The organism is Enterobacter cloacae complex sp. P14RS (assembly GCF_014895895.1).
Classification (GTDB): domain Bacteria; phylum Pseudomonadota; class Gammaproteobacteria; order Enterobacterales; family Enterobacteriaceae; genus Enterobacter; species Enterobacter bugandensis.
The window spans coordinates 287,388-344,634 of the sequence record NZ_JADBQM010000006.1; the positions used below are offsets into that span (position 1 = coordinate 287,388).

Annotated in this window: 57 protein-coding genes (2 of these 57 only partly in view); 45 read left to right on the forward strand and 12 right to left on the reverse strand. The window is 56.9% G+C overall.

What is annotated here, in order from left to right; translation table 11 throughout:
- From accD to hisP, 11 genes are all read left to right on the forward strand, one after another.
- Positions 1–593: the 3' portion of an acetyl-CoA carboxylase, carboxyltransferase subunit beta gene (gene accD, locus IM295_RS05440; RefSeq protein WP_003861408.1), read on the forward strand. Its footprint begins 313 nt before the window's first position; 593 of the gene's 906 nt are visible here — the last part of the coding sequence; the start codon falls outside the window, past its left edge; it ends in the stop codon at positions 591–593.
- Between the two features lie 70 nt (positions 594–663).
- On the forward strand, positions 664–1,932 hold the full coding sequence (gene folC, locus IM295_RS05445) for a bifunctional tetrahydrofolate synthase/dihydrofolate synthase (protein WP_193066368.1): 1,269 nt from the start codon (positions 664–666) through the stop codon (positions 1,930–1,932).
- On the forward strand, positions 1,922–2,614 hold the full coding sequence (dedD, locus tag IM295_RS05450) for a cell division protein DedD (RefSeq protein ID WP_045259684.1): 693 nt from the start codon (positions 1,922–1,924) through the stop codon (positions 2,612–2,614). Before folC ends, dedD begins: the two co-directional genes overlap by 11 nt.
- A 164-nt stretch (positions 2,615–2,778) precedes the next feature.
- On the forward strand, positions 2,779–3,267 hold the full coding sequence (gene cvpA / locus IM295_RS05455; protein ID WP_000262116.1) for a colicin V production protein: 489 nt from the start codon (positions 2,779–2,781) through the stop codon (positions 3,265–3,267).
- A 33-nt stretch (positions 3,268–3,300) separates the two neighbouring features.
- Positions 3,301–4,818 (forward strand): amidophosphoribosyltransferase, encoded by a 1,518-nt coding sequence (purF, locus tag IM295_RS05460; protein ID WP_014884664.1) that lies wholly within the window; start codon positions 3,301–3,303, stop codon positions 4,816–4,818.
- A gap of 88 nt (positions 4,819–4,906) precedes the next feature.
- On the forward strand, positions 4,907–5,476 hold the full coding sequence (locus tag IM295_RS05465) for a UbiX family flavin prenyltransferase (RefSeq protein WP_193066369.1): 570 nt from the start codon (positions 4,907–4,909) through the stop codon (positions 5,474–5,476).
- A 297-nt stretch (positions 5,477–5,773) separates the two neighbouring features.
- Positions 5,774–6,556 (forward strand): lysine/arginine/ornithine ABC transporter substrate-binding protein ArgT, encoded by a 783-nt coding sequence (gene argT / locus IM295_RS05470; RefSeq protein ID WP_028013956.1) that lies wholly within the window; start codon positions 5,774–5,776, stop codon positions 6,554–6,556.
- 213 nt (positions 6,557–6,769) lie between these two features.
- Positions 6,770–7,552 (forward strand): histidine ABC transporter substrate-binding protein HisJ, encoded by a 783-nt coding sequence (hisJ, locus tag IM295_RS05475; RefSeq protein WP_028013955.1) that lies wholly within the window; start codon positions 6,770–6,772, stop codon positions 7,550–7,552.
- 87 nt (positions 7,553–7,639) lie between these two features.
- Positions 7,640–8,326 carry a histidine ABC transporter permease HisQ gene (locus IM295_RS05480; protein WP_028013954.1) on the forward strand — a complete coding sequence of 229 codons (687 nt, stop codon included), beginning with the start codon at positions 7,640–7,642 and terminating at the stop codon, positions 8,324–8,326.
- Positions 8,323–9,039, forward strand: coding sequence for an ABC transporter permease (locus tag IM295_RS05485; RefSeq protein WP_028013953.1), 717 nt, complete (start codon positions 8,323–8,325; stop codon positions 9,037–9,039). Before IM295_RS05480 ends, IM295_RS05485 begins: the two co-directional genes overlap by 4 nt.
- 8 nt (positions 9,040–9,047) lie before the next feature.
- Positions 9,048–9,821, forward strand: coding sequence for a histidine ABC transporter ATP-binding protein HisP (hisP, locus tag IM295_RS05490; protein WP_010433274.1), 774 nt, complete (start codon positions 9,048–9,050; stop codon positions 9,819–9,821).
- A 99-nt stretch (positions 9,822–9,920) separates the two neighbouring features.
- On the opposite strand, the gene IM295_RS05495 is transcribed toward hisP, so the two are convergent.
- The 4 genes from IM295_RS05495 to yfcG form a co-directional block, all read right to left on the reverse strand.
- Entirely contained in the window at positions 9,921–10,430 is a 510-nt protein-coding gene (locus IM295_RS05495; RefSeq protein ID WP_028013952.1) for a GNAT family N-acetyltransferase, read from the reverse strand.
- Between the two features lie 44 nt (positions 10,431–10,474).
- The gene (locus IM295_RS05500) at positions 10,475–11,368 is read right to left on the reverse strand and encodes a TIGR01777 family oxidoreductase (RefSeq protein ID WP_193066370.1); all 894 of its coding nucleotides are present in this window, start codon (positions 11,366–11,368) and stop codon (positions 10,475–10,477) included.
- Positions 11,369–11,381: 13 nt separating this feature from the next.
- Positions 11,382–11,750: a dihydroneopterin triphosphate 2'-epimerase gene (gene folX, locus IM295_RS05505; RefSeq protein WP_028013950.1), complete on the reverse strand. Its 369-nt coding sequence runs from the start codon at positions 11,748–11,750 to the stop codon at positions 11,382–11,384.
- Positions 11,751–11,825: 75 nt separating this feature from the next.
- Entirely contained in the window at positions 11,826–12,455 is a 630-nt protein-coding gene (gene yfcG, locus IM295_RS05510; protein ID WP_028013949.1) for a GSH-dependent disulfide bond oxidoreductase, read from the reverse strand.
- Between the two features lie 140 nt (positions 12,456–12,595).
- Here yfcG and yfcF point away from each other — a divergent pair, with 140 nt between their 5' ends.
- The 3 genes from yfcF to yfcD are packed head-to-tail and all read left to right on the forward strand — an operon-like array spanning position 12,596 to position 14,469.
- Positions 12,596–13,240: a glutathione transferase gene (gene yfcF, locus IM295_RS05515; protein WP_047367994.1), complete on the forward strand. Its 645-nt coding sequence runs from the start codon at positions 12,596–12,598 to the stop codon at positions 13,238–13,240.
- Between the two features lie 55 nt (positions 13,241–13,295).
- Positions 13,296–13,847 (forward strand): phosphodiesterase, encoded by a 552-nt coding sequence (gene yfcE / locus IM295_RS05520; RefSeq protein ID WP_028013947.1) that lies wholly within the window; start codon positions 13,296–13,298, stop codon positions 13,845–13,847.
- 55 nt (positions 13,848–13,902) lie between these two features.
- A complete protein-coding gene (gene yfcD, locus IM295_RS05525; RefSeq protein ID WP_006811396.1) occupies positions 13,903–14,469 on the forward strand; it encodes an NUDIX hydrolase YfcD in 567 nt (188 codons plus the stop codon).
- Positions 14,470–14,472: 3 nt separating this feature from the next.
- On the opposite strand, the gene IM295_RS05530 is transcribed toward yfcD, so the two are convergent.
- Complete coding sequence (locus tag IM295_RS05530; RefSeq protein ID WP_041908911.1) at positions 14,473–15,492, reverse strand: LacI family DNA-binding transcriptional regulator; 1,020 nt, start codon at positions 15,490–15,492, stop codon at positions 14,473–14,475.
- A gap of 232 nt (positions 15,493–15,724) precedes the next feature.
- Between IM295_RS05530 and IM295_RS05535 the strand changes: the two genes are divergently transcribed.
- From IM295_RS05535 to IM295_RS05555, 5 genes are all read left to right on the forward strand, one after another.
- A complete protein-coding gene (locus IM295_RS05535; RefSeq protein ID WP_047367993.1) occupies positions 15,725–16,168 on the forward strand; it encodes a PTS sugar transporter subunit IIA in 444 nt (147 codons plus the stop codon).
- A gap of 80 nt (positions 16,169–16,248) precedes the next feature.
- Positions 16,249–16,521, forward strand: coding sequence for a PTS sugar transporter subunit IIB (locus tag IM295_RS05540; protein WP_041908914.1), 273 nt, complete (start codon positions 16,249–16,251; stop codon positions 16,519–16,521).
- A gap of 21 nt (positions 16,522–16,542) precedes the next feature.
- Entirely contained in the window at positions 16,543–17,934 is a 1,392-nt protein-coding gene (locus tag IM295_RS05545) for a PTS ascorbate transporter subunit IIC (protein WP_045631476.1), read from the forward strand.
- On the forward strand, positions 17,931–18,761 hold the full coding sequence (locus tag IM295_RS05550) for a transketolase (RefSeq protein WP_193066371.1): 831 nt from the start codon (positions 17,931–17,933) through the stop codon (positions 18,759–18,761). Before IM295_RS05545 ends, IM295_RS05550 begins: the two co-directional genes overlap by 4 nt.
- On the forward strand, positions 18,754–19,707 hold the full coding sequence (locus IM295_RS05555; protein ID WP_045259691.1) for a transketolase family protein: 954 nt from the start codon (positions 18,754–18,756) through the stop codon (positions 19,705–19,707). The genes IM295_RS05550 and IM295_RS05555 overlap by 8 nt, the downstream gene beginning before the upstream one ends.
- 107 nt (positions 19,708–19,814) lie before the next feature.
- Here IM295_RS05555 and pta read toward each other — a convergent pair whose 3' ends face one another.
- Together pta and ackA are read right to left on the reverse strand one after the other, a co-directional pair.
- Complete coding sequence (gene pta / locus IM295_RS05560) at positions 19,815–21,956, reverse strand: phosphate acetyltransferase (RefSeq protein WP_045259692.1); 2,142 nt, start codon at positions 21,954–21,956, stop codon at positions 19,815–19,817.
- Between the two features lie 75 nt (positions 21,957–22,031).
- Positions 22,032–23,234 carry an acetate kinase gene (gene ackA / locus IM295_RS05565; RefSeq protein WP_041908924.1) on the reverse strand — a complete coding sequence of 401 codons (1,203 nt, stop codon included), beginning with the start codon at positions 23,232–23,234 and terminating at the stop codon, positions 22,032–22,034.
- Between the two features lie 337 nt (positions 23,235–23,571).
- On the opposite strand from ackA, the gene yfbV reads away from it, so the two are divergent.
- From yfbV to IM295_RS05585, 4 genes are all read left to right on the forward strand, one after another.
- Positions 23,572–24,027: a terminus macrodomain insulation protein YfbV gene (gene yfbV / locus IM295_RS05570; protein ID WP_028013938.1), complete on the forward strand. Its 456-nt coding sequence runs from the start codon at positions 23,572–23,574 to the stop codon at positions 24,025–24,027.
- A gap of 92 nt (positions 24,028–24,119) precedes the next feature.
- Positions 24,120–24,614, forward strand: a complete 495-nt coding sequence (locus tag IM295_RS05575; RefSeq protein ID WP_003861461.1) for a YfbU family protein — start codon at positions 24,120–24,122, stop codon at positions 24,612–24,614.
- 11 nt (positions 24,615–24,625) lie between these two features.
- Complete coding sequence (locus IM295_RS05580) at positions 24,626–25,285, forward strand: sugar phosphatase (RefSeq protein WP_041908926.1); 660 nt, start codon at positions 24,626–24,628, stop codon at positions 25,283–25,285.
- 75 nt (positions 25,286–25,360) lie between these two features.
- On the forward strand, positions 25,361–27,193 hold the full coding sequence (locus IM295_RS05585) for an SLC13 family permease (RefSeq protein ID WP_028013936.1): 1,833 nt from the start codon (positions 25,361–25,363) through the stop codon (positions 27,191–27,193).
- 52 nt (positions 27,194–27,245) lie between these two features.
- On the opposite strand, the gene yfbR is transcribed toward IM295_RS05585, so the two are convergent.
- Together yfbR and alaA are read right to left on the reverse strand one after the other, a co-directional pair.
- A complete protein-coding gene (gene yfbR / locus IM295_RS05590) occupies positions 27,246–27,845 on the reverse strand; it encodes a 5'-deoxynucleotidase (protein WP_028013935.1) in 600 nt (199 codons plus the stop codon).
- Between the two features lie 94 nt (positions 27,846–27,939).
- Positions 27,940–29,154 (reverse strand): alanine transaminase AlaA, encoded by a 1,215-nt coding sequence (gene alaA, locus IM295_RS05595; RefSeq protein WP_193066372.1) that lies wholly within the window; start codon positions 29,152–29,154, stop codon positions 27,940–27,942.
- 938 nt (positions 29,155–30,092) lie between these two features.
- Between alaA and lrhA the strand changes: the two genes are divergently transcribed.
- From lrhA to nuoN, 14 genes are all read left to right on the forward strand, one after another.
- Positions 30,093–31,031: a transcriptional regulator LrhA gene (lrhA, locus tag IM295_RS05600; protein WP_028013934.1), complete on the forward strand. Its 939-nt coding sequence runs from the start codon at positions 30,093–30,095 to the stop codon at positions 31,029–31,031.
- A 630-nt stretch (positions 31,032–31,661) separates the two neighbouring features.
- Complete coding sequence (nuoA, locus tag IM295_RS05605) at positions 31,662–32,102, forward strand: NADH-quinone oxidoreductase subunit NuoA (protein WP_014171000.1); 441 nt, start codon at positions 31,662–31,664, stop codon at positions 32,100–32,102.
- 15 nt (positions 32,103–32,117) lie between these two features.
- Positions 32,118–32,792, forward strand: a complete 675-nt coding sequence (gene nuoB, locus IM295_RS05610; protein ID WP_003861482.1) for an NADH-quinone oxidoreductase subunit NuoB — start codon at positions 32,118–32,120, stop codon at positions 32,790–32,792.
- Positions 32,793–32,881: 89 nt separating this feature from the next.
- The gene (nuoC, locus tag IM295_RS05615) at positions 32,882–34,684 is read left to right on the forward strand and encodes an NADH-quinone oxidoreductase subunit C/D (RefSeq protein WP_028013933.1); all 1,803 of its coding nucleotides are present in this window, start codon (positions 32,882–32,884) and stop codon (positions 34,682–34,684) included.
- Positions 34,685–34,686: 2 nt separating this feature from the next.
- Positions 34,687–35,187: an NADH-quinone oxidoreductase subunit NuoE gene (gene nuoE / locus IM295_RS05620; protein WP_006176513.1), complete on the forward strand. Its 501-nt coding sequence runs from the start codon at positions 34,687–34,689 to the stop codon at positions 35,185–35,187.
- The gene (gene nuoF, locus IM295_RS05625; protein ID WP_006811381.1) at positions 35,184–36,521 is read left to right on the forward strand and encodes an NADH-quinone oxidoreductase subunit NuoF; all 1,338 of its coding nucleotides are present in this window, start codon (positions 35,184–35,186) and stop codon (positions 36,519–36,521) included. Before nuoE ends, nuoF begins: the two co-directional genes overlap by 4 nt.
- Positions 36,522–36,576: 55 nt before the next feature.
- Positions 36,577–39,300 carry an NADH-quinone oxidoreductase subunit NuoG gene (gene nuoG / locus IM295_RS05630; RefSeq protein WP_045259693.1) on the forward strand — a complete coding sequence of 908 codons (2,724 nt, stop codon included), beginning with the start codon at positions 36,577–36,579 and terminating at the stop codon, positions 39,298–39,300.
- Entirely contained in the window at positions 39,297–40,274 is a 978-nt protein-coding gene (gene nuoH, locus IM295_RS05635; protein WP_008500211.1) for an NADH-quinone oxidoreductase subunit NuoH, read from the forward strand. Before nuoG ends, nuoH begins: the two co-directional genes overlap by 4 nt.
- 13 nt (positions 40,275–40,287) lie before the next feature.
- Positions 40,288–40,830 (forward strand): NADH-quinone oxidoreductase subunit NuoI, encoded by a 543-nt coding sequence (gene nuoI / locus IM295_RS05640; protein WP_003861491.1) that lies wholly within the window; start codon positions 40,288–40,290, stop codon positions 40,828–40,830.
- Between the two features lie 10 nt (positions 40,831–40,840).
- A complete protein-coding gene (gene nuoJ, locus IM295_RS05645) occupies positions 40,841–41,395 on the forward strand; it encodes an NADH-quinone oxidoreductase subunit J (protein WP_008500212.1) in 555 nt (184 codons plus the stop codon).
- Positions 41,392–41,694 carry an NADH-quinone oxidoreductase subunit NuoK gene (gene nuoK, locus IM295_RS05650; protein ID WP_003861496.1) on the forward strand — a complete coding sequence of 101 codons (303 nt, stop codon included), beginning with the start codon at positions 41,392–41,394 and terminating at the stop codon, positions 41,692–41,694. Before nuoJ ends, nuoK begins: the two co-directional genes overlap by 4 nt.
- Entirely contained in the window at positions 41,691–43,532 is a 1,842-nt protein-coding gene (gene nuoL / locus IM295_RS05655) for an NADH-quinone oxidoreductase subunit L (RefSeq protein ID WP_193066373.1), read from the forward strand. Before nuoK ends, nuoL begins: the two co-directional genes overlap by 4 nt.
- Before the next feature lie 76 nt (positions 43,533–43,608).
- Positions 43,609–45,138, forward strand: a complete 1,530-nt coding sequence (gene nuoM / locus IM295_RS05660; protein ID WP_151413963.1) for an NADH-quinone oxidoreductase subunit M — start codon at positions 43,609–43,611, stop codon at positions 45,136–45,138.
- 6 nt (positions 45,139–45,144) lie between these two features.
- Positions 45,145–46,602 carry an NADH-quinone oxidoreductase subunit NuoN gene (nuoN, locus tag IM295_RS05665; protein ID WP_028013929.1) on the forward strand — a complete coding sequence of 486 codons (1,458 nt, stop codon included), beginning with the start codon at positions 45,145–45,147 and terminating at the stop codon, positions 46,600–46,602.
- 91 nt (positions 46,603–46,693) lie between these two features.
- On the opposite strand, the gene IM295_RS05670 is transcribed toward nuoN, so the two are convergent.
- Together IM295_RS05670 and rbn are read right to left on the reverse strand one after the other, a co-directional pair.
- Positions 46,694–47,698 (reverse strand): chemotaxis protein, encoded by a 1,005-nt coding sequence (locus IM295_RS05670; RefSeq protein WP_028013927.1) that lies wholly within the window; start codon positions 47,696–47,698, stop codon positions 46,694–46,696.
- Positions 47,699–47,762: 64 nt separating this feature from the next.
- Positions 47,763–48,680 carry a ribonuclease BN gene (gene rbn / locus IM295_RS05675; RefSeq protein ID WP_193066374.1) on the reverse strand — a complete coding sequence of 306 codons (918 nt, stop codon included), beginning with the start codon at positions 48,678–48,680 and terminating at the stop codon, positions 47,763–47,765.
- A 71-nt stretch (positions 48,681–48,751) separates the two neighbouring features.
- Between rbn and IM295_RS05680 the strand changes: the two genes are divergently transcribed.
- The 8 genes from IM295_RS05680 (at position 48,752) to menE (ending at position 56,662) form a co-directional block, all read left to right on the forward strand.
- The gene (locus IM295_RS05680; protein ID WP_063943408.1) at positions 48,752–49,213 is read left to right on the forward strand and encodes a GNAT family N-acetyltransferase; all 462 of its coding nucleotides are present in this window, start codon (positions 48,752–48,754) and stop codon (positions 49,211–49,213) included.
- Between the two features lie 53 nt (positions 49,214–49,266).
- On the forward strand, positions 49,267–49,572 hold the full coding sequence (gene elaB / locus IM295_RS05685; protein ID WP_028013924.1) for a stress response protein ElaB: 306 nt from the start codon (positions 49,267–49,269) through the stop codon (positions 49,570–49,572).
- Positions 49,573–49,657: 85 nt separating this feature from the next.
- Positions 49,658–50,953: an isochorismate synthase MenF gene (gene menF / locus IM295_RS05690; protein WP_193066375.1), complete on the forward strand. Its 1,296-nt coding sequence runs from the start codon at positions 49,658–49,660 to the stop codon at positions 50,951–50,953.
- Positions 50,954–51,041: 88 nt separating this feature from the next.
- Positions 51,042–52,712 (forward strand): 2-succinyl-5-enolpyruvyl-6-hydroxy-3-cyclohexene-1-carboxylic-acid synthase, encoded by a 1,671-nt coding sequence (gene menD, locus IM295_RS05695; RefSeq protein ID WP_060571949.1) that lies wholly within the window; start codon positions 51,042–51,044, stop codon positions 52,710–52,712.
- Positions 52,709–53,485: a 2-succinyl-6-hydroxy-2,4-cyclohexadiene-1-carboxylate synthase gene (menH, locus tag IM295_RS05700; protein WP_193066376.1), complete on the forward strand. Its 777-nt coding sequence runs from the start codon at positions 52,709–52,711 to the stop codon at positions 53,483–53,485. Before menD ends, menH begins: the two co-directional genes overlap by 4 nt.
- Entirely contained in the window at positions 53,482–54,339 is an 858-nt protein-coding gene (gene menB / locus IM295_RS05705; protein WP_028013920.1) for a 1,4-dihydroxy-2-naphthoyl-CoA synthase, read from the forward strand. The genes menH and menB overlap by 4 nt, the downstream gene beginning before the upstream one ends.
- Positions 54,339–55,304 carry an o-succinylbenzoate synthase gene (gene menC, locus IM295_RS05710; RefSeq protein ID WP_193050956.1) on the forward strand — a complete coding sequence of 322 codons (966 nt, stop codon included), beginning with the start codon at positions 54,339–54,341 and terminating at the stop codon, positions 55,302–55,304. Before menB ends, menC begins: the two co-directional genes overlap by 1 nt.
- Entirely contained in the window at positions 55,301–56,662 is a 1,362-nt protein-coding gene (menE, locus tag IM295_RS05715; protein ID WP_193066377.1) for an o-succinylbenzoate--CoA ligase, read from the forward strand. Before menC ends, menE begins: the two co-directional genes overlap by 4 nt.
- Here menE and IM295_RS05720 read toward each other — a convergent pair whose 3' ends face one another.
- Positions 56,663–57,247: the end of a tripartite tricarboxylate transporter permease gene (locus IM295_RS05720; protein WP_041908947.1), read on the reverse strand. Its footprint extends 930 nt past the window's final position; 585 of the gene's 1,515 nt are visible here — the last part of the coding sequence; its start codon lies beyond the right edge, outside the window; its stop codon occupies positions 56,663–56,665.

The following is a 57,247-nucleotide window of genomic DNA, read 5'->3' on the forward strand; positions in this document are numbered from 1 at the left end:
AAGACGCGCTGATCGTCATGAAGGGCACCCTGCACGAGATGCCGGTGGTTGCCGCTGCGTTTGAGTTCTCCTTTATGGGCGGCTCAATGGGCTCCGTGGTCGGCGCGCGTTTCGTGCGTGCCGTTGAGCAGGCGCTGGAAGACAACTGCCCGCTGATCTGCTTCTCCGCCTCCGGTGGCGCGCGTATGCAGGAAGCGCTGATGTCCCTGATGCAGATGGCGAAAACCTCTGCGGCGCTGGCGAAAATGCAGGAGCGCGGTCTGCCGTACATCTCGGTACTGACCGACCCAACCATGGGTGGCGTCTCCGCAAGCTTCGCGATGCTGGGTGACCTGAACATCGCTGAGCCAAAAGCGCTGATCGGCTTTGCCGGTCCTCGCGTCATCGAGCAGACCGTTCGTGAAAAACTGCCGCCGGGCTTCCAGCGCAGTGAGTTCCTCATTGAGAAAGGCGCTATCGATATGATCGTCCGCCGTCCGGAAATGCGCCTGAAACTGGCCAGCATTCTGGCGAAGCTGATGAATCTGCCAGCGCCTAACCCGGATGAGCCGCGCGAAGGCGTGGTGGTACCGGATCAGGAACCCGAGGCCTGATAACTGAAAAGGGCAGGGCCAGATGGCGCTGCCCTTTTGCTTTATAACCTGTTAATGACAACCGGGCATTATGGAAAATAAAAGCATTCCCCAAGCCACGTCGCCCCTGGCCGCGTGGCTTTCTTATCTGGAAAACCTGCACAGTAAAACCATCGATATGGGCCTTGAGCGCGTAAGCCAGGTTGCCGCGCGTCTCGACGTGCTGAAACCGGCTCCGTTCGTGTTCACCGTTGCAGGTACTAACGGTAAAGGGACGACCTGCCGCACGCTGGAATCTGTCCTGATGGCTGCCGGCTATAAGGTCGGCGTTTACAGCTCACCGCATCTGGTGCGCTATACCGAGCGCGTGCGGGTGCAGAACACCGAGCTGGCGGAATCTGCCCATACGGCGTCGTTCGCGGCTATCGAAGCGGCGCGCGGGGAAATCTCATTAACCTATTTTGAATACGGCACCCTGTCGGCGCTGTGGCTGTTCAAACAGGCGCAGCTGGACGTGGGGATCCTGGAAGTGGGGCTGGGCGGGCGTCTGGATGCCACCAATATTGTGGATGCGGACGTGGCGGTGGTCACCAGCATCGCGCTGGATCATACCGACTGGCTGGGCCCGGACCGTGAAAGCATTGGCCGCGAAAAGGCCGGTATTTTCCGGGCGAATAAGCCTGCCGTGGTGGGCGAGCCGGACATGCCGCATACCATTGCCGACGTGGCGAAAGAGAAGGGCGCACATCTGTTGCGCCGAGGCGTTGACTGGCAGTATGAGGTGCAGGGCAACGGCTGGCGCTTTAGCGATGCGCAGGGCGTTCTGGAGAATCTGCCGCTGCCGCAGGTGCCACAGCCTAACGCGGCAACCGCGCTGGCGGCACTGCGCGCCAGCGGATTAGCTGTAAGTGAGCAGGCGATCCGTGACGGCATTCAGAATGCGCTGCTGCCCGGTCGTTTCCAGATAGTCAGCGAGTCACCGCGTCTGATTCTGGACGTGGCGCACAACCCGCATGCGGCGGCGTATCTCGCAGGACGTCTCAAATCGTTACCAAAAACCGGGCGCGTGCTGGCGGTTATCGGTATGCTTCATGATAAAGATATCGGCGGCACGCTGGCCTGCATGGAGAGTGTGGTCGATAGCTGGTATTGTGCTCCTCTGGAGGGGCCGCGCGGTGCGACAGCTGAGCAGTTGATGGAACATCTCGGCAAAGGTGCAATCTACAGTAGCGTGGCGCAGGCCTGGCATGCCGCGATGGCAGATGCTAAACCAGAAGATACCGTGCTGGTGTGTGGCTCTTTCCACACGGTAGCACATGTCATGGAAGTGATGGACGCGGGGAGAACCGGTGGCGAGTAAGTTTCAGAACCGTTTAACAGGAACCATTGTGCTGGTCGCGCTCGGGGTGATTATTCTTCCCGGGCTGCTCGACGGGCAGAAAAAACATTATCAGGACGAGTTTGCAGCCATTCCGCTGGTGCCGAAGCCGGGCGACCGCGATGAGCCGGATATGCTGCCTGCGGCGACCCAGGCGCTGCCTGCTCAGCCGCCTGAAGGGGCGGCGGAAGAAGTTCGCGCGGGCGATGCCGCTGCACCGTCACTCGACCCGTCGCGTCTGGCGGCGAATAACAACATCGAGATCGATCCGGTACCGGTAGAGAAGCCTAAGCCTGTTGAAAAACCGAAGCCGGTAGAGAAACCGCAGCCGAAGCCTCAGCAACAGCGAGATAAAGCAGCAGAGCAGCTGGCTGCAGCGTCTGAAACTCCACCACCTGCGAAGCAAGACGCAGCGCCGACCGGCAAAGCCTACGTTGTGCAGCTGGGGGCGCTGAAAAACGCCGATAAAGTCAACGAGGTTGTGGGTAAACTGCGCAGCGCGGGCTATCGCGTTTACACTTCACCTTCCACGCCGGTGCAGGGTAAAATCACCCGTATCCTCGTGGGGCCGGAGGCATCGAAGGACAAGCTGAAAGGGTCGCTGGGCGAGCTGAAGCAGATCTCCGGGCTGAGTGGTGTGGTGATGAGCTACAGCGCGAACTAAGTACGACCTGCTCCTTTAGAGAGAGGCGATAAGCCACGGCGTTGAACATTTTTTCAGCGCCTTTTTTATTTACGCGCGGGAAGGAAATCCCTACGCAAACGTTTTCTTTTTCTGTTAGAATTCGCCCCGAACTGGATGACAGGGCGTTTAATCGTGGGACACATATGGTCTGGATTGATTACGCCATCATTGCGGTGATTGGTTTTTCCTGTCTGGTTAGCCTGATCCGTGGCTTTGTTCGTGAAGCGTTATCGCTGGTAACCTGGGGTTGTGCTTTCTTTGTTGCCAGTCATTACTACACTTACCTGTCTGTCTGGTTCACGGGCTTTGAAGATGAACTGGTCCGAAATGGAATCGCCATCGCGGTGCTGTTTATCGCGACGCTGATTGTCGGCGCTATCGTGAATTACGTGATAGGTCAGCTGGTCGAGAAAACCGGTCTGTCAGGAACGGACAGGGTACTCGGGATCTGTTTCGGGGCATTACGAGGCGTGCTGATTGTGGCCGCGATCCTGTTCTTCCTGGATACCTTCACCGGGTTCTCCAAAAGCGAAGACTGGCAAAAATCGCAGCTCATTCCAGAGTTCAGCTTCATCATCAGATGGTTCTTTGACTATCTGCAAAGCTCGTCGAGTTTTTTGCCCAGGGCATAAACCCTGAGATGTGGCTTAACGAGGAAAAGACGAATGTGCGGTATTGTCGGTATCGCCGGTTTCATGCCGGTAAACCAGTCGATTTATGACGCGTTAACGGTGCTTCAGCACCGTGGGCAGGATGCTGCGGGTATCATCACCATTGATGCAAACAACTGCTTCCGTTTACGTAAGGCCAATGGCCTGGTAAACGATGTGTTTGAAGCCCGCCATATGCAGCGTCTGCAAGGTAATATGGGGATCGGTCACGTTCGTTATCCTACTGCTGGCAGTTCCAGCGCCTCTGAGGCACAGCCTTTCTACGTCAACTCACCGTATGGCATCACGCTTGCCCATAACGGCAACCTGACCAACGCTCATGAGCTGCGTAAGAAGCTGTTCGAAGAGAAACGTCGCCACATTAACACCACCTCTGATTCAGAAATCCTGCTCAATGTGTTCGCCAGCGAGCTGGATAACTTCCGTCACTACCCGCTGGAAGCAGACAATATCTTCGCTGCCATTGCCGCGACCAACCGCCAGATCCGCGGTGCGTACGCCTGCGTGGCGATGATCATCGGTCACGGCATGGTCGCCTTCCGCGATCCAAACGGCATTCGTCCGCTGGTGCTGGGCAAGCGCGACCTCGGCGATGGCCGTACCGAATATATGGTTGCCTCTGAGAGCGTGGCGCTGGATACCCTGGGCTTCGAATTCCTGCGCGACGTTGCGCCGGGCGAAGCGGTGTATATCACCGAGAAGGGCCAGTTGTTCACCCGTCAGTGTGCCGACAACCCGGTCAGCAACCCGTGCCTGTTTGAATACGTCTATTTTGCCCGTCCGGATTCGTTCATCGACAAGATTTCCGTCTACAGCGCGCGCGTCAATATGGGCACGAAGCTCGGCGAGAAGATTGCCCGCGAGTGGGACGATCTCGACATCGACGTGGTGATTCCTATCCCGGAAACCTCCTGCGATATCGCCCTGGAGATCGCCCGCATTCTGGACAAGCCGTACCGTCAGGGCTTCGTGAAGAACCGCTACGTTGGCCGCACGTTTATCATGCCGGGCCAGCACCTGCGCCGTAAGTCCGTGCGCCGCAAGCTGAACGCCAACCGCGCGGAATTCCGCGACAAGAACGTTCTGCTGGTGGATGACTCCATCGTTCGCGGCACCACCTCTGAGCAGATTATCGAGATGGCGCGCGAAGCGGGTGCGAAGAAAGTCTACCTGGCGTCTGCCGCGCCGGAGATTCGCTTCCCGAACGTGTACGGCATTGATATGCCAACCGCCAACGAGCTGATTGCTCACGGCCGTGAAGTGGATGAGATTCGCCAGATCATCGGGGCCGACGGCCTGATTTTCCAGGATCTGAACGATCTCATCGACGCGGTGCGCGCCGAGAACCCGGAGATTCAGCAGTTCGAATGCTCCGTGTTCAATGGCGTCTACGTGACGAAAGACGTTGACCAGCAGTACCTCGACTACCTTGATTCGCTGCGCAACGACGATGCGAAAGCCGTTCAGCTGCAAAACGATCTCGAAAGCTTAGAGATGCACAACGAAGGTTAATCTCTCAGCAGGTGAGGGCGCTCGCCCTCACTTGCAACTCCCCGCAAAATCCTGCACAGTCAGCCCAGAATTCAGCAAGGGCGAAATCATGAAACGACTCATAATAGGCATCAGCGGTGCCAGCGGCGCGATTTACGGCGTACGCCTGCTACAGGTTTTGCGTAACGAGGCAGAAGTGGAAACGCATCTGGTGATGAGCCAGGCGGCGCGGCAAACCCTCTCCCTTGAAACGGATCTCTCCCTGCGCGATGTCCAGGCGCTGGCGGACGTGGTTCACGATGCCCGCGATATCGCCGCCAGCATCTCCTCAGGCTCGTTTAAAACCGCCGGTATGGTGATCCTGCCCTGTTCAATCAAAACGCTCTCCGGGATTGTGAACAGCTATACCGACACGCTGGTAACGCGCGCGGCGGACGTGGTGCTGAAGGAGCGCCGCCCGCTGGTGCTCTGCGTGCGGGAAACGCCGCTGCACCTGGGCCATCTGCGCCTCATGACCCAAGCCGCCGAGCTGGGCGCAGTGATCATGCCGCCGGTGCCGGCGTTCTATCACCGACCGCAGTCGCTGGACGATGTGATTAATCAGACCGTCAATCGCGTGCTGGATCAGTTTGACATCGACCTGCCCGAAGACCTCTTCACCCGCTGGCAGGGAGCCTGATTCTGTGCACAAATGCTGTGCATGAAAAGAGACGTTGCCCTGTTTCAGGGCAATTATGCAACGGCGATCATATCCTCGACATTTAATTCGCTTTTTCCCTTTTTCTCTTTCCGGTTCGTTCGGCAGACCTGCTATCTTTCACCATTAAGGCAATATCGCAACGTTTTATTAACATATTTAACGTCGAACTTTTGACCAGACGGCAATGTGGCATAAGACCTGCAAGAGAAGCCTGCAACACAACACACAACACACAACACAATACATAATAAAATCACGGTACTTGAGGGTAAATGTATGAAGAAGACGGTTCTGGCTCTGTCTTTGCTGGTGGGGTTAAGTGCGGCGGCAGGTAGCTACGCAGCGCTTCCACAGACGGTTCGTATCGGTACAGACGCAACCTACGCGCCATTCTCTTCCAAGGATGCGAAAGGCGATTTCGTGGGGTTTGATATCGATCTGGGAAATGAAATGTGCAAACGTATGGAAGTGAAATGCACATGGGTGGGCAGCGACTTCGACGCGTTAATCCCGTCGCTGAAGGCAAAGAAAATCGACGCCATTATCTCTTCTCTCTCCATCACCGAAAAACGCCAGCAGGAGATTGCCTTCTCTGACAAGCTCTACGCTGCGGATTCGCGTCTGATTGCCGCGAAAGGGTCCCCGATCCAGCCGACCATCGACTCGCTGAAAGGCAAGCATGTGGGCGTGCTCCAGGGCTCGACCCAGGAAGGTTACGCGAATGCCAACTGGCGCGAGAAGGGCGTCGACGTGGTGGCTTACCAGAACCAGGATCTGATCTACTCTGACCTGGCTGCAGGCCGTCTGGATGCCGCATTCCAGGATGAAGTCGCGGCGAGCGAAGGCTTCCTGAAGCAGCCAGCAGGTAAAGATTACGCCTTTGCGGGCCCGTCCGTGAAAGACAAAAAATACTTTGGTGACGGCACCGGCATCGGCCTGCGTAAGGACGATAAAGAGCTGAAAGCCGCCTTTGACAAAGCATTCACGGAGCTGCGCAAAGACGGTACCTACGACAAACTGGCGAAGAAATACTTCGACTTCAACGTCTACGGTGACTAACGCACCAGCGTGGTGCGTCGCGGGTGTGGATGATTCAATATGGTGCAACTTGTGCACCATATTGGGTCGCTACGTGCATACTTAAGCATTTATAATGCAAAAATTCCCGTCTGAAAGGCATTATTCTTTGCCTGACAGCGTGGATTAATGGCACATTAACCCCACCCCGTCGTCGTAAAAAAACCGTATGAAGACAGTTTGTTGAGGACAAATATGAAAAAACTCGTGTTGTCATTATCTCTGGTACTGGCCTTTTCCAGCGCCACCGCGGCCTTCGCAGCCATTCCGCAGAAAATTCGTATTGGCACCGATCCAACCTACGCGCCGTTTGAATCGAAGAATTCAAAGGGTGAACTGGTGGGTTTTGACATCGATCTGGCCAATGAGCTGTGCAAACGCATCAAAGCACAGTGTACTTATGTAGAGAACCCGCTGGATGCGCTGATCCCTTCACTGAAAGCTAAAAAAATAGACGTGATTATGTCCTCGCTTTCCATCACCGAGAAACGTCAGCAGGAGATTGCCTTCACCGACAAGCTCTATGCTGCCGATTCACGTCTGGTAGTGGCTAAGTCTTCTGACATTCAACCGACCCTCGAGTCGCTGAAGGGGAAACGCGTAGGCGTGCTGCAGGGCACCACGCAGGAAACCTACGGTAACGAACATTGGGCGCCGAAGGGGATCGAAATCGTCTCCTATCAGGGCCAGGAAAATATTTACGCAGACCTGACGGCAGGCCGTATTGATGCGGCATTCCAGGATGAAGTCGCGGCAAGCGAAGGTTTCCTGAAAACGCCGGTGGGTAAAGATTATAAGTTCGGCGGTCCGTCCATTAAGGACGAGAAGCTCTTTGGCGTGGGTACCGGTATGGGCCTGCGTAAGGAAGACAACGAACTGCGTGAGGCGCTGAACAAAGCGTTTGCTGAAATGCGCGCTGACGGTACCTACGACAAGCTGGCGAAAAAGTACTTCGATTTCAATGTGTACGGCGGCTAATCGCTCCGTCAAATAACGTGCGGCCCCTCCCGCTGGGGGAGGGGATAAGACACGGTTTACCACTCACGATACGACAGGGCTCGCGGTATGCTGTACGGATTTTCTGGCGTTATTTTACAGGGCGCGCTTGTCACCCTTGAGCTGGCTATCAGCTCCGTGGTGCTGGCGGTGCTGATAGGTCTGGCGGGCGCAGGGGCGAAGCTTTCGGCTAACAAACCGCTGGCGCTCATTTTCGAAGGCTATACCACGCTCATTCGCGGCGTACCCGATCTGGTGCTGATGCTGCTTATTTTTTACGGCCTGCAGATTGCCCTGAACAGCGTGACGGATGCGATGGGCATGGGACAAATTGATATCGACCCGATGGTGGCCGGTATTATCACCCTCGGTTTTATCTACGGTGCCTACTTCACGGAAACCTTCCGTGGCGCTTATATGGCGGTTCCCAGAGGACACATTGAAGCGGCAACCGCATTTGGTTTTACCTCTTCACAAACGTTTCGCCGGATTATGTTCCCGGCCATGATGCGCTATGCGCTGCCGGGTATCGGCAACAACTGGCAGGTTATCCTCAAAGCGACGGCGCTGGTCTCGCTGCTCGGTCTGGAAGACGTCGTGAAAGCGACTCAGCTGGCGGGCAAGAGCACCTGGGAGCCGTTCTACTTTGCGGTGGTCTGCGGCGCGATCTATCTGGTCTTTACGACCGTCTCCAATGGTGTGCTGCTTCTGCTCGAGCGTCGCTACTCCGTGGGTGTGAAGAGGGCTGACCTGTGATTGAGATTATTCAGGAATACTGGAAATCCCTGCTGTGGACGGATGGCTACCGCTTTACCGGCGTGGCGATCACGCTCTGGCTGCTGATTTCTTCCGTGGTGATGGGCGGCATTCTGGCGGTGTTTCTCGCCATCGGCCGCGTGTCGAACAATAAATTTATTCAGTTCCCGATTTGGCTGTTTACCTATGTGTTTCGCGGCACGCCGCTGTACGTGCAGTTGCTGGTGTTCTATTCGGGGATGTATACGCTGGAGATCGTAAAAGGCACGGAAATGCTGAATGCGTTCTTCCGCAGCGGCCTGAACTGTACGGTGCTGGCGCTAACGCTCAATACCTGCGCCTATACCACCGAGATTTTCGCCGGGGCCATTCGTTCCGTGCCGCACGGTGAGATCGAGGCGGCGCGCGCGTACGGCTTCTCCTCGGTGAAGCTTTACCGCTGCATTATTCTGCCGTCGGCGCTGCGCATTGCGCTACCGGCCTACAGCAACGAAGTGATTTTGATGCTGCACTCCACCGCGCTCGCCTTTACCGCCACGGTGCCGGACCTGCTCAAAATCGCGCGCGATATCAACTCCGCGACCTATCAGCCGTTTACCGCGTTTGGCATTGCGGCGGTGCTCTATTTAATTATCTCTTATGTTCTGATTAGCCTGTTCCGTAAGGCTGAAAAACGCTGGCTGCAGCATATAAAACCTTCTTCGACGCACTGAGAAAGATGATGGCTGAGAACAAATTAAACGTTATTGATTTGCACAAACGCTACGGCGAACATGAAGTGCTGAAAGGGGTGTCGCTGCAGGCTAACGCAGGCGACGTAATCAGTATCATCGGTTCATCCGGCTCGGGTAAAAGTACCTTCCTGCGCTGCATTAACTTCCTCGAAAAGCCGAGCGAAGGCTCGATTGTGGTGAGCGGGCAGAACATCAACCTGGTGCGTGACAAAGACGGCCAGCTGAAGGTGGCGGATAAGCATCAGCTGCGCCTGCTGCGTACGCGCCTGACGATGGTGTTCCAGCATTTCAACCTCTGGAGCCACATGACGGTGCTGGAGAACGTGATGGAAGCGCCGGTTCAGGTGCTCGGCTTAAGCAAGCAGGAAGCCCGGGAACGCGCGGTGAAATACCTGGCGAAAGTGGGTATCGACGAGCGCCAGCAGATGAAGTATCCGGTACACCTTTCCGGCGGCCAGCAGCAGCGTGTCTCTATCGCCCGCGCGCTGGCGATGGAGCCGGAAGTGCTGCTGTTCGACGAACCGACCTCCGCGCTGGACCCGGAACTCGTAGGCGAAGTGCTGCGCATCATGCAGAAGCTGGCCGAAGAGGGCAAAACGATGGTGGTGGTGACGCACGAGATGGGCTTCGCCCGTAACGTCTCGAACCACGTGATTTTCCTGCATCAGGGGAAAATTGAAGAGCAGGGGCACCCGGACGAGGTGCTGGCAAACCCGCAGAGCCCGCGTTTGCAGCAGTTCCTTAAAGGATCTCTGAAATAAAGAGGGCATCAGCCCGCAGTGCAGCCCAATCGCCCGGTGACGCTTCGCTTACCGGGCCTACAAAACCCCAGGCCGGGCAAACGCAGTGCCGCCCGGCATTCAGGCCGCACCACACTCCAGGCGATACACCCAGTCGTCATAACGCACGCCGTCAATCTCATACGCCTTTTCAAGCACCTGCGTGCGCACAAACCCGGCTTTCTCAAGCACCCGCACAGACCCTCCGTTGTCCGCCAGCACGTACGCGTTAATCGCCTTCACGCCGGTCTGGTTAAACGCGTACTCACATACCGCGCGCAGCGCCTCGCTGGCGATGCCTTTTCCCTGCGCGGCAGGCACAACCGTGTAGCCAATGTCCGCCTCTTCACGATTCTCAGGGCTGATTTGCAGGCCGATATCGCCGAGTGGCGTATCTTCATTCAGAAAGCGGATCACGAAGACATGCTCCGCCATCAGGCGTGCGGCAAACACGCGTCGGGTCTCTTTCTCAGGCGCAATCGCGGCCATATAGCGCATGATGTCGCGGTTTTCGCGCAGCGAGCGGAAGAAGGCCCAGTCAGAGGGTTCGAAAGGGGTGAGATGAAGCCGGGGAGTGGTGATGGTTGCCATTGTTACGCCATTTCATCGGAACATGGCGTATCACTGTAACATATTCAGCGTACCACATCCCCCAGCGCCTCTTCTAAGTCATACCAGCGAAACGCAAACCCCGCCGCTTCCAGCCGTTTTGGCAGCGCGCGCTGACCGCCCAGCACCAGCACGGACGCTTCGCCCATCAACAGGCGAATTGCCGTCGCAGGCACGCGCAGTATCGCCGGGCGATGCAGGGCATGTCCCAGCGCGTGGACAAACTGTTCATTTCGCACCGGATACGGCGCAACCATGTTAAATGGCCCGCGCAGTTCGTTATCCAGCAGCCATATAATGCCGTTCACCATATCGTCGATATGGATCCAGGCCAGGTACTGTCGCCCGTTGCCGATCGGCCCGCCGAGCCCCAGCCTGAAGGGCGGAAGCATTTTACCCAGAATGCCGCCTTTCGGCGCAAGCACCACGCCGGTACGCAGCAGGCAGACGCGGGTATTATCGCTTTGCGCCGCGCAGGCGATGCGCTCCCACTGGGCGCAGAGTTTATGGGTGAACTCGTTGTGGGGCGGCTCTTCCTCGGTCACCACCACTTCGCCGAGATCGCCGTAATAGCCCGTTGCAGAGCCTGAAATCAGCACCGACGGCGGGGTCTGGCTGTTGCGAATCAGCTCAACCAGTTTCTCAGTTATGTTCCAGCGGCTGCTGCACAACCGCTGTTTCTGCTCTTCGGTCCAGCGCTTATCGGCGATGGGTTCACCCGCAAGGTTGATGACGGCGTCGAAGCCGTCCAGATTCTGCCGATCGGCCAGCCCTTTCCAGATATCGACCCCCGCGCCCAGCACCTGGCGCGCTTTCTCCGGGCTGCGGGTCACTACGGTAATGTCGTGATGCAGCGCCTGCAAACGCGCAATGAGATGGCGCCCAATCAGGCCTGTACCGCCGGTCAGCAGAATCTTCATACAACCTCCAGGTTTACGCCTGGCGTCGCCAGCTTAACGTCATGGAGACGGAGTCGGCATAGCGCAGGGCGTGAAGTTTATCGATCTCTACTTCAGCATAAGTGACCCAGTGATGATCGCGTGCGATATCGAGCACATCCTGGGTTAATTTTTCCAGCAGAGAGAAGCGGTTGTTTTCCACGTACTGGATGATGTTTTTAGTGATCGTGCGATAGTTCAGCGCGTCATTGATGTCTTCGCTGGCCCGCGCTTTGTCTGCCGGGTAGTGAATCACCACATTAATGACAATATCCTGACGGTTGGCAATCTCTTCCTCTTTGATACCAATGAACGTGCGCAAGCGTAAATTTTTTATACGAATAATAGCGTCTGGCTGTGACATTGCAGGTCTTCTCCGTGTCAGTATTTCCCGCCCATAATACATGAGAGCCTCTCAGCCACCCAGCCTCATAGGTGATTAAACCTGCTGGATTTTTTGCATTGCGCGTTCGGTGGCCGGGCGGGTCCGGATACGCTCAAACCAGTTGTTCACCGCCGGGTAAGACGCTAAGTCAATCCGGTGTTTATCATGCGTATTTACCCACGGCCAGCAGGCGATATCGGCAATGCTGTAATGGTCGCCCCCGAGCCACGGCGTTTTCTCCAGCCGCTGGTTCAGAACGCCGTAAAGACGCTGGGTTTCAACCTGATATCGCTCAATGGCGTAAGGAATAGTCTGCGGCGCGAAGGCGGTGAAGTGGTGGTTCTGCCCCAGCATCGGCCCAAAGCCGCTTGACTGCCAGAAAAGCCACTGCAGAGTGTGGTGACGCTCGCGCAGTTCACCGCTCAGCAGCTTGCCGGTTTTCTCTGCCAGATAAAGCAAAATTTCACCGGATTCAAACAGGCTTAACGGCCTGCCTCCGTCCGCCGGCTGGCTATCAATAATGGCCGGAATTTTATTGTTGGGCGAGATAGCCAAAAACACAGGGTTGAACTGTTCGCCTTTGCTGATATCCACGCGGATGATTCTGTAATCCAGTTCGGCTTCTTCGAGAAAGAGGGTGATCTTGTGGCCATTTGGGGTAGGGGCGTAATAAAGGTCAATCATTCTCAACTCCTGTCCATGCGAATAGTGGTGCCATGACAAATGAGTATAGGTGCTTGTTGTAAATCGTGAGTTTTCATCAAGTGACAGCGAAGCAAAGAGATTATATGTTGAGTAAAAACCGATCAGCCGATGAGGATGTTATGAACCAGCCCGTAATTACGTTGTGGTCCGATGCAAATTTCTTTTCTCCCTATGTTATGAGCGTTTACGTCGCGCTGGCCGAAAAGGGGCTCTCTTTTACGCTGAAGACCGTCGATCTCGACGGTGGTGAACACCTCAAACCCCAGTGGCAGGGTTACGACCTGACGCGACGCGTGCCGGTGCTGGAACTGGATGGTTTTGCACTGAGCGAATCCTCGGCGATCGATGAATATCTGGAAGATCGTTTTGCGCCGCCGGAGTGGGAGCGCATCTATCCTCACGATCTGCAAAAGCGCGCCCGAGCCCGGCAGATCCAGGCGTGGCTGCGTAGCGACCTGGTGCCGATTCGCGTCGAGCGCTCCACGGATGTCGTGTTTGCCGGTGTGAAAAAGCCAGCGCTCAGCGCAGAAGGCGTCGACAGCGCGCAAAAGCTGATTGAAACTGCAGCCTCGCTGCTCGCTCACGGCAACCCGAACCTGTTCGGTGAATGGTGTATTGCCGATACCGATCTGGCGCTGATGCTGAACCGTTTGATCCTCAACGGCGATGAGGTCCCTCAACTGCTGGTGGACTATGCGGCGTTCCAGTGGCAGCGAGCCTCCGTACAGCGCTATGTGGCACTCTCCGCTAAGCGCGCGGGCTGATAAGCCCTGACGCTTCAGGTATGATAAGGGGAGTTTTTTTACCAGGGAGTGACGGATGAAACTGATGTTTGCGTCAGATATCCATGGATCGCTGCCCGCGACCGAGCGAGTGCTTTCTCTGTTTTCGCAAAGCGGGGCCCAATGGCTGGTGATTCTGGGGGATGTGTTAAATCATGGTCCGCGTAATGCGCTGCCGGAAGGCTATGCCCCGGCGCAGGTGGCGGAAAAGCTTAACCCGTTTGCCTCGCGCATTATCGCCGTTCGCGGTAATTGCGACAGCGAAGTCGACCAGATGCTGCTGCATTTTCCCCTTACCGCGCCATGGCAACAGGTTCTGCTGGAAAACAGCCGCCTGTTTCTTACCCACGGACACCTTTTCGGCCCGGATAATCTCCCGGCGCTCGCGGCTGGCGATGTCCTGGTTTACGGCCATACTCATATTCCGGTGGCTGAAAAACGCGGTGAGATTTATCACTTTAATCCGGGGTCGGTCAGCATCCCGAAAGGCGGATATCCTGCGAGCTATGGCCTGCTCGATGGAAATACCCTGAGCGTTATCGCACTTAATGATCAGCAAGTTATTGCGCAGGTAGCGATTAATCCGTAAGTTACACCACAACTGCAAACGCGCCGAAAGAGCGCTTAGACGAGAAGGTTTCCCGATGGTGGAGCAGAATCATTTGGCAAGTACTGAATGGGTTGACATTGTCAGCGAAGAAAATGAAGTGATCGCGCAGGCGAGCCGCGAACAAATGCGTGCAGAGCGACTGCGTCACCGTGCAACGTACATCGTTGTGCATGACGGCATGGGCAAGATTCTGGTCCAGCGCCGCACGGACACCAAAGATTTTCTTCCGGGCATGCTTGATGCCACCGCAGGCGGCGTCGTGCAGGCCGATGAAGTGCTGCTGGATTCCGCACGCCGTGAAGCGGAAGAAGAGTTAGGTATCGCCGGGGTGCCGTTTGCCGAGCACGGGCAGTTCTATTTCGAAGACGAACATTGCCGCGTCTGGGGTGGACTGTTTAGCTGCGTTTCCCATGGGCCTTTCGCCCTGCAGGAAGAGGAAGTGAGCGAAGTCTGCTGGATGACGCCGGAAGAGATTACCGCCCGCTGCGACGAGTTCACGCCGGATTCGTTAAAAGCGCTGGCGCTGTGGATGACCCGCAACGCCAAAAACGAATCCGCTAAGCCGGAAAACAAAGCGGAAAAAGAGGAAGAGGCTGAGTAAGCCTTAACAGCTTTCCCGCAGGCACAGGCTGGACGCGATGGGTTTTTGGTCGCGCCAGTCTCCGTCATTCAGACGTTCCAGTAGCGCTTTACCTGCCTCAATCCCAATCTTTCGATGCGGTACCGCCATCGTCGTCAGCGGCGGCTGGCAGACGCGGCTCACATCGCTATCGCCAAAGCCCACGACAGCCAGATCGTCCGGCACTTTAATGCGTCGACGCTGACACTCATACAGCGCGCCGCAGGCCAGCTCGTCTGATACGCACACCAGCGCATCCAGCTCCGGCCACGCCAGCAAGAACTCTGGCAGTTGTGCCGCGCCGGTCGAGAAGCTCGGCGGCATCGCCGCGTTAATCACCCGGTTTGGCGACAGATGATGGCGCAGCATCGCCTTGTACCAGCCCTGCAAATGCTGCTGGAAAATCCACTGCTCCTGGTTGGCGCACAGCAGGCCGATATTCTGGTAGCCGCGCCTAATCACCATTTCTGTCAGCTCGTACATGGCCGCCACGTTATCGATCCCGATATTCATATCGATCGGATCGGCGCGCATCGCACCCATCTCCATTACCGGAATCGAGGCGTTTTTCAGCCAGTGGCGAACAGTGTCGGTGTGCTCGACGCTGAGCAAAATCGCGGCGGCGATATTTGACGCCAGCAGGGTCTCAAGCAGCTTCTCTTCCTGCTCAAGCCGATGCTGGGACTCTGCCAGCATGATCTGGTATCCGGCGGGCTGCAGCACCTGCTGTAGGCCCGCAAACATTTCAGAGCAACCGGCTTCGGAAAGGTTGGGAACAACCATCGCAATCGTCCATGAGGACGCGGATGCCAGTGCGCTGGCGGCGAGATTGGGCATATAGCCCAGCTCCTGCACCGCAGCTTCAATTTTTTCACGCAGTTTATCGGAAACCTGTTCGGGCGTGCGGAGCGCACGGGAGACGGTCATCGTGCCGACTCCGGCAAGCTGCGCGACATCAGCGAGCGTGACTTTTCCGGTACTGCGCCGTTTTCGGGTTAAAGACATACACCTTCCTGCTGACCAGACGCGTTCTTTTTTCCTTCATTTCAGGTGACAGGCAGTATACGCCTTAAATCCCTTTTTTTGCTGTGATTTCACACCATGATTACATTTTGATAGCGCTATCACATTTCTGCATGTTGGTAATTGGTAGCGCTATCTTTGTGATCGCGATCGCAGTCAATGATTGATGGGTTGAATAAAGTTTGCCCATCTTTAGCGTTTGGCGGGAGGGAAAATGCTCAAAAAGTGGATATATGATACAACCATCACGCTGCAGGATAGCGTGGAAAGCTGGCCACAGGCGCTGGAGATATGCGCGAAACCGCTGCTGGATCTGCAGGTGATTGCACCGGAGTACGTGACGGCAATCATTCAGCAGCACCATACGTTAGGACCCTATTATGTGCTGGCACCAGGGCTAGCCATGCCGCATGCGCGGCCGGAGGAAGGCGCCAAAGGACTGGGCTTGTCATTACTAAAACTAAAACAGGGCGTCTCTTTTGGTGCCGGAGAGTTTGACCCTGTCGATCTGATTATTATGCTTGCGGCACCGGATAAACATAGCCATATCGAAATGATATCCGCGCTCGCTGAATTATTTTCCAGCGACGAAGATATGGAGAAATTACATCAGGCGAATACCCTGGAGGACATTAAAACCATTATTGACCGCTTCTGATTTAATTTTTTAATCCGATTATTCACAACATTACGCGCCAGCGTGATGGGGCGTGCTCTACTCAAAATAAGGGGACAACAATGAAAATCATGGCTATTTGCGGTTCTGGCCTGGGCAGCAGTTTTATGGTCGAAATGAACATTAAAAAAGTGCTTAAAAAGCTGGACATTGAGGCCGAGGTTGAACACTCCGATCTCTCCTCCGCCACGCCGGGCGCGGCGGACCTGTTCGTGATGGCGAAAGACATTGCGGCCAGCGCCAGCGTGCCGGAAAGCCAGCTGGTGGTGATCAACAACATCATTGATATCAACGAACTCGAAGCGCAGCTGCGCGCCTGGTTCGACAGACAATAACCCTGATAAGGCGAGGTGGATATGTTTATCCTTGAAACGCTGAATTTCGTTGTCGATATTTTAAAAGTCCCTTCGGTGCTGGTGGGTTTAATTGCGTTAATTGGTCTGGTCGCGCAGAAAAAAGCGTTTTCTGATGTCGTAAAAGGCACAATTAAAACGATTCTCGGCTTTATTGTACTGGGCGGTGGCGCCACGGTGCTGGTGGGGTCGTTAAACCCGTTAGGCGGTATGTTTGAGCACGCTTTTAATATCCAGGGCATTATTCCAAACAATGAAGCGATTGTGTCGATCGCGCTGGAAAAATACGGTGCCTCGACCGCGCTGATCATGGCCTTCGGCATGGTGGCGAACATTGTCGTCGCGCGCTTTACCCGCCTGAAGTACATCTTCCTGACCGGGCACCACACCTTCTACATGGCGTGCATGATTGGCGTGATCCTGACGGTCGCAGGCTTCGAGGGAGTAGGGCTGGTATTTACCGGTTCGCTGATCCTCGGCCTGATTATGGCCTTTTTCCCGGCGATTGCGCAGCGCTATATGAAGCGTATTACCGGCAACGATGAGATCGCCTTCGGTCATTTCGGTACGCTGGGCTACGTGCTGTCCGGCTGGATTGGCAGCAGGGTCGGCAAAGGCTCGCGCTCCACCGAAGAGATGAACCTGCCGAAAAACCTCAGCTTCCTGCGCGACAGTTCGATCTCCATCTCCCTGACCATGATGATTATCTACCTGATCATGGCGGTAAGCGCCGGGCGTGAGTACGTGGAGTCCACCTTCAGCGGCGGGCAAAACTACCTGGTCTACGCCATCATCATGGCGATCACCTTCGCGGCGGGCGTGTTCATCATCCTGCAGGGCGTGCGCCTGATTCTGGCGGAAATCGTCCCGGCCTTTACCGGCTTCTCAGAAAAACTGGTGCCGAACGCGCGTCCGGCGCTGGACTGCCCGGTGGTCTACCCGTATGCGCCAAACGCGGTGCTGATTGGCTTCCTGTTCAGCTTCCTCGGGGGAATTGTGGGGTTGTTGATCTGCGGTCAGTTTAGCTGGGTGCTGATCCTGCCGGGCGTAGTGCCGCACTTCTTCACCGGCGCAACGGCGGGCGTGTTCGGTAACGCCACCGGTGGACGCCGCGGGGCAATGATAGGCGCCTTTGCTAACGGCCTGCTGATTACCTTCCTCCCGGTCCTGCTGCTGCCGGTACTGGGTGCGATTGGCTTTGCTAACACCACCTTCTCGGACGCCGACTTCGGCGCGGTCGGGATTGTGCTGGGCAACCTGGCGCGCTTCCTGTCACCGCTTGCCATCACCGGGCTGGTTGTGGCGCTGTTCGCGCTGCTGGTGGCCTACAACATCTTCGCGAAAAACAAACCTGCGGGTAGTAACGCGCAGGAAAATACCGGAGCCAAATCATGAATGAGAACGAGATAACCGAACTGGCGCGTCAGATCCGTCTTGAAACCCTCAAATCCCTGACGCAGCTGGGCTTTGGGCACTACGGCGGCAGCATGTCGGTGGTGGAAACCCTGGCGGTGCTGTACGGCGCCGTGATGAAGATCGACCCGGCGGATCCGGACTGGCCTGAGCGCGATTACTTTGTGCTGTCGAAAGGTCATGCAGGCCCGGCGCTCTACAGCACCCTGGCGATTAAGGGCTACTTCCCGGTTGAAGAGCTGAGCACGCTGAACCAGAACGGCACGCGTCTGCCCAGCCACCCGGACCGCCTGAAAACGCGCGGCGTGGATGCCACCACCGGCTCGCTGGGGCAGGGGATCTCCATTGCGGGCGGTATGGCACTCTCGCACAAGCTGGCCGGGCGACCGAATCGGGTCTTCTGCATCGTTGGCGACGGCGAGCTGAACGAAGGCCAGTGCTGGGAAGCGTTCCAGTTTATCGCTCACCATCGTCTGAACAACCTGACCGTGTTCGTGGACTGGAACAAACAGCAGCTCGACGGCGAACTGGACGAAATCATCTGTGCCTTCGACCTGGAGGGCAAATTCCGCGCCTTTGGCTTTGACGTGGTGACGGTCAAAGGGGATGACATTCCGGCACTGCTGAAGGTGACTTCAAGGGTACCGGAGGCCGATGCGCGTCCGCGGGTGGTGATCCTCGACAGCATCAAAGGGCAGGGCGTGCCTTACCTGGAACAGCTCAGCAACTCGCACCACCTGCGATTGACCGCGGAGAGCAAAGCGGCCCTCAATGAGACGATTCGCCAACTGGAGGCTTCACATGATTAAGGTTGCACCGGCAGGACAGAAAGACGCCGTTGAGATGCGCAAGGTCTACGCGGGCTTTGTGGCAAAGCAGATTGAGGCCGGCAGCGAGATTATCGCCCTGGAAGCGGACCTGATGAGTTCAATGGCGATGGACGGCGTAGCGCGCGATTATCCGCAGCACGTGATTAACTGCGGCATTATGGAGGCCAACGTCATCGGCACTGCGGCGGGGCTGTCGCTCACCGGCCGTAAGCCGTTCGTGCACACTTTCACCGCGTTTGCCAGCCGCCGCTGCTTCGACCAGCTGTTTATGTCCCTGGACTACCAGCGCAACAACGTGAAGGTGATTGCCTCGGATGCGGGCGTGACGGCCTGCCACAACGGTGGGACGCACATGTCCTTCGAGGATATGGGCATCGTGCGCGGTCTGGCGCATTCGGTGGTGCTGGAAGTTACCGATGCGGTGATGTTCGAGGATGTGCTGCGTCAGCTTATCGATCTCGAAGGCTTCTACTGGGTGCGCACCATCCGCAAGCAGGCGCCGAGCGTCTATGCGCCGGGCTCAACCTTCACCATTGGCAAAGGCAACGTGTTGCGCGAGGGAAGCGATATCACGCTGATTGCCAACGGCATCATGGTGGCGGAAGCGCTGGAGGCGGCGCGCCAGCTGGAACAGGAGGGGGTAAGCGCAGCGGTCATCGACATGTTTACCCTGAAGCCCATCGATCGGATGCTGGTGAAAAACTATGCCGAGAAAACCGGGCGTATTGTGACCTGCGAAAACCACAGTATTCACAACGGTCTCGGGTCAGCGGTGGCGGAAGTGCTGGTGGAGACCTGCCCGGTGCCGATGCGTCGCGTGGGCGTGAAGGAGCGTTACGGCCAGGTGGGCACACAGGACTTCCTGCAAAAAGAGTATGGCCTGACGGCGCATGACATTGTGTCGGCGGCGCGGGAGCTGCTGTAATAAAAAAAGGCGACCGTGTGGTCGCCTTTTTGTTGCCCGGTGGCGCTGGCGCTTACCGGGTCTACGGTCCTGTAGGCCGGATAAGCGAAGCGCCATCCGGCAAAACATTACTGCTGCTGCGAAGACTGAATCGCCGTCAGCGCGATGGTGTAGACGATATCGTCAACCAGCGCACCGCGGGACAGGTCGTTCACAGGCTTGCGCATGCCCTGCAGCATTGGCCCGATGGAGATCAGGTCGGCAGAACGCTGTACCGCTTTGTAGGTGGTGTTACCGGTGTTCAGATCCGGGAAGATGAACACGGTAGCGCGACCGGCAACCGGCGAGTTCGGCGCTTTGGATTTCGCCACGTCAGCCATTACCGCGGCGTCGTACTGCAGCGGGCCGTCGATCATCAGGTCTGGACGTTTTTCCTGCGCAATACGGGTCGCTTCACGGACTTTCTCTACGTCGCTACCTGCACCAGAGGTGCCGGTGGAGTAGGAGAGCATTGCTACGCGCGGCTCGATACCGAAAGCGGTCGCGGAGTCCGCAGACTGGATAGCGATTTCTGCCAGCTGTTCTGCGGTAGGATCCGGGTTGATCGCGCAGTCGCCGTAAACGTAAACCTGTTCAGGCAGCAGCATGAAGAACACGGAGGAGACCAGCGAGCTGCCCGGTGCGGTTTTGATCAGCTGCAACGGTGGACGGATGGTGTTCGCGGTGGTGTGAACCGCACCGGAAACCAGACCGTCAACTTCGTCCTGCTCCAGCATCAGCGTGCCCAGCACGACGTTGTCTTCCAGCTGCTCGCGCGCAACCGCTTCGGTCATGCCCTTGTTCTTACGCAGCTCAACCAGACGGGCAACGTAGCTTTCGCGAACCACTTCCGGGTCAACGATTTCGATGCCTGTGCCCAGTTCAACGCCCTGAGACGCCGCAACGCGGTTGATCTCATCCGGGTTACCCAGCAGCACGCAGGTCGCGATGCCGCGCTCTGCACAGATAGCCGCCGCTTTAACGGTACGTGGCTCGTCGCCTTCTGGCAGAACCACGCGTTTGCCCGCTTTACGCGCCAGCTCGGTCAGCTGGTAGCGGAAGGCTGGAGGAGACAGACGGCGGCTGCGCTCGGAGGTCGCGGTCAGGGATTCGATCCAGTCCGCGTTGATGTAGCCCGCAACGTATTCCTGAACTTTCTCGATACGCTCGTGGTCATCAACCGGCACTTCCAGGTTGAAGCTTTGCAGGCTCAGAGAGGTCTGCCAGGTGTTGGTGTTGACCATGAAGACTGGCAGGCCGGTAGCGAACGCTCGTTCGCACAGCTTGCTGATGCGCGCGTCCATTTCGTAGCCGCCGGTCAGCAGGATTGCACCGATTTCCACGCCGTTCATCGCCGCCAGGCAGGCAGCAACCAGCACGTCCGGACGGTCTGCGGAGGTCACCAGCAGGGAACCTGCGCGGAAGTGCTCCAGCATGTGCGGAATGCTGCGCGCACAGAAGGTCACGGACTTCACGCGGCGGGTGTTGATATCGCCTTCGTTAACGATGGTCGCGTTCAGGTGACGCGCCATATCGATTGCACGGGTGGCAATCAGATCGAAGCTCCATGGCACTGCGCCGAGTACAGGCAGCGGGCTGGATTCCTGCAGCTTTGCCGGATCAACCTTGATGACTTTCGCTTTGGAAGAGTCGTCGAAGATTTCGGACAGGTCAGGACGCGTACGGCCCTGTTCATCAACCGGTGCGTTCAGTTTGTTAACGATCACGCCGGTGATGCTGGTGTTTTTCGCGCCGCCGAAGCTGCTGCGCGTCAGTTCGATACGCTCTTTCAGCTGCTCTGGGGTATCAGTCCCCTGAGACATCACGAAAACGATCTCTGCGTTCAGGGTTTTCGCGATTTCAAAGTTCAGGGACTGGGCAAACTGGTGTTTGCGGGTCGGGACCAGGCCTTCAACCAGCACCACTTCCGCGTCCTGCGCGTTAGCGTGGTAGTTGGCGATGATCTCTTCCATCAGCACGTCTTTCTGGTTGCTGGAGAGCAGAGACTCAACGTGGCTCATCTTCAGCGGTTCAGCCGCAGGAAGATTGGAATTCTTACGCACGATGGTGGTGGTCTGGTCTGGCGCATCGCCACCGGCACGAGGCTGGGCAATAGGCTTAAAGACGCTCAGACGAACGCCTTTGCGTTCCATAGCGCGGATCACGCCGAGGCTGACGCTGGTCAGGCCGACGCTGGTTCCGGTAGGGATCAGCATAATAGTACGGGACACGGTTTATCCTCTTTCGTTACCGCCGCGTTGGGCGGGTTACAAAACAGCACCGCCAGCATTGCTGGCGGTGTGGAATCAGGCAGTCAGGCGGCACGCGTCTTGCGCGATGACCAGCTCTTCGTTAGTTGGGATAACGATAGCCGGGCGGGTGCCTTCTTTGTTGATGAAGCCAGACTTGCCGAAGCGGGCAGCCAGGTTACGCTCGTGATCGACTTCGAAGCCAAGAACGCCCAGTTTGCCCAGGGACAGTTCACGTACCATTGCCGCGTTCTCACCGATGCCACCGGTGAAGATAACCGCGTCCAGACGACCGTCCATCAGCGCGGTGTAAGAACCGATGTACTTCGCCAGACGGTGGCAGTAAACGTCCATTGCACGCTTAGCGTCTTCTTTGCTGTCGTAGTTGTCTTCAACGTAACGGCAGTCGCTGGTGACTTCGGTCAGACCCAGCAGGCCAGACTCTTTGGTCAGCATTTTGTTGATGTCGTCAACACTCATGCCCAGAGTGTCGTGCAGGTGGAAGATGATCGCCGGGTCGATGTCACCGGAACGGGTACCCATTACCAGACCTTCCAGCGGGGTCAGACCCATAGAGGTATCAACACATTTACCGTTGCGGATAGCAGAAACAGAACCACCGTTACCCAGGTGGCAGGTGATGATGTTGACTTCTTCAACCGGCTTGTTCAGGACTTTTGCGGCTTCCTGAGTCACATAGAAGTGGCTGGTGCCGTGCGCGCCGTAGCGACGTACGCCGTGCTCTTTGTACAGGCTGTACGGCAGGGCATAGAGGTAAGACTCTTCCGGCATGGTCTGATGGAACGCGGTGTCAAACACGGCCACGTTTTTGTCTTTCAGATTCGGGAAGGACTTCAGCGCTTCAGCGATACCGATCAGGTGCGCCGGGTTATGCAGCGGAGCAAAAGAGGCAGAGTCTTTGATGCCCTGGATAACAGAGTCGTCGATGACAACGGAGCTGGTGTATTTTTCGCCGCCGTGGACGATACGGTGACCAATCGCAGTCAGCTGAGCAGACAGTTCTGGTTTTTGTGCCAGAATAGTGTTAACGATAAAGTTCAGCGCTTCACTGTGAGCGGCGCCTGCACCTAAAGCCGCTTCTTGTTTGCTGCCGTCCATCTTCCACTTGATACGTGCTTCAGGCAGATGGAAACATTCGGCCAAACCAGAGAGGTACTCGTCACCGTTGAGCGCATCGATGATGGCGAATTTCAGTGAAGAGCTACCGCAGTTCAGAACCAGTACTAACTTACTCGACATGGAAGTACCTATAATTGATACGTGGCTAAAAAAACGTCAATGAGCCTAAAAGCGTAACGCAAGCTGACCCAGACGTTTATGATTAACATCATGCCAAACGAACATTCTGGCAGGATGGAAGAAATACCTATGATTTTAAGCCATTTTGAACATTTTTCAGACAATGGCATAATATGCGATAATTTGACGAGTTAACGCTTTTCGTCTACGGCCCTATCAGGCTGGCACAGAATACCCGATACGGGGTAGCGATGACAAAATATTTTGAACGTTGTCATAGCCTGTTGTGGTTTTGCACAAAAATTTTAATTTTTATATGTGAAGTTGAGGTACAGCCATGTCGACACCCGAAATCCCGTCCGTGAGCTTTTTCAGTCTGTTTCGTCGGGGACAGCATTACGCAAAGACGTGGCCAATGGAAAAGCGCCTTGCGCCGATGTTTATTGAGAATCGCACGATCCGCGCCACGCGCTATGCGATTCGCTTTATGCCTCCGGTCGCTATCTTTACTCTGTGCTGGCAAATCGCCCTCGGTGGGCAGCTTGGTCCTGCCGTCGCAACGGCGCTCTTCGCGTTAAGCCTGCCGATGCAGGGGCTGTGGTGGTTAGGCAAACGCTCTATTACGCCGCTTCCGCCTTCTATTTTACACTGGTTTTATGAAGTGCGTGGAAAACTGGAGGAGGCCGGGCAGGCGCTGGCCCCGGTTGAAGGCAAGCCGGATTACCAGGCGCTGGCGGACACGTTAAAGCGTGCTTTTAAGCAGCTGGATAAAACATTCCTCGATGACTTGTGATTGATCATCGAAACGACTAACAAAAGAAGGCACAGTAACACACCGTTACCGTGTCTTTTTTTTACAGTGCAATGCGCTACAGGAGTCGAAAGATGGAAATGACCCATGCTCAACGTCTGATTTTGTCTAACCAGTACAAGATGATGACTATGCTTGATCCCGATAACGCTGCGCGCTACAGCCGCCTGCAGACCATCGTCGAACGCGGTTTTGGTTTGCAAATGCGCGAACTGGACCGCGAGTTTGGCGAGCTGAAAGAAGAAACCTGCCGCATCGTGATCGACATTATGGAGATGTATCACGCTCTGCACGTCTCCTGGACGAATCTCAAAGACCAGCAGACCATTGACGAACGTCGCGTGACCTTTTTAGGCTTTGATGCCGCGACGGAAGCGCGCTATCTGAGCTATGTTCGCTTTATGGTGAACACCGAAGGGCGCTACACCCATTTTGATGCGGGAACGCACGGCTTCAACGCCCAAACCCCCATGTGGGATAAATATCAACGTATGCTGAGCGCGTGGCACGCCTGCCCGCGTCAGTACCATTTAAGCAGCAACGAAATTCAACAAATCATTAATGCCTGACGGAGGTGCGTGTGCAGTGTAAAGGTTTTCTGTTTGATCTGGACGGTACGCTGGTGGATTCGCTGCCGGTGGTGGAACGCTCGTGGTGCCACTGGGCCGACCGGCACGGCATCGACCATCAGGACGTGCTGAATTTTATCCATGGCAAACAGGCCATTACCTCATTGCGGCACTTTTTAGCGGGGCGTTCTGAGGAAGAGATCCAGGCGGAGTTCAAATACCTGGAGCAGATTGAGGCCACCGACACCGAGGGCATTACCGCGCTGCCCGGGGCGCGCGAACTGCTTGAGCATCTGAATGAAGCGCAAATCCCGTGGGCTATCGTGACCTCCGGCTCTGTTCCGGTCGCGCATGCCCGCCATAAGGCGGCCGGTTTACCGAAGCCAGAGGTGTTCATTACGGCTGAGCGCGTTAAACGCGGCAAGCCGGAGCCGGATGCGTTTCTGCTTGGTGCAGAAATGCTGGGCTTCGCGCCTGCAGAGTGTGTGGTGGTGGAAGATGCGGCCGCTGGCGTGCTGGCCGGGCTGAACGCCGGGAGCCACGTCATTGCCGTTAACGTTCCGGCGGGGTCTCCACGCCTGGACGAGGCGGACTTTGTGATTCATTCCCTGACGGCGCTGGCGGTGTCAAAAGCGCCCGACGGAGTTGTAACCGTCTCGCTAAAAATGTAATCCCATGATATAGCCCCACGCTGCTGGGGCTTTTTTATGGCAAAATTTCTCATCTTCCACTGACAAGGATAGGTTGTGAACGGTGAACTGATCTGGGTTCTGAGCCTGCTTTTAATCGCCATTATTCTCTTCGCCACAGGCAAGGTGCGCATGGATGCCGTCGCCCTGTTTGTCATCGTCGCGTTTGTGCTGAGCGGCACGCTCACGCTACCGGAAGCCTTCTCCGGGTTCAGCGACCCCAACGTTATCCTTATAGCCGCCCTGTTTATCATCGGCGACGGCCTTGTTCGCACTGGCGTGGCGACCATCATGGGCGCGTGGCTGGTTAAGGTGGCCGGCAGCAGTGAAACCAAAATGCTGATCTACCTGATGCTGACGGTCGCCGGACTGGGGGCGTTTATGAGCTCAACGGGCGTGGTCGCTATTTTTATCCCGGTGGTGCTGAGTGTTTCAATGCGGATGCAGAGCTCGCCGTCGCGCCTGATGATGCCTCTGAGCTTTGCCGGTTTGATCAGCGGAATGATGACGCTGGTGGCGACGCCGCCGAACCTGGTTGTCAACAGCGAGCTGATTCGTGAAGGGTTTCAGGGCTTCAGCTTTTTCAGCGTCACCCCGCTTGGGCTGGTGATTCTGGCGATGGGCGTGGTCTACATGCTGCTGACCCGTTTTGCCCTCAAAGGCGACAAACAGGATAAGAATAAAGAAGGATGGAAGCGACGTACCTTCCGCGATCTGATCAAAGAGTACCGCCTCACCGGGCGGGCGCGCCGTCTGGCCATTCGCCCCGGCTCGCCGATGGTCGGCCAGCGGCTCGACGACCTTAAGCTGCGCGAGCGTTATGGCGCGAACGTGATCGGGGTTGAGCGCTGGCGTCGTTTTCGTCGGGTGATCGTTAACGTGAACGGGGTATCAGAGTTCCGCGCGCGTGACGTCCTGCTGATTGATATGTCAACGGCGGACGTGGATCTGCGAGAGTTCTGTAGCGAGCAGCTGCTGGAGCCGATGGTGCTACGCGGCGAGTATTTCTCCGACCAGGCGCTGGATGTGGGGATGGCCGAAGTGTCGCTGATACCGGAATCGGAACTGCTGGGTAAAACCGTGCGTGAAATGGGGTTCCGTACCCGCTATGGCCTGAACGTAGTGGGGCTGAAGCGTGATGGCGTGGCGATGGAAGGGGCAGTCGTCGATGAGCCGATCCTGCTGGGCGATATCTTTCTCGTGGTCGGCAACTGGAAGCTGATAAGCCAGCTCGGGCAAAAAGGGCGTGATTTTGTGGTGCTCAACATGCCGGTCGAGGAGAGCGATGCCTCCCCGGCGCACAGCCAGGCGCCCCATGCGATTTTCTGTCTGGTACTGATGGTGGCGCTGATGCTGACCGATGAAATCCCTAATCCGGTCGCGGCCATTATCGCCTGCCTGCTGATGGGGAAATTCCGCTGCATTGACGCCGAAAGCGCGTATAAAGCCATTCACTGGCCGAGCATTATTCTTATCGTCGGGATGATGCCCTTTGCCCTGGCACTGCAAAAAACCGGCGGGGTAGATTTGATCGTAAAAGGCCTGATGGACGTGGGTGGCGGGTATGGACCGTACATGATGATGGTCTGTCTGTTTGTCATGTGCGCCACGATAGGGTTATTTATCTCTAATACCGCGACGGCGGTGCTGATGGCGCCCATTGCGCTGGCGATGGCGAAATCCATGGGCGTGTCGCCGTACCCGTTTGCGATGATGGTCGCGATGGCGGCATCCGCGGCGTTTATGACGCCGGTTTCATCGCCGGTGAACACGCTGGTGCTGGGGCCGGGGAATTATAAGTTCAGCGATTTCGTGAAGCTGGGCGTGCCGTTCACCGTGCTGGTGATGGTGGTGTGCGTGGTGTTAATTCCGGTTTTATTCCCGTTTTAGCGTGAGCGCAGAAACGTAGACCGGGTAAGGCGAAGCCGCCACCCGGCTAAAATTACAACGGTGAATCCTGGCTAATCTCGTCCAGCGATAGATGGAAGCTCGGCACAAATACCTGCATGAAGTAGTCCATCTCTTCGCTGCGGCGGGATTCCAGCGTTTTTTCCAGACGCGTTTTCGCCAGTAAAAACTCATTATTGCCCGCAGACAGCTCTTCCAGACACTTCAGATAGGCGCACAGCGCGTCGGCCTGTTTGACCAGCGACTTTTCATCTTCCGTATACTGATGCTCGTCGATGAGCGGTTCAAAGATATCGCGCAGCTCTTCGGGCACCATCTCGATAAGCTTCTGCTGGGCAATCTTCTCGATAGCCTTATATTCCTGAGCAATCTGAGAATTGAAATATTTCACTGGGGTAGGCAGGTCGCCGGTCAGCACCTCTGATGCGTCGTGGTACATCGCCAGCAAAGCGATGCGCTCGGCATTCACCTGCCCGTTAAATTTGCGATTCTTAATGGCAGCCAGCGCATGAGCAACCATAGCAACCTGCAGGCTATGCTCAGACACGTTCTCTGTACGCACGTTGCGCATCAGCGGCCAGCGGTTGATCAGTTTCAGGCGGGAGAGGTGGGCAAAGAAATGGCTCTGACTCATAGGTTACCTTTTGTCTTCACTGCGACAGGACTTCATTGTGCGGGGAGGGGAGGGAAGATGCAAATCAGGCTACCGAAGTAGCCTGATTTTAAGATTACTGATGGTATCCAGAGAGGAATCGCCCGAAGCGGCTGATAGCCATTTCGAGATCGTCTTCACGTGGCAGGGTCACGATACGCACGTGGTCCGGCCACGGCCAGTTAAACGCCGTTCCCTGAACCAGCAGCACTTTTTCCTGCAACAGGAAATCGAGCACCATTTTCTGATCGTCGTGGATATTGAAGCGCTTCGCGTCAATTTTCGGGAACATATACAGCGCCCCGTTCGGCTTCACGCAGGAGACGCCCGGGATATTGTTGATCAGTTCCCATGCGCGGTTACGCTGTTCGTACAGGCGACCGCCAGGGACGATAAACTCGCTGATGCTCTGGTAGCCGCCCAGCGCCGTCTGGATCGCGTGCTGCGCAGGCACGTTGGCGCAAAGACGCATCGACGCCAGCATCTCAAGCCCTTCAATATAGCCTTTTGCGTGCTTTTTCGGGCCGTTCAGCACCATCCAGCCCTGACGGAAACCGGCCACGCGGTAGGTTTTAGACAGTCCGTTAAAGGTGACGGTCAGCAGGTCGGGCGCCAGCGCGGCGATAGAGTGGTGCTGCGCCGCGTCGTACAGGATCTTGTCGTAGATTTCGTCAGCGAAGATGATCAGGTTGTGCTGGCGGGCGATCTCCACGATCTCCATCAGCAGCTCTTTTGAATAGACCGCGCCCGTCGGGTTGTTCGGGTTGATGATCACAATCCCACGCGTGCGAGGCGTGATTTTCGCGCGAATGTCGTCCAGATCCGGGAACCAGTCAGAGGATTCGTCGCAAAGATAATGTACCGCTTTACCGCTGGAGAGCGATACGGCAGCGGTCCACAGCGGATAGTCCGGCGCGGGAACCAGCATTTCGTCACCGCTGTTCAGCAGCGCCTGCATGGCCTGAACGATAAGTTCGGAGACGCCGTTGCCGATATAGATATCTTCGACGGTAACGTCACGCATACCGCGCGCCTGGTAGTGCTGCATAATGGCTTTACGGGCGGAGTAGAGTCCCTTTGAGTCACAATAGCCTTGTGCCGTAGGCAGGTTGCGGATCACATCAACCAGAATTTCATCCGGCGCTTCAAAACCAAATGGCGCGGGGTTGCCGATGTTGAGCTTCAGAACCTTGTTGCCTTCTTCTTCAAGGCGTTTTGCCTCTTTCAGAACCGGGCCACGGATGTCATAACAGACGTTATCTAGCTTGCTGGATTTTTCGATAGGGGACATGAACCTTTAACCTTTTCGCTATTATTGCCACTCCCTGCCGTGGAAGTCAGCACGGAATAATGTACTCCCCCCACGCTTCGTTTTGAAGGGTGTGCAGAAGAAGATTTTGTGCTCATAGCGAAATTGTGATGAATCTTTTTAACTATTGACTGACGCTTTTACTGCCTTAACGTCATGTACAAACCATAAATAAAGGTTGATTGTGCTGTGAATTTATGTGAATTTTGTATATTGTTCTGATGGAAAATAAAAAACGCGCAGACAACAAGCAGAAGTTACGCTGGGTGACATTTCGTAAAACCTGAGTGTTGAAGGGACCTTGCAGTAATAGCCCGGAGCGGCTAAAAGTTAATCATGTGAAATTAATGTTAAGTGTTATTAATGAATGACCATAATCTAAATTAAAATTTATTTATTATTAACCAACAAAATGCAACTTTAGTTAATTCTAATAAAATTAGTTTAGAAGCTTAACAAACCTCTTTAATCCTGAATATTGCAATAAGACTTATAAATAAAGTGGATTTGGGTTAAGATGTCTATACGGAAAGCAGTAGAAAGATGCAGTGGTTTTGCATTTTTGAAACTGATTTTCCGATTTAATTGATTGTTATTGTTGGAGTTATCTCTGGCTGGAATGTGTCAAACATCTCCTGCTACGTTGACAGCGCTGCGAAAAAGATGGCAGAAAAAGTGTTACGCCTTTAATGTAATTTACATAACCCTGCGAACATCTAAATATCCTGAACGTTTAAGAGAATAAAAATAACGTCATGAAACGTGCTTTCTGACTGTTGATATAAAGCAGCACAATAACTATCTGTCAGGCAGTCTGCCGGGCCGGGATGCGAGGGAAAACCTTCAGAAGGAATTGCTTAACTGTTACACACAGCTTCAACCCGGGCAGCTCCGCACGAGCAACCTGAAAGTGAATAGATATGATAAATGCAAATCGTCCGATAATGAATCTCGACCTCGATCTGCTGAGAACGTTTGTTGCGGTCGCCGATCTCAACACTTTTGCAGCAGCTGCTGCCGCCGTCTGCCGAACTCAGTCCGCCGTTAGCCAGCAAATGCAGCGGCTGGAGCAACTGGTTGGGAAAGAGCTTTTTGCCCGTCACGGGCGTAATAAGCTCTTAACGGAACACGGTATTCAGCTACTGGGTTATGCCAGGAAAATTCTTCGCTTTAATGATGAAGCATGTATGTCATTAATGTTTAGCAACCTTCAGGGGGTGTTAACCTTAGGGGCATCTGATGAGTCAGCGGATACAATATTGCCGTTTCTTCTCAACCGAATTAGCTCGGTTTATCCGAAGCTTGCGCTGGATGTAAGCGTAAAACGTAATGCCTTTATGGTTGAGATGTTAAATGAGAACAAGGTCGACCTGGTGGTCACGACGCATCGTCCCGGACAGTTTGATTGTCTGACCTTGCGCACATCGCCAACGCACTGGTATTGCGCAGCGGAATACGTGTTGCAAAAAGGGGAACCCGTACCGCTGGTTTTACTGGACGATCCGAGTCCTTTCCGGGATATGGTGCTTACGGCGTTAAATGAAGCCAACATTCCGTGGCGTCTGGCCTATGTAGCGTCCACGCTGCCCGCGGTGCGTGCCGCCGTGAAAGCGGGTCTTGGCGTAACGGCCCGTCCGGTAGAGATGATGAGCCCCGATCTGCGCGTTCTCGGTAAATCTGATGGTCTCCCAGCGCTGCCGGATACCGAGTATCTGCTTTGCCATAACGCGTCCAGTCATAACGAGCTGGCGAAGGTGGTGTTTGAGGCGATGGAAAATTACCATAACCCATGGCAGTTCGAGCATGTTACCTCCGAAGGGGGGGATGATTCCCTGATCGTTGAAGGTGACTTTGAGTGATCAAAAGCTCAAAATTCTGGTAACAAATTGTAAGTGTAAAAAAAAGCCACTCGTGCCGTTTTCGCACGCAGTGGCTTTTTTTTGCCATTATTATCCTCTTTCGTTACAGGGTTTTCATAAATAAAACATACATATCAAGGGAATAAATGCTTCTGCTTAAATCTTGTTCACTTTCCGTTCTAACTTCATCCATAACCCCTTGATGTTAAAAAAGCAGCAAATATGTTGCCGGTTTTTTGGGTGAATTAACAAAAGCGTGTCTCAGATCAAGAAAATACTCCTATTTGGGGGGAGGAATCGTTGGCAAATCCTGTCAAAATAGGAGGGTTATTTTTTTTACTTCCAAAACGGACACGATTCAACAACATGCATTTGACGAAAAGTCAGGTAACCACCAGGGTTAAAGGGCACCAAATGTTAATGAGAATCGCTCGATGTAATTTAATGTGAAGAAACCTTTGTTAAAGTTGACAATAGGTTATAGAAAGGAGTAAAAAACCCCATCATTTTGCTGTCTACGTCTCATTTCAGACAGTTAGTGTAAGGTTATTTGTTCCTCCCCATGAATCGATGTGATGCCCATCTGCCAGCAAGAGCAGTGTCGTCGGTATCACTTTTGATGAGTAAGCAATGAGTATGTCAACATCCACAGAAGTCATCGCTCATCACTGGGCATTCGCAATCTTTCTTATTGTAGCCATTGGCCTGTGCTGCCTGATGTTAGTCGGCGGCTGGTTCCTGGGCGGTCGCGCCCGTGCAAGGCACAAAAACACACCTTTCGAATCAGGTATTGATTCAGTAGGTTCCGCTCGCTTACGCCTGTCTGCCAAGTTCTATCTGGTAGCGATGTTCTTCGTCATCTTTGACGTGGAAGCGCTCTACCTGTTTGCATGGTCGACCTCCATTCGCGAAAGTGGTTGGGTGGGCTTTGTCGAGGCCGCAATTTTCATTTTAGTGCTACTGGCCGGTCTGGTTTATCTGGTGCGTATTGGCGCGCTTGACTGGACGCCTGCGCGTTCACGTCGTGAACACATCAACCCGGAAAACAGTATCTCTAATCGTCAGCAGTAACAGCGAGGCAATAAGATGGATTATACGCTCACCCGCATAGATCCTAACGGTGAGAATGACCGTTACCCCCTGCAAAAACAGGAGATCGTAACCGACCCCCTGGAGCAAGAAGTCAACAAAAGCGTGTACATGGGCAAACTCGAACATGCCATGCACGATATGGTCAACTGGGGTCGTAAGAACTCCATCTGGCCATACAACTTTGGCCTTTCTTGCTGCTACGTTGAAATGGTGACGTCATTCACTGCGGTGCATGACGTTGCGCGTTTTGGGGCCGAGGTACTGCGTGCTTCCCCACGTCAGGCTGACCTGATGGTGGTGGCCGGTACCTGCTTTACCAAAATGGCACCTGTTATTCAGCGTCTGTATGACCAGATGCTGGAGCCAAAATGGGTTATTTCCATGGGCGCATGTGCAAACTCCGGCGGTATGTACGACATTTATTCCGTTGTGCAGGGCGTTGATAAGTTCATTCCGGTGGATGTTTACATCCCGGGCTGCCCGCCGCGCCCAGAAGCCTATATGCAGGCGCTGATGCTGCTGCAGGAGTCTATCGGTAAAGAACGTCGCCCACTCTCATGGGTTGTTGGCGATCAGGGTGTCTATCGCGCGAACATGCAGTCCGAGCGCGAGCGTAAACGCGGTGAACGTATTGCCGTCACCAACCTGCGTACGCCTGACGAAATTTAATTTGCGCCTGTAGGCCTGGAGAAAACCTTCGCATATCACTACTCAAATAGCGCGAAGCCAGGCTTAACAGTCACCACGGACCATTTGCAATGGTGAACAATATGACCGACTTAACCGCGCAAGAAGCCGCCTGGCAGACCCGGGATCATCTTGATGACCCCGTTATTGGCGAACTGCGCAACCGTTTTGGGCCGGATGCCTTTACCGTTCAGGCGACCCGCACCGGGGTACCCGTTGTTTGGGTGAAGCGTGAACAATTGCTGGAAGTTGTCGATTTCCTCAAGAAATTGCCAAAACCTTACGTCATGCTGTTTGACTTACACGGCATGGACGAACGTCTGAGAACGCACCGCCAGGGTCTCCCTGCTGCGGATTTTTCCGTTTTCTACCACCTGATCTCAATAGACCGCAACACGGATATCATGCTCAAGGTGGCATTGTCTGAAAACGACATGCATCTGCCGACGATCACCAAACTTTTCCCGAACGCTAACTGGTATGAGCGTGAAACCTGGGAAATGTTCGGCATGACCTTCGACGGCCACCCGCATCTGACGCGCATCATGATGCCGCAGACCTGGACCGGCCACCCGCTGCGTAAAGACTACCCGGCACGTGCGACCGAATTCGATCCGTTTGAGCTGACCAAAGCCAAGCAGGATCTGGAGATGGAAGCGCTGACCTTCAAGCCGGAAGACTGGGGCATGAAGCGCGGTACTGAAAACGAGGACTTCATGTTCCTCAACCTCGGTCCGAACCACCCGTCTGCGCACGGTGCATTCCGTATTATTCTTCAGCTTGATGGCGAAGAGATTGTCGACTGCGTCCCTGACATCGGCTACCACCACCGCGGTGCTGAGAAGATGGGCGAGCGTCAGTCCTGGCACAGCTACATTCCGTATACCGACCGTATCGAGTACCTCGGCGGGTGCGTAAACGAAATGCCATACGTGCTGGCCGTTGAGAAACTGGCAGGCATCACCGTACCGGATCGCGTTAACGTGATTCGCGTTATGCTGTCAGAACTGTTCCGCATCAACAGCCACCTGCTGTACATCTCTACGTTCATTCAGGACGTGGGCGCGATGACCCCAGTCTTCTTCGCCTTTACCGATCGTCAGAAAATCTACGATCTGGTGGAAGCGATTACCGGCTTCCGTATGCACCCGGCCTGGTTCCGCATCGGCGGTGTGGCACACGATCTGCCGCGCGGCTGGGACCGCCTGCTGCGTGAATTCCTCGACTGGATGCCGAAGCGTCTGGCGTCTTACGAGAAAGCCGCGCTGCGCAACACCATCCTGAAAGGCCGTTCCCAGGGCGTTGCTGCCTATGGCGCGAAAGAAGCGCTGGAGTGGGGGACTACAGGTGCTGGCCTGCGCGCGACCGGTATTGATTTCGACGTGCGTAAAGCGCGTCCTTACTCTGGCTATGAGAACTTCGACTTTGAAGTCCCGGTTGGCGGCGGTGTTTCCGACTGCTATACCCGCGTGATGCTGAAAGTAGAAGAGCTGCGCCAGAGTCTGCGCATCCTCGAGCAGTGCCTCAACAACATGCCGGAAGGCCCGTTCAAGGCGGATCACCCGCTGACGACGCCGCCGCCGAAAGAGCGCACGCTGCAGCATATCGAAACCCTGATCACCCACTTCCTGCAGGTTTCCTGGGGCCCGGTCATGCCGGCGCAAGAATCCTTCCAGATGATTGAAGCGACCAAGGGTATTAACAGTTACTACCTGACCAGCGACGGCAGCACCATGAGCTACCGTACCCGCGTGCGTACGCCGAGCTTTGCGCACCTGCAGCAGATCCCGTCCGCCATCCGCGGCAGTCTGGTCTCTGACCTGATTGTGTATCTGGGTAGTATCGATTTTGTTATGTCAGATGTGGACCGCTAATTATGCACGAGAATCAACAACCACAAACCGAGGCTTTTGAGCTGAGTGAAGCAGAGCGTGCCGCCATTGAGCACGAGATGCACCACTACGAAGACCCGCGTGCGGCGTCCATTGAAGCGCTGAAAATCGTACAGAAACAGCGTGGTTGGGTGCCGGATGGGGCGATTTACGAGATCGCAAAAGTGCTGGGCATTCCGGCAAGTGACGTAGAGGGCGTAGCTACGTTCTACAGCCAGATCTTCCGTCAGCCGGTAGGACGCCATGTGATCCGCTACTGTGACAGCGTCGTCTGCCACATTACCGGCTATCAGGGCATTCAGGCTGCGATTGAGAAAAAGCTCAATATCAAGCCGGGCCAGACCACGTTCGATGGACGCTTTACTCTGCTGCCAACCTGCTGCTTGGGTAACTGCGACAAGGGGCCGACCATGATGATTGATGAGGACACTCACAGTCATCTGACGCCGGAAGCGATTCCTGACCTGCTGGAGCAGTACAAATGAAAACTGTAATTCGTACTGCTGAGACGCATCCGCTGACCTGGCGTCTGCGTGATGACAAACAGCCGGTATGGCTCGACGAATACCAGAGCAAAAACGGCTATGCCGGTGCGCGTAAAGCCCTCGGCGGGATGGCGCCGGACGATATCGTTAATGCGGTGAAAGACTCCGGCCTGAAAGGCCGCGGCGGCGCGGGCTTCTCCACCGGTCTGAAGTGGAGCCTGATGCCAAAAGACGAATCCATGAACATCCGTTACCTGCTGTGTAACGCCGATGAAATGGAGCCAGGCACCTATAAAGACCGCCTGCTGATGGAGCAGCTGCCGCACCTGCTGGTGGAAGGCATGCTGATCTCCGCGTTTGCGCTGAAAGCGTACCGTGGCTACATCTTCCTGCGCGGTGAGTACATCGAAGCGGCGGAAAACCTGCGTCGCGCGATTGCCGAAGCCACTGAAGCCGGCCTTCTGGGTAAAAACATCCTGGGTACCGGGTTTGACTTCGAACTGTTCGTGCACACCGGTGCCGGACGTTACATCTGTGGTGAAGAAACTGCGCTGATTAACTCCCTGGAAGGCCGCCGTGCGAACCCGCGTTCCAAGCCACCGTTCCCGGCAAGCTCCGGCGTTTGGGGTAAACCGACCTGCGTAAACAACGTCGAAACCCTGTGTAACGTCCCGGCTATCCTCGCCAACGGCGTGGAGTGGTATCAGGGCATCTCCTCAAGCAAAGATGCCGGTACCAAGCTGATGGGCTTCTCCGGGCGCGTGAAGAACCCTGGCGTCTGGGAACTGCCGTTCGGTACCACCGCACGCGAAATTCTTGAAGACTACGCCGGCGGCATGCGCGATGGCCTGAAATTTAAAGCCTGGCAGCCGGGCGGGGCAGGGACGGACTTCCTGACCGAAGCCCACCTTGACCTGCCGATGGAATTCGAAAGCATTGGTAAAGCAGGCAGCCGTCTGGGTACGGCGCTGGCGATGGCCGTCGACCACGAGATCGGCATGGTCTCGCTGGTACGTAACCTGGAAGAGTTCTTCGCCCGTGAGTCCTGCGGCTGGTGTACACCGTGCCGTGATGGTCTGCCGTGGAGCGTGAAGATCCTGCGTGCAATCGAACGTGGCGAAGGTCAGCCGGGCGATATCGAGACGCTTGAGCAACTGTGTCGATTCTTAGGGCCAGGTAAAACCTTCTGCGCCCACGCACCGGGTGCCGTCGAGCCGCTGCAGAGCGCGATTAAATATTTCCGCGACGAATTCGAAGCAGGCATCAAGCAGCCGTTCAGCAATACCCATTCGATCAATGGTATTCAGCCGAACCTGCTGAAAGCGCGCTGGTAACGACAAGAATTTTGATTAACGCTCGGTTTCGACTGAGCCAACTGGAAGCATGCTAATGGCTACGATTCATGTAGACGGCAAAGAATACGAAGTCAACGGGGCGGACAACCTGCTGGAAGCTTGTCTGTCTCTTGGCCTCGATATTCCGTACTTTTGCTGGCATCCGGCGCTGGGCAGCGTCGGTGCTTGCCGCCAGTGTGCGGTGAAGCAATATCAAAACGCGGAAGACACGCGTGGTCGCCTGGTAATGTCCTGTATGACGCCAGCCACCGAAGGCACCTTTATTTCGATTGATGACGAAGAAGCCAAACAGTTCCGCGAAAGCGTGGTGGAGTGGTTGATGACCAACCACCCGCACGACTGTCCGGTTTGTGAAGAGGGCGGTAACTGCCACCTTCAGGATATGACCGTGATGACCGGTCACAGCTTCCGTCGCTATCGCTTTACCAAGCGTACCCACCGTAACCAGGATCTGGGGCCGTTCATCTCTCACGAAATGAACCGCTGCATCGCCTGCTACCGCTGCGTGCGTTACTACAAAGACTACGCGGACGGTCAGGATCTGGGCGTCTATGGCGCGCACGACAACGTCTACTTCGGCCGTCCGGAAGACGGCGTGCTGGAGAGCGAATTCTCCGGTAACCTGGTAGAAATCTGCCCGACCGGCGTATTCACGGATAAAACCCACTCCGAGCGTTACAACCGTAAATGGGACATGCAGTTTGCACCAAGCATCTGCCAGCAGTGTTCCCTCGGCTGTAACACCAGCCCGGGTGAGCGCTACGGCGAACTGCGTCGTATCGAAAACCGTTACAACGGTACCGTTAACCACTACTTCCTGTGCGACCGCGGTCGTTTCGGCTATGGCTATGTGAACCTGAAAGACCGTCCGCGTCAGCCGGTTCAGCGCCGTGGCGACGACGTCATTACTCTGAACGCTGAACAGGCGATGCAGGGCGCGGCAGATATTCTGCGCCAGTCGAAGAAAGTGATCGGTATCGGCTCCCCGCGCGCCAGCATCGAAAGCAACTTCGCGCTGCGCGAGCTGGTCGGGGCGGAAAACTTCTATACCGGCATCGCCCAGGGCGAGCAGGAACGTCTTCAGCTGGTACTGAAAGTGCTGCGTGAAGGCGGTATCCATACCCCTGCGCTGCGCGAAATTGAATCCTATGATGCGGTCCTGGTGCTGGGTGAAGACCTGACGCAGACCGGCGCCCGCGCGGCTCTGGCGGTTCGTCAGGCGGTGAAGGGTAAAGCACGTGAAATGGCAGCGGCGCAGAAAGTGGCTGACTGGCAGATTGCGGCGATCCTCAACATCGGCCAGCGCGCGAAGCATCCTCTGTTTGTGACTAACGTCGACAATACCCGTCTGGATGATATCGCGGCGTGGACCTACTGCGCCCCGGTTGAAGACCAGGCGCGCCTCGGCTTTGCCATTGCCCACGCGCTGGACAACAGCTCACCGGCCGTTGAGCTGGATCGCGACCTGCAAAACAAGGTCGACGTGATTGTTCAGGCCCTCGCAGGTGCGAAGAAACCGCTGATTATCTCCGGAACCAACGCCGGTAGCGCTGAAATCATTCAGGCCGCCGCGAACGTTGCCAAAGCCCTGAAAGGCCGCGGTGCAGACGTCGGCGTGACCATGATTGCCCGTGCGGTAAACAGCATCGGTCTGGGCATGATTGGCGGCGGCTCGCTGGAAGAAGCGTTGAGCGAACTGGAATCCGGTGCCGCTGACGCCGTGGTGGTGCTGGAAAACGATTTGCATCGCCATGCGTCTGCCGCTCGCGTTGACGCCGCGCTCTCCAAAGCGCCGCTGGTGATGGTCATTGACCATCAGCGCACCGCGATCATGGACAAAGCGCACCTGGTGCTCTCTGCGGCAAGCTTCGCAGAAAGCGACGGTACCGTTATCAACAACGAAGGCCGCGCCCAGCGTTTCTTCCAGGTTTATGACCCGGCGTACTACGACAGCAACACCGTGATGCTGGAAAGCTGGCGCTGGCTGCACTCCCTGCACAGCACCGTGCAGAGCCGTGAAGTGGACTGGACGCAGCTCGACCACGTTATCGACGCGGTGGTGGAGAAACTGCCTCAGCTGGCAGGCATTAAAGATGCCGCACCTGAAGCAAGCTTCCGCATCCGCGGCCAGAAGCTGGCGCGTGAACCGCACCGCTACAGCGGCCGTACCGCGATGCGTGCCAATATCAGCGTGCACGAACCGCGCCAGCCGCAGGATAAAGACACCATGTTCGCCTTCTCCATGGAAGGGAACAACCAGCCGTCTGCGCCGCGTTCGCAAATCCCGTTCGCATGGGCTCCGGGCTGGAACTCCCCGCAGGCGTGGAACAAGTTCCAGGCTGAAGTGGGCGGCTCCCTGCGCCACGGCGATCCGGGCGTGCGTCTGATTGAAGCTTCCGAAACCGGTCTGGACTTCTTCACCACCGTACCGGCGAGCTTCCAGGCGCAGGACGGTAGCTGGCGTATTGCCCCGTACTACCACCTGTTCGGTAGCGACGAGCTGTCCCAGCGTTCACCGGTCTTCCAGACCCGTATGCCGCAGCCGTACATCAAGCTCAACCCGGCGGATGCCGCGAAGCTTGGCGTTAACGCGGGCGCGAACATCGCCTTTAGCTATGACGGCCAGACCATCAGCCTGCCGCTGATTATTTCTGAAAATCTGACAGCAGGGCAGGTCGGTCTGCCGATGGGTATGCCTGGCATCGCGCCGGTTCTGGCGGGTGCGCGTCTTGATAATCTGCAGGAGGCAAAAGCATGAGTTGGTTAACGCCGGATCTTATCGACATCCTGCTGAGCATTCTGAAAGCGATTGTGATCCTGCTGGTGGTGGTCACCTGCGGCGCGTTCATGAGCTTTGGTGAACGTCGTCTTCTCGGTCTGTTCCAGAACCGTTACGGACCGAACCGCGTGGGCTGGGGTGGTTCACTCCAGCTGGTCGCGGACATGATCAAGATGTTCTTTAAAGAGGACTGGATCCCTCGCTTCTCGGATCGCGTGATCTTTACTCTGGCACCGATGATCGCCTTCACCTCGCTGCTGCTGGCGTTTGCTATCGTTCCGGTCAGCCCGACCTGGGTGGTCGCTGACCTGAACATCGGCATTCTGTTCTTCCTGATGATGGCTGGTCTCGCGGTTTACGCGGTCCTGTTCGCAGGCTGGTCCAGTAACAACAAATACTCGCTGCTGGGCGCGATGCGTGCTTCCGCGCAGACGCTGAGCTACGAAGTGTTCCTGGGGCTCTCCCTGATGGGCGTGGTGGCGCAGGCCGGTTCATTCAACATGACCGACATCGTCAACAATCAGGCCGACATCTGGAACGTTATCCCGCAGTTCTTTGGGTTTATTACCTTTGCTATCGCGGGCGTGGCCGTGTGTCACCGTCACCCGTTTGACCAGCCGGAAGCCGAACAGGAACTGGCCGACGGTTACCACATTGAATATTCCGGCATGAAGTTCGGTCTGTTCTTTGTGGGCGAGTACATCGGTATCGTCACCATTTCCGCGTTGATGGTAACGCTGTTCTTTGGTGGCTGGCATGGCCCGTTCTTACCGCCGTTCATCTGGTTCGCGCTGAAAACCGCGTTCTTCATGATGATGTTCATTTTGATTCGCGCAGCGTTACCGCGTCCACGTTATGACCAGGTAATGTCCTTCGGCTGGAAAGTGTGCCTGCCGCTGACGCTCGTCAACTTGTTGGTAACGGCAGCTGTCATTCTCTGGCAGCAGCCATAAGGGGCTATAGACCATGACCTTAAAAGAATTACTGGTAGGTTTCGGTACCCAGGTACGCAGTATCTGGATGATCGGCCTGCACGCGTTTGCTAAACGCGAAACCCGGATGTACCCGGAAGAGCCGGTATATCTGCCGCCGCGCTACCGTGGCCGTATCGTGCTGACGCGCGACCCGGACGGTTCCGAGCGCTGCGTTGCCTGTAACCTGTGTGCGGTAGCGTGTCCGGTCGGCTGTATCTCTCTGCAGAAAGCCGAGACGGTAGACGGCCGCTGGTACCCTGAGTTCTTCCGCATTAACTTCTCACGCTGCATCTTCTGCGGTCTGTGTGAAGAAGCGTGCCCAACCACGGCGATTCAGCTGACTCCAGACTTCGAGCTGGGTGAGTACAAGCGTCAGGACCTGGTGTACGAGAAAGAGGATCTGCTGATTTCCGGTCCGGGCAAATACCCGGAATATAACTTCTACCGGATGGCGGGTATGGCAATCGACGGCAAAGATAAGGGCGAAGCAGAGAACGAAGCTAAGCCTATCGACGTCAAGAGCCTGTTACCGTAAGGAGAGGGCAATGGAATTCGCTTTTTATATCTGTGGCCTTATCGCCATCCTGGCTACGCTGCGAGTGATTACGCACACCAATCCGGTGCATGCGCTGCTGTACTTAATCATTTCGCTGCTGGCTATTTCCGGGGTGTTCTTCGCGCTGGGCGCGCACTTCGCCGGTGCGCTGGAGATCATCGTTTACGCCGGGGCCATCATGGTGCTGTTCGTGTTCGTAGTGATGATGCTGAACCTGGGCGGCTCTGAAATTGAGCAGGAACGTCAGTGGTTAAAACCGCAGGTGTGGATTGGCCCGGCAATTTTGTCGGCCATCATGCTGGTGGTGATCGTTTACGCCATTCTGGGCGTCAACGATCAGGGCATCGACGGCACGCCAATTGGTGCGAAAGAGGTGGGTATCACGCTCTTTGGCCCATACGTTCTGGCGGTGGAACTGGCCTCTATGCTGCTGCTGGCAGGCCTGGTTGTGGCTTTCCACGTTGGCCGCGAAGAGCGTGCTGGCGAGGTGCTGAGCAACCGCACTGACGACCGCGCGAAAAGAAAAACGGAGGAGCGCGCATGATCCCCTTAACACATGGACTGATCCTCGCTGCGATTTTATTCGTTCTGGGTCTGACCGGTCTGGTTATCCGCCGCAATCTGCTGTTTATGCTGATCGGCCTGGAAATCATGATTAACGCCTCCGCGCTGGCCTTCGTGGTCGCCGGAAGCTACTGGGGCCAGACCGATGGTCAGGTGATGTACATTCTCGCCATCAGCCTCGCGGCTGCTGAAGCGAGTATTGGCCTGGCGCTGTTGCTGCAGCTCCATCGTCGCCGCCAGAATCTGAACATCGATTCAGTAAGTGAGTTGCGTGGATGAATATGCTTGCCTTAACCATTATTTTTCCGCTGATTGGCTTCGTGCTGCTGGCGTTTTCTCGCGGCCGCTGGTCTGAGAATCTGTCCGCGACCGTTGGCATGGGCTCTGTCGGCCTGGCCGCGCTGGTCACAGCGTATGCGGGTATCGACTTCTTTAACAACGGACGCCAGCCTTTCAGCGTGCCGCTGTGGACCTGGATGTCGGTCGGTGATTTCAACATCGGTTTCAACCTGGTGCTGGACGGTCTCTCGCTGACCATGCTCTCCGTGGTCACCGGCGTCGGCTTCCTGATCCACATGTTTGCCTCCTGGTACATGCGCGGTGAAGAGGGTTACTCCCGCTTCTTCGCCTACACCAACCTGTTTATTGCCAGCATGGTGGTTCTGGTGCTGGCCGATAACCTGCTGCTGATGTATCTGGGCTGGGAAGGCGTGGGCCTGTGCTCTTACCTGCTGATCGGTTTCTACTATACCGATCCGAAGAATGGCGCAGCGGCCATGAAAGCGTTCGTCGTGACCCGCGTGGGTGACGTCTTCCTCGCGTTCGCGCTGTTCATTCTCTACAACGAACTGGGCACGCTGAACTTCCGCGAGATGGTGGAACTGGCGCCAGCACACTTCGAGGCAGGCAATAACATGCTGTGGTGGGCAACGCTGATGCTGCTGGGTGGTGCCGTGGGTAAATCCGCACAGCTGCCGCTGCAGACATGGCTGGCCGACGCGATGGCGGGTCCAACCCCTGTCTCCGCGCTGATCCACGCCGCGACCATGGTCACCGCCGGTGTTTACCTGATTGCGCGTACCCATGGCCTGTTCCTGATGACCCCGGAAATTCTGCATCTGGTGGGTATCGTCGGTGCGGTCACGCTGGTGCTGGCAGGCTTTGCCGCGCTGGTTCAGACCGACATCAAGCGCGTTCTCGCGTACTCCACCATGAGCCAGATTGGCTACATGTTCCTGGCGCTGGGAGTTCAGGCGTGGGACGCGGCCATTTTCCACCTGATGACGCACGCGTTCTTCAAAGCGCTGCTGTTCCTCTCATCCGGTTCGGTGATTCTGGCCTGCCATCACGAGCAGAATATCTTCAAGATGGGCGGACTGCGTAAGTCCATCCCGCTGGTCTACGTCTGCTTCCTGGTGGGCGGCGCGGCGCTGGCGGCACTGCCGCTGATTACCGCGGGCTTCTTCAGTAAGGACGAAATCCTTGCGGGTGCCATGGCGAATGGTCATATCAATCTGATGGTTGCGGGTCTGGTCGGTGCGTTCATGACCTCCCTGTATACCTTCCGTATGATTTTCATCGTATTCCACGGTAAAGAACAAATTCACGCTCACGCAGGGAAGGGGATTACCCACCACCTGCCGCTGATTGTGCTGCTGGTACTGTCCACCTTCGTTGGCGCGATGATTGTGCCTCCGCTGCAGGGCGTACTGCCGGCGACAACCGAGCTTGAGCACGGCCGCGTCCTGACGCTTGAAATCACCTCCGGCGTGGTCGCTATCGCGGGCATCCTGATTGCGGCATGGCTGTGGCTGGGCAAACGTACGCTGGTCACTGCCGTGGCCAACAGTGCGCCGGGCCGCCTGCTGGGCACCTGGTGGTACAACGCGTGGGGCTTCGACTGGCTGTACGACATGATCTTCGTTAAGCCGTTCCTGGGCGTTGCGTGGCTGCTGAAGCGCGACCCGCTGAACAGCCTGATGAACATCCCGGCGATCCTCTCCCGCTTTGCAGGTAAAGGCCTGCTGTACAGCGAGAACGGTTACCTGCGCTGGTATGTGGCGTCCATGAGCATCGGTGCGGTTGTGGTGCTGGCGCTGCTGATGGTATTGCGTTGATCGTTAAGTGAATTTTATTCGAATTCGTTGAAAATCAGGCCCCTGCTGGGGGCCTTAAAAAGGAATGTAAATCGCCATGTTACTACCCTGGCTAATATTAATTCCCTTCATCGGCGGCTTCCTGTGCTGGCAGACCGAACGCTTTGGCGTGAAGATGCCGCGCTGGATCGCGCTGATCACCATGGGATTGACGCTCGCGCTTGGCCTGCAACTGTGGTTGCAGGGCGGTTACTCACTGACCCAGTCTGCGGGCATTCCGCAGTGGCAGTCTGAGTTCATCCTGCCGTGGATCCCGCGTTTCGGCATTACGATCCACCTGGCGATTGACGGTCTGTCGCTGCTGATGGTGGTGCTGACCGGTCTGCTCGGCGTTCTGGCGGTACTCTGCTCCTGGCGAGAAATCGAAAAATACCAGGGCTTCTTCCACCTGAACCTGATGTGGATCCTGGGCGGCGTGATCGGCGTGTTCCTTGCCATCGACATGTTCCTGTTCTTCTTCTTCTGGGAGATGATGCTGGTGCCGATGTACTTCCTGATCGCGCTGTGGGGCCACAAGGCGTCCGACGGTAAAACGCGTATCACGGCGGCAACCAAGTTCTTCATCTATACCCAGGCGAGCGGTCTGGTAATGCTGATTGCCATTCTGGCGCTGGTGTTCGTTCATCACAGCGCAACCGGCACCTGGACCTTCAACTATGAAGACCTGCTGAAGACCCCGATGTCACACGGCGTTGAATACCTGCTGATGCTGGGCTTCTTTATTGCCTTCGCGGTGAAAATGCCGGTGGTTCCTCTGCACGGCTGGCTGCCAGACGCGCACTCCCAGGCACCAACGGCGGGTTCCGTTGACCTGGCGGGCATCCTGCTGAAAACGGCGGCCTACGGTCTGCTGCGTTTCGCACTGCCGCTGTTCCCGAATGCCTCCGCGGAGTTCGCACCGATTGCCATGTGGCTGGGTGTGATCGGTATCTTCTACGGTGCCTGGATGGCCTTCACGCAATACGACATCAAGCGTCTGATTGCTTATACCTCCGTTTCCCACATGGGCTTCGTGCTGATTGCTATCTACACCGGCAGCCAGCTGGCGTACCAGGGCGCGGTGATCCAGATGATTGCGCACGGTCTGTCCGCAGCCGGTCTCTTCATCCTGTGCGGTCAGCTGTACGAACGTCTGCACACCCGCGACATGCGTATGATGGGCGGTCTGTGGAGCAAAATTAAGTGGTTGCCAGCGCTCTCCATGTTCTTCGCGGTGGCGACTCTGGGGATGCCGGGCACCGGTAACTTCGTCGGCGAATTTATGATTCTGTTCGGCAGCTTCAAAGTGGTACCGGTGATTACCGTGATCTCCACCTTTGGTCTGGTGTTCGCTTCCGTGTACTCGCTGGCGATGCTGCACCGCGCTTACTTCGGTAAAGCGAAGAGCGAAATTGCTGCACAAGAACTGCCGGGGATGTCGCTGCGTGAGCTGTTCATCATCCTGCTGCTGGTCGTACTGCTGGTGCTGCTGGGCTTCTTCCCGCAGCCGATTCTGGATACCTCGCACAGCGCGATGGGCAATATCCAGCAGTGGTTTGTTAATTCTGCTTCTACTACAAGGCCGTAATTCGCCATGACAATAACTCCACAACAACTGATCGCGCTGCTACCGCTGCTGATCGTCGGATTGACGGTGGTGGTTGTGATGCTCTCCATTGCGTGGCGACGCAATCACTTCCTGAATGCCACGCTGTCGGTCATCGGCCTGAATGCCGCGTTAGTCTCACTCTGGTTTGTTGGCCAGGGCGGGGCGATGGACGTCACGCCGCTGATGCGCGTTGACGGTTACGCCATGCTCTACACCGGGCTGGTGCTGCTGGCGAGCCTGGCAACCTGTACCTTTGCTTACCCGTGGCTTGAAGGCTACAACGACAACAAAGAAGAGTTTTACCTGCTGGTACTGATTGCCGCGCTGGGCGGCATTCTGCTGGCGAATGCCAACCATCTGGCCGCGCTGTTCCTCGGTATTGAGCTGATCTCTCTGCCGCTGTTCGGCCTGATTGGTTACGCCTTCCGTCAGAAGCGCTCTCTGGAAGCGAGCATCAAGTACACCATTCTGTCTGCTGCCGCGTCGTCCTTCCTGCTGTTTGGTATTGCGCTGCTGTACGCTCAGTCCGGTAACCTCTCCTTCATGGCGCTCGGCAAGAGCCTCGGCGACGGCATGCTCCATGAGCCGCTGCTGCTGGCGGGTCTGGGCATGATGATCGTTGGCCTCGGCTTCAAGCTCTCTCTGGTTCCGTTCCACCTGTGGACGCCGGACGTATACCAGGGTGCGCCTGCTCCGGTGTCGACCTTCCTGGCGACGGCGAGCAAAATCGCTATCTTCGGTGTGGTCATGCGTCTGTTCCTGTACGCGCCGGTGGGTGATAGTGAAGCCGTTCGCGTGGTGCTGGGCATCATCGCGTTCGTCTCCATCATCTTCGGTAACCTGATGGCGCTGAGCCAGACCAACATCAAGCGTCTGCTTGGCTACTCGTCCATCTCTCATCTGGGCTACCTGCTGGTGGCGCTGATTGCGCTGCAGAGCGGTGAGATGTCGATGGAAGCCGTGGGCGTGTATCTGGCCGGTTACCTGTTCAGCAGCCTCGGCGCCTTCGGCGTGGTGAGCCTGATGTCCAGCCCGTACCGTGGTCCGGATGCCGATTCACTGTTCTCCTACCGTGGTCTGTTCTGGCACCGTCCAATTCTGTCCGCCGTAATGACCGTGATGATGCTCTCTCTGGCGGGTATCCCGATGACGCTGGGCTTTATCGGTAAGTTCTACGTGCTGGCCGTCGGTGTGCAGGCGCACCTGTGGTGGCTGACTGCCGGTGTCGTTATCGGCTCCGCGATTGGTCTGTACTACTACCTGCGTGTGGCCGTGAGCCTGTACCTGAGCGCGCCTCAGCAGCTCAACCGCGATGCTCCAGGCAACTGGCAGTACAGCGCCGGTGGTATCGTAGTGCTTATCTCCGCGCTGCTGGTGCTGATCTTCGGTATCTATCCGCAGCCGCTGATTGATATCGTGCAGCGAGCGATGCCATTAATGTAAAAACAAAAAACCCGCCTCGGCGGGTTTTTTATGGTTTGCGCCCTCTCCCTGTGGGAGAGGGATGGGGTGAGGGCAGCAGCCCGCACAGGACCTAAGCCAGCTGCTTCCTGCTTATAAGCGGCCCGCCAATCTTCTTCATCGAACGATCCAGCACTTCCTCAATCACCGACGACAGCTCGTTCAGCTCAAACTTCGCCACGTACCCGTCCGCCTTCACCTTGCGAATATGATCTTCGTTGGCGTTGCCGGAAAGGGAGGAGTGGATCACTACCGGAATATCCTTCAGAACCGGGTCGGTTTTGATTTTGCGCGTCAGCGTAAATCCGTCCATCTCCGGCATTTCGAGGTCGGTCAGCACCAGCGCGATCTTATCGGTGATCGGCACGCCCTCAGCCTGCGCCTGTGCGGCCAGCACGCCAATTTTTTCCCACGCGTCTTTGCCGGTGATGTGCAGCTGCGCTGGGATCTCCATCGCCTGCAGACCTTTCTCCAGCATCGAACGCGCCACTTTGGAATCTTCCGCCACAATCGCGACTGCGCCCGGCTTGATGTTGAACTTGGTAGTTTTCAGATTGGTGGCGTGCAGATCGTGGTTGGCCGGGGTGATGTCATAGAGGATCTGCTCAACGTCCAGCACCATCGCCAGATCGTTGGTATCCGTTTTCTCATCCAGGCAGGCAATGCTGGTGATATAGCGGCCGCTGACGGCGGTCTCCGCGGCGTGCACCTGCTTCCAGTCCAGACGCATGATGTTTTCAACCGACTCCACGGCAAAGGCCTGTACGCTGCGGGCATATTCGGTGATAAGCAGGATGTTCAGCCCGGTGGTAGGCTTACAGCCCGCCACGGCGGCCAGATCGATCACCGGGATCACCTGATCGCGAATATTCACCATCCCCATCAGCGGTGATTTCATCCCGGCGGGTTTTGTGAATTCCGGCATCGGCACAATTTCACGCAGCTTAAAGACGTTAATGCCAAACAGCTCGGATTTATTTTCGTTCAGAGAGGTGCCAAGACGGAACAGCAACAGTTCAAAACGGTTCGACAGGGTGAGATTCGCCCTGTCATCAATATCTTTCTGGAAATTATCCATTCTACCCTCGAGAGAAATGCTGACCTTTTAATCGTTATCGGCATTCTGAGAGAAAAATGAAGGGCTAAACGCTGACCTTAGCGAAATCTTCGGCCAGCTCGCACGCCGGGAACACCGCCAGGCACTCTGCCAGCAGGCTTGCACACCCCCGCGCGTCGTAGCGGGAACTGACGTGAGTGACGATCAGCCTCCCGACGCCTGCGTCGCGGGCAAGCTGCGCCGCCTGACGCGTTGAGCTATGGCCGCGGCCGTTGGCTTTCTCTTCCATCGCCGTTTCCAGCGTGGCTTCGTGCACCATCACGTCAACGTCCCGGGCAAGCTGAAGGGCGGCAGGGCACGGGGCCGTGTCGCCAAAGATAGCCAGCTTCTTGCCCGGCTCGGGCGCGGCGAGATAATCCTGACCGTTGATGACGCGACCGTCCTCCAGCGTGACGGTCTCGCCGTGCTTCAGGCGCTGGAACAGCGGTCCGGGTTTTACGCCAGCGGCCATCAGCGCGGCGGCGTCCAGCGCGCCGGGTTTGTCATGCGCTTCAATGCGATAGCCATAGCACTCAACGGGATGATTCAGCGACTGAGCGCTCACCTTATAATCACCGTCATCGAAAACCAGGCCTTCGCTAATCTCAACGATCTCCAGCGGATAATCCGTCCATGATCCGCTCAGGCGCAGCGTGGTTTCAACAAATTCACGCACACCCGCAGGCCCGTAAATCGTCAGCGGATTGGCGTTGCCGGCCATGGAGCGGCTGCACAGCAGGCCCGGCAGGCCAAACAGATGGTCGCCGTGCAGGTGAGTTATAAAAATTTTATCCAGCTTGCCGGGGTGATACGCGGTGTGCAGCAGCTGATGCTGCGTCCCTTCACCGCAGTCAAACAGCCACAGCCCGCCGCGGGTGGGGTGCTTAAGATCCAGCAGAATTGCCGTCACGTTTCGTGAGCGGGTTGGCACGCCAGCGGACGTACCCAGAAAAATCAGTTCCATAACGCAATCAGCCCTTTGCCGAACGGGGAGGGGTTTAGTATAACGTGATGAACCCCAGGAAGGAGAAAGAGATGATCCAGTGGCAAGATTTACATCATAGTGAGCTCACCGTTCATTCGCTCTACGCGGTGCTTAAACTGCGCTGCGAAGTGTTTGTGGTTGAACAGACGTGCCCGTATCAGGACATCGACGGCGATGACCTCGTTGGCGAAAACCGCCATATCCTCGGCTGGAAGGATAACGAGCTGGTGGCGTATGCGAGGATTCTGAAAAGCGAGGACGATGTCGAGCCCGTGGTGATAGGCCGGGTCATTATCAGCGGTAACGCTCGGGGTGAGAAACTGGGCTATCAGCTGATGGAAAAAACGCTGGAGTCATGCCAGAAACAGTGGCCGGACAAGGCGTTATACCTGGGCGCGCAGGCGCACCTGCAATCCTTCTATGGTCATTTCGGTTTTATGCCGGTCACCGACATCTACGACGAAGACGGTATTCCGCACATCGGCATGGCGCGGGAAGCGAAACAGGCGTAATGGCGCGTCGTTGTCTATAGTTAGCGGACTGGTGTACTAACATGGAGAAAAATATGTCATTTCAATCCTGGGATACCCGTATCGACGACGACCTGACCTTACTGAGCGAAACGCTGGAAGAGGTGTTACGTTCCTCGGGCGACCCTGCCGATCAGAAATATATCGAGCTGAAAGCCCGTGCCGAGCAGGCGCTCCACGACGTTAAAAACCGCGTCAGCCATGCGTCTGATACTTACTACTACCGCGCCAAAAAAGCGGTTTATCGTGCCGATGATTACGTCCATGAAAAACCGTGGCAGGGCATTGGGGTGGGTGCAGCCGTAGGGCTGGTGCTGGGTCTGCTGCTGGCCCGTCGTTAAGCCGATTAACCACTCCCTATACGTGGGTACTGATATTTCTTATGGTACCCCGTATAATATGAGGTTTTAACAGGGAGAGGTTCGCGTGAATTCGATTTTCCTCGCGCTGGAACAATTGCGTAGCCATCTTTCGCAAGCGTTACCTGCCACATCCGGCCTGCGTCATTTCGACGTCTCTTTCCCGTTAAACGATGCCTTCGATCCCCTTGCCTGGCTGGGCGAGCAGCAGTGCTATCCCCAGTTTTACTGGCAACAGCGTAACGGCGATGAAGAGCTGGCCGCGCTGGGAGCGGTGGTCCAATTCTCCTCTCTGGCGTTAGCCTCGCAGTTTTTAAGTGCGCAACACGCCCCTGAAGATACCCGTATCTGCGGCCTGAACGCGTTTAACCCGGAGCAGGGCAGCCTCTTTTTACCGCGTCTGCTGTGGCGACGTACCGCTGGCAACGCCACGTTGCGTCTGCAGCTGTGGAGCGACAGCTCGCTTGAGGACGATGCCGACACCGCGCGGGCGTTCTTACAGCAACTGCTTCCCGCCAGACCGATCCGTCCGCTCTCCGTGCAGGTTGAGCGCGAAACCCATCACCCGGAAAAACCGCAATGGCTTAGCCTTATCGGCAAAGCGACAGAGACGATTGCACGCGGTGATTTCGAAAAGGTCGTTCTCGCCCGAGCCACCGACCTGCAGTGTAAACAGCGCATTAACCCCGTCGCGCTGATGGCCGCCAGCCGCGCCCTGAATTTAAACTGCTATCATTTCTGCATGATATTCAACGCCAGCAACGCGTTTCTCGGCTCCACGCCCGAGCGTCTCTGGCGGCGGCGCGGCAAGCTGCTGCGCACCGAAGCGCTGGCGGGCACCGTCGCCAGCCATACTGACGATAAACAGGCGCAGCGTCTGGGCGAGTGGCTGCTGAATGACGATAAAAACCAGCGCGAAAATATGCTGGTGGTCGAAGATATCTGCCAGCGTCTTCAACACCATACGCAGACGCTGGAGGTGTTGCCGGCTCAGGTCGTCCGCCTGCGCAAAGTGCAGCACTTACGCCGCTGTATCTGGACCGAGCTCAAGCAGGCCGACGATGAGCTGTGCCTGCACGTGCTACAGCCGACGGCGGCGGTTGCCGGGCTTCCGCGACAGCCAGCGCGCGAGTTTATTCAGCACGTTGAACCCTTTAACCGCGAGTGGTACGCCGGTTCGGCCGGGTATTTATCCCCCGAACAAAGCGAATTCTGCGTGGCGCTGCGCTCGGCGCGCGTACAGGAAGACGCTCTGCGGCTTTACGCCGGAGCGGGCATTGTCAGCGGCTCTGACCCGGAGCAGGAATGGCAGGAGATCGAAAATAAAGCCGCCGGATTGCGCTCTCTGCTCCTAAGGGATTAATACTGATTCGCGCAATCCCGATTCATATCAAAATTCCAATTTTTTCTATTATTTATACTGTGTCGCATTCTTGATACCGGACAATCTCATGTCAGTAAGTTCTTTTAACCGACGCTGGGCGGCGGTGATCCTTGAAGCCCTGACGCGCCATGGCGTCAGGCACGTGTGTATTGCACCGGGTTCTCGCTCAACGCCGCTGACGCTGGCGGCGGCTGAAAACCGGGCGTTTGTTCACCACACCCACTTTGACGAGCGAGGTCTGGGACATCTCGCGCTCGGGCTGGCGAAGGTCAGCAAAGAACCCGTGGCGGTGATTGTCACTTCCGGTACCGCCGTGGCGAACCTCTATCCGGCCCTGATTGAAGCCGGGTTAACCGGTGAAAAACTGATCCTGCTGACGGCCGACCGTCCGCCTGAGCTAATCGACTGCGGCGCCAATCAGGCCATTCGCCAGCCCGGACTTTTTTCTACGCACCCTTCGCAGACGGTTTCGTTACCGCGTCCCACCCAGGATATTCCTGCAAGCTGGCTGGTCTCCACCGTCGATCACGCCATGGCGACATTGCGCAGCGGGGCGCTGCATATCAACTGCCCGTTTGCCGAGCCGCTGTACGGCGAGCTGGACGATACCGGCCTTGACTGGCAGCGGTCGCTCGGCGAATGGTGGCAGAGCGAAAAGCCGTGGCTGCGCGAGCAGACGCATCTTGAGAGCGCGAAACAGCGCGACTGGTTCTTCTGGCGGCAGAAGCGAGGCGTGGTCATCGCCGGGCGCATGAGCGCCGCCGAAGGCAGGCTGGTCGCCGAATGGGCGCAAACCCTCGGCTGGCCGCTGATTGGCGACGTGCTTTCCCAGACCGGCCAGCCGCTGCCATGCGCCGATCTCTGGCTGGGTAACGCGAAAGCGGTTACTGAGCTTTCGCAGGCGCAGATTGTGGTCCAGATCGGCGCAAGCCTGACCGGAAAACGTCTGCTGCAGTGGCAGGCGACCTGCACGCCGGAAGAGTACTGGGTGGTGGACGCGCTGGAAGGGCGGCTTGACCCGGCGCACCATCGCGGCCGTCGTCTGGTGAGCAAAATTGATAGCTGGCTGGAACTGCACCCGGCGGAAAAACGTCAGCCCTGGGCGGTGGCGATCCCTGAGCTGTCGCGTCAGGCGTGGGAAATCACCAAAGCGCGCTGTGAGACATTCAGCGAGGCCGGGCTGGCGCACCGTATTCGCCAATACCTGCCGGAACAGGGGCAGCTGTTTGTCGGCAACAGCCTGGTCGTGCGGCTGATCGATGCCTTTTCGCAGCTGCCGGCGGGCTACCCGGTGTACAGCAACCGCGGTGCCAGCGGCATCGACGGGCTGATCTCGACGGCGGCGGGGGTGCAGCGCGCCAGCGCGAAATCGACGCTGGCGATCGTGGGCGATCTCTCCGCGCTCTACGATCTCAACGCGCTGGCGCTACTGCGTCAGGCGTCCGCGCCGTTTGTGCTGATTGTGGTCAACAACAACGGCGGGCAGATTTTCTCCCTGTTGCCAACGCCCCAGAGCGAGCGCGAGCGCTTCTACCTGATGCCGCAGAACGTGCAGTTTGAACACGCCGCGGCGATGTTCAGCCTGAAATACCATCGCCCGGAAAGCTGGGAACAGCTGGAAGCGGCGTTAAGCACCGCCTGGAAGCAGCCGGGCGCGACGCTGATTGAGCTGGTGGTGAACGAGGCCGACGGCGCGCAGACCCTGCAAAGCCTGCTGGCGCAGGTGAGCCAGCTGTGATCCTCTCGGGTGTGCAGCAGGCCGGAACACCGGGCTATCCCTGGCTGGTCTTTTTGCACGGTTTTTCCGGCGACTGCCGCGAGTGGCAGTCTGTCGGGAAGCCACTCGGCGAGTATTCCCGGCTCTATCTTGACCTGCCGGGCCACGGTGCGTCCGGGGATATTGCCGTGACGGGGTTCGACGAGATGAGCACGTTACTTACCCGAACTCTGCTTAGTTACAACATACTGAACTACTGGCTGGTGGGGTACTCCCTCGGCGGCCGCATTGCGATGTTTCATGCCTGCCAGCAGCCAAAGGGGCTGCTGGGGGTGATTGTTGAGGGTGGACATCCGGGCCTGCAGGATGAGGATGAGCGTCACGCGCGGTGGACATCCGACCGCCGCTGGGCGACGCGTTTTCGCACCGAACCGCTGGAAAAGGTCTTTACCGACTGGTATCAACAGCCGGTATTTGCTTCCCTCACTGACCACCAGCGCAAGGCGCTTATTGCCCTGCGCAGCCAGAACAACGGCGCGACGCTGGCGAAGATGCTCGAAGCAACGTCGCTGGCCGTGCAGCCCGATTTGCGTGCCGCGATTAGCGTATGCAATTTCCCTTTTGACTATCTCTACGGTGAACGTGACCAGAAGTTCGCGGCCCTGGCCGCTGAACTGGACGCCGTTCGCCATGCGATTCCAAACGCCGGACACAACGCTCACCGGGAAAATCCCTACGCGGTTGCCGCGAGTCTGGCTCAGATACTGCGTCTTCGAATAAAGGACACTCTATGATCTATCCTGATGAACACATGCTTTATGCGCCGGTTGAATGGCAGGACTGCTCCGAAGGCTACACCGACATTCGTTACCACAAATCCGCCGACGGCATTGCCAAAATCACCATCAACCGTCCGCAGGTGCGTAACGCCTTCCGTCCGCTGACCGTCAAAGAGATGATTCAGGCCCTGGCGGATGCGCGCTACGACGACAGTATCGGCGTGATCGTGCTGACCGGTGAAGGCGAGAAGGCCTTCTGCTCCGGTGGCGATCAGAAGGTGCGCGGCGACTACGGCGGATACCAGGACGATGCGGGTACGCACCACCTGAACGTCCTCGATTTCCAGCGCCAGATCCGCACCTGCCCGAAACCGGTGGTGGCGATGGTGGCGGGCTATTCCATCGGCGGCGGCCACGTGCTGCACATGATGTGCGACCTGACCATCGCTGCTGAAAACGCCATCTTCGGCCAGACCGGCCCGAAAGTGGGCTCCTTCGACGGCGGCTGGGGTGCCTCTTACATGGCGCGCATCGTCGGGCAGAAAAAAGCCCGCGAAATCTGGTTCCTGTGCCGCCAGTACAACGCACAGGAAGCGCTGGATATGGGCCTGGTGAATACCGTGGTGCCGCTTGCCGATCTCGAAAAAGAGACCGTGCGCTGGTGCCGAGAGATGCTGCAAAACAGCCCGATGGCGCTGCGTTGCCTGAAAGCGGCACTTAATGCCGACTGTGACGGTCAGGCGGGTCTGCAGGAGCTGGCGGGCAACGCCACCATGCTGTTCTACATGACCGAAGAGGGTCAGGAAGGGCGCAACGCGTTTAACGAAAAACGCCAGCCAGACTTCAGCAAATACAAACGGAACCCGTAATGCGTCGCGCGCAGGTTTACCGCTGGCAGATACCGATGGACGCGGGCGTGGTGCTGCGTGAACGGCGTTTAAAAACCCGTGACGGCTTCTTCGTGCATTTGCAGCAGGGCGAGCGGGAAGGCTGGGGCGAGATTTCGCCTCTGCCGGGCTTTAGCCTGGAGTCGCTGGATGAGGCGCAGTCTGCATTGCTGACGTGGGTAAAGGCGTGGCGTGAGGGCGCAAACCCGGCATTACCGGACACGCGTTCCGCCGCCTTTGGCATCAGCTGCGCGCTGGCGGAGCTGGACGGTAGCCTGCCGGAAGAGGCTAACTATCGCGCGGCACCGCTCTGCACGGGCGACCCGGACGAGCTGTTCGCGCTGCTCGCCGCCATGCCGGGCGAGAAAGTAGCGAAAATCAAAGTCGGTCTCTACGAAGCGGTGCGTGACGGCATGGTCGCCAATCTGCTGCTGGAAGCAATCCCCGATCTGCACCTGCGTCTGGATGCCAACCGCGCGTGGACGCCGCTTAAGGCACAGCAGTTCGCCAGGTACGTCAACCCGGCGTACCGCAGCCGCATTGCCTTCCTCGAAGAACCGTGCAAAACCCGCGATGACTCGCGCGCCTTTGCCCGCGAAACGGGGATCGCCATCGCCTGGGATGAAAGCCTGCGCGAGGACGATTTTGAATTTGTCGCCGAGCCCGGCGTCAGCGCGGTGGTGATTAAGCCGACGCTAACCGGCAGCCTGACGAAGGTGCGCGAGCAGATCTCGGCGGCGCACGCGCTGGGGCTGACGGCGGTGATCAGCTCGTCGATAGAGTCCAGCCTGGGGCTGACCCAGCTGGCGCGCATTGCCGCCTGGTTAACGCCGGACACGGTTCCCGGCCTCGACACGCTGAACCTGATGCAGGCTCAGCTTCTCCGCGAGTGGCCTGCCAGCACGCTGCCGTGCCTCGACGCAGAGGCGCTGGAGCCGTTGCTATGAGTTTTACCGACTGGCCCTGGCGTCACTGGCGCGCGCTTTTTGCCGGTAAACCGGCCCTGAGACTGAATGATGAAGCGCTTACCTGGCAGCAGTTGTGCGCGCGCGTCGACCGCCTTGCGGCAGGGTTTCACCAGCAGGGCGTGGCGGAGGGCGACGGCGTACTGCTGCTGGCCTATAACCACCCGCAAACGCTGCTGGCATGGCTGGCGCTGCTTCAGTGCGGGGCACGTATTCTTCCCGTTAATCCGCAGCTGCCGCGCCCGCTGCTCGACGTGCTGATCCCGCAGATGACGCTGCGCTTTGCGCTGGTGCTGGACGGCAGCTACGACGGCCTTCACGGCCTGAGCATGTGCGAGCCAGCGGATGCGTACTGCGCTGCGTGGCAGCCGTCGCGGCTGGCCACCATGACGCTCACCTCCGGCTCCACCGGGCTGCCGAAGGCGGCGGTGCATACCTGTGCCGCCCATCTTGCCAGCGCCCTCGGCGTGCTGTCGCTGATGCCCTACGGGGATAATGACGACTGGCTGCTTTCGCTGCCGCTGTTTCACGTTTCCGGCCAGGGGATTTTATGGCGCTGGCTGCAGGCCGGTGCGCGCTTAACCGTGCGCGAGAAGCAGCCGCTGGAGCAGGCGCTACGCGGCTGCACCCACGCCTCGCTGGTGCCGACCCAGCTCTGGCGTCTCCTGAATAGCGAAAGCCACATCGCACTGAAAGCGGTGCTGCTCGGCGGGGCGGCCATTCCCGTGACGCTGACGCAAAAGGCCCGGGAACAGGGCGTTCGAACGTACTGCGGCTACGGCCTCACCGAGTTTGCCTCTACCGTCTGCGCAAAAGAGGCTGACGGCGATCCGGACGTGGGCCGTGCGCTGCCGGGCAGAGAGGTGCAGGTCGTTAACGGTGAAGTCTGGATCAAAGCGCAGAGCATGGCTTCCGGCTACTGGCGGGACGGCGCCCTGATACCGCTGACCAACGCGCAGGGCTGGTTTGCCACTCGCGATCGCGGGGAATGGCATGGCGACCGTCTGACGATTTTAGGCCGCATGGACAATCTCTTTTTCAGCGGTGGAGAGGGGATCCAGCCGGAATCGCTGGAGCGCGTTATCGCCGCGCATCCGCAGATTAACCAGGTGTTTATCGTCCCGCTGGATGACGCCGAGTTTGGACAGCGTCCGGTGGCGGTGGTGGAGTGCGAGCCGGGAACGGATATCACCCGTTTCCCGACCTGGGTACAGGGCAGGCTGGCGCGCTTTGAGCAGCCCGTTCACTGGCTGGTGCTGCCGTCTGAGCTAAAAAATGGCGGGATTAAGATCTCCCGCCAGGCGTTAAAGCAGTGGGTCAATGCCCAGCTGTCCGTATAGTTAGCCGATATCCGGCTCCGGTTTGCGCTGGCGACGACGCAGCAGGCGCAACACCGGCGGCACCACAATCACCATGACCGCGAGCGCTAACAGAACCTTCGCGACGCTGCTGTCCCACAGTATCGACACATTACCGTTGCTGATGGACAGGGCGCGGCGCAGGTTCTGCTCCAGCATCTCACCCAGCACAAAGCCCAAAATCAGCGGAGACATTGGGAAGTGCATTTTTCGCAGGATGTAGCCGAACACGCCGAGGACCACCATCAGCACCAGGTCAAACGTGGTGCTGTGCACCGCGTAAACCCCCACCGCAGAGACGGCGGCAATGGCGGGCACCAGGAACCACAGCGGAATCGTCAGCATGCGGGTGAACAGCCCAATCAGCGGGATATTCATCACCAGTAGCATGACGTTGGCGATCAGCAGCGCGGCAATCAGCCCCCAGACAATATCAGGCTGCTCGGTAAACATCGCCGGGCCGGGCGTAATGTTATAGAGCGTCAGCGCGCCCATCATCACCGCCGTGGTGCCGGATCCCGGCACGCCCAGGGTCAGCATCGGGATAAACGAGCCGCAGGCCGAGGC

Coding starts and splice junctions, on each gene's coding strand:
- IM295_RS05465 (WP_193066369.1), top strand. CDS start 4,907: ATGAAACGACTCATAATAGGCATCAGCGGTGCCAGCGGCGCGATTTAC.
- yfcD (WP_006811396.1), top strand. CDS start 13,903: ATGGTGGAGCAGAATCATTTGGCAAGTACTGAATGGGTTGACATTGTC.
- hisP (WP_010433274.1), top strand. CDS start 9,048: ATGGCTGAGAACAAATTAAACGTTATTGATTTGCACAAACGCTACGGC.
- yfbR (WP_028013935.1), bottom strand. CDS start 27,845: ATGAGTCAGAGCCATTTCTTTGCCCACCTCTCCCGCCTGAAACTGATC.
- nuoC (WP_028013933.1), top strand. CDS start 32,882: ATGGTGAACAATATGACCGACTTAACCGCGCAAGAAGCCGCCTGGCAG.
- IM295_RS05500 (WP_193066370.1), bottom strand. CDS start 11,368: ATGAAGATTCTGCTGACCGGCGGTACAGGCCTGATTGGGCGCCATCTC.
- IM295_RS05480 (WP_028013954.1), top strand. CDS start 7,640: ATGCTGTACGGATTTTCTGGCGTTATTTTACAGGGCGCGCTTGTCACC.
- menB (WP_028013920.1), top strand. CDS start 53,482: ATGATCTATCCTGATGAACACATGCTTTATGCGCCGGTTGAATGGCAG.
- elaB (WP_028013924.1), top strand. CDS start 49,267: ATGTCATTTCAATCCTGGGATACCCGTATCGACGACGACCTGACCTTA.
- yfcG (WP_028013949.1), bottom strand. CDS start 12,455: ATGATTGACCTTTATTACGCCCCTACCCCAAATGGCCACAAGATCACC.
- nuoA (WP_014171000.1), top strand. CDS start 31,662: ATGAGTATGTCAACATCCACAGAAGTCATCGCTCATCACTGGGCATTC.
- menC (WP_193050956.1), top strand. CDS start 54,339: ATGCGTCGCGCGCAGGTTTACCGCTGGCAGATACCGATGGACGCGGGC.
- IM295_RS05530 (WP_041908911.1), bottom strand. CDS start 15,492: ATGTCTTTAACCCGAAAACGGCGCAGTACCGGAAAAGTCACGCTCGCT.
- nuoN (WP_028013929.1), top strand. CDS start 45,145: ATGACAATAACTCCACAACAACTGATCGCGCTGCTACCGCTGCTGATC.
- lrhA (WP_028013934.1), top strand. CDS start 30,093: ATGATAAATGCAAATCGTCCGATAATGAATCTCGACCTCGATCTGCTG.
- ackA (WP_041908924.1), bottom strand. CDS start 23,234: ATGTCGAGTAAGTTAGTACTGGTTCTGAACTGCGGTAGCTCTTCACTG.
- yfcF (WP_047367994.1), top strand. CDS start 12,596: ATGAACCAGCCCGTAATTACGTTGTGGTCCGATGCAAATTTCTTTTCT.
- nuoK (WP_003861496.1), top strand. CDS start 41,392: ATGATCCCCTTAACACATGGACTGATCCTCGCTGCGATTTTATTCGTT.
- yfcE (WP_028013947.1), top strand. CDS start 13,296: ATGAAACTGATGTTTGCGTCAGATATCCATGGATCGCTGCCCGCGACC.
- cvpA (WP_000262116.1), top strand. CDS start 2,779: ATGGTCTGGATTGATTACGCCATCATTGCGGTGATTGGTTTTTCCTGT.
- nuoE (WP_006176513.1), top strand. CDS start 34,687: ATGCACGAGAATCAACAACCACAAACCGAGGCTTTTGAGCTGAGTGAA.
- nuoM (WP_151413963.1), top strand. CDS start 43,609: ATGTTACTACCCTGGCTAATATTAATTCCCTTCATCGGCGGCTTCCTG.
- argT (WP_028013956.1), top strand. CDS start 5,774: ATGAAGAAGACGGTTCTGGCTCTGTCTTTGCTGGTGGGGTTAAGTGCG.
- purF (WP_014884664.1), top strand. CDS start 3,301: ATGTGCGGTATTGTCGGTATCGCCGGTTTCATGCCGGTAAACCAGTCG.
- folC (WP_193066368.1), top strand. CDS start 664: ATGGAAAATAAAAGCATTCCCCAAGCCACGTCGCCCCTGGCCGCGTGG.
- nuoJ (WP_008500212.1), top strand. CDS start 40,841: ATGGAATTCGCTTTTTATATCTGTGGCCTTATCGCCATCCTGGCTACG.
- nuoB (WP_003861482.1), top strand. CDS start 32,118: ATGGATTATACGCTCACCCGCATAGATCCTAACGGTGAGAATGACCGT.
- nuoI (WP_003861491.1), top strand. CDS start 40,288: ATGACCTTAAAAGAATTACTGGTAGGTTTCGGTACCCAGGTACGCAGT.
- IM295_RS05550 (WP_193066371.1), top strand. CDS start 17,931: ATGAATGAGAACGAGATAACCGAACTGGCGCGTCAGATCCGTCTTGAA.
- hisJ (WP_028013955.1), top strand. CDS start 6,770: ATGAAAAAACTCGTGTTGTCATTATCTCTGGTACTGGCCTTTTCCAGC.
- IM295_RS05555 (WP_045259691.1), top strand. CDS start 18,754: ATGATTAAGGTTGCACCGGCAGGACAGAAAGACGCCGTTGAGATGCGC.
- nuoH (WP_008500211.1), top strand. CDS start 39,297: ATGAGTTGGTTAACGCCGGATCTTATCGACATCCTGCTGAGCATTCTG.
- IM295_RS05495 (WP_028013952.1), bottom strand. CDS start 10,430: ATGGCAACCATCACCACTCCCCGGCTTCATCTCACCCCTTTCGAACCC.
- yfbV (WP_028013938.1), top strand. CDS start 23,572: ATGTCGACACCCGAAATCCCGTCCGTGAGCTTTTTCAGTCTGTTTCGT.
- rbn (WP_193066374.1), bottom strand. CDS start 48,680: ATGGAACTGATTTTTCTGGGTACGTCCGCTGGCGTGCCAACCCGCTCA.
- IM295_RS05535 (WP_047367993.1), top strand. CDS start 15,725: ATGCTCAAAAAGTGGATATATGATACAACCATCACGCTGCAGGATAGC.
- IM295_RS05545 (WP_045631476.1), top strand. CDS start 16,543: ATGTTTATCCTTGAAACGCTGAATTTCGTTGTCGATATTTTAAAAGTC.
- nuoL (WP_193066373.1), top strand. CDS start 41,691: ATGAATATGCTTGCCTTAACCATTATTTTTCCGCTGATTGGCTTCGTG.
- IM295_RS05540 (WP_041908914.1), top strand. CDS start 16,249: ATGAAAATCATGGCTATTTGCGGTTCTGGCCTGGGCAGCAGTTTTATG.
- IM295_RS05680 (WP_063943408.1), top strand. CDS start 48,752: ATGATCCAGTGGCAAGATTTACATCATAGTGAGCTCACCGTTCATTCG.
- alaA (WP_193066372.1), bottom strand. CDS start 29,154: ATGTCCCCTATCGAAAAATCCAGCAAGCTAGATAACGTCTGTTATGAC.
- IM295_RS05575 (WP_003861461.1), top strand. CDS start 24,120: ATGGAAATGACCCATGCTCAACGTCTGATTTTGTCTAACCAGTACAAG.
- nuoF (WP_006811381.1), top strand. CDS start 35,184: ATGAAAACTGTAATTCGTACTGCTGAGACGCATCCGCTGACCTGGCGT.
- nuoG (WP_045259693.1), top strand. CDS start 36,577: ATGGCTACGATTCATGTAGACGGCAAAGAATACGAAGTCAACGGGGCG.
- IM295_RS05670 (WP_028013927.1), bottom strand. CDS start 47,698: ATGGATAATTTCCAGAAAGATATTGATGACAGGGCGAATCTCACCCTG.
- menE (WP_193066377.1), top strand. CDS start 55,301: ATGAGTTTTACCGACTGGCCCTGGCGTCACTGGCGCGCGCTTTTTGCC.
- folX (WP_028013950.1), bottom strand. CDS start 11,750: ATGTCACAGCCAGACGCTATTATTCGTATAAAAAATTTACGCTTGCGC.
- menD (WP_060571949.1), top strand. CDS start 51,042: ATGTCAGTAAGTTCTTTTAACCGACGCTGGGCGGCGGTGATCCTTGAA.